The organism is Streptosporangium sp. NPDC049046, assembly GCF_040649155.1.
Classification (GTDB): Bacteria; Actinomycetota; Actinomycetes; order Streptosporangiales; family Streptosporangiaceae; genus Streptosporangium.
Window position 1 is genome coordinate 1 of record NZ_JBEZEZ010000042.1, and the last position, 56,172, is coordinate 56,172.

Sequence of the window (56,172 nt, forward strand, 5' to 3'; positions counted from 1 at the left end):
ACTGGCTTTTAACACACTGTTGAGTTCTCAAGAAACGGACGCGTACACCATCACCCACACCCGACCAACCGGTCCGGCAGAACTCCGGGGCGTTCGTTTTATTCTGTTCTTTCGTTGTGCCTTTATTCTTTCAGGCCCGCTTTTTCGTGTCAAACCGACCCGATCCGGCTTACCTGTTTCAGAATTCACTGCCCCCCCTTCTCAGGGGGACCCGCCTAACGTACTCGACGGTCCGATTCATGTCGAATCAAACCCCTTTAGGGGACAAAGATCCCATCAAGGCTGAGATGATCAGAGAGGGTTCCGAGGCCCCGGCGCCACCGCCGTCTCCCTCGGGTCTGGTGAACTTTATGAACCCCGACCCGCATCGTCAAATCAACCGCGCCTCGCATGGAAGCAAGGCGCGTTGTGGCGTGCGCGCTTCAGGGAAAGCGGCTCCGACAAAACGGAGGATGCCGGGCACGCCGGAGACGGACCGGTCATGTGGTGTCCCGGCTGTGGGCCCTCAACGCGAGGCGGGCGCGGTGCACCCCGGTAGCGGAAGGAAGGGAATACACCCATGGTTCGCGCTGGAAACTCCGGTAATCTGCCGCTCGTCTTCAGGAGGTGGCAGGTGGCCGGAGCTGGCGCCTTTGCGGTACCGGGCTACGAGGTGTCCGGGGTGCTCGGCCAGGGCGGTTTCGGGATCGTCTACCGGGCCAGACAACTGGCGGTGGATCGTGAGGTCGCGCTCAAGGTGGACAACCGGGTGCTGGTCTCCGAGCGGGACCGGCGCCGCTTCATGCGTGAGGTGACCTCGGCCGGCGCCCTCTCCGGTCACCCGCACGTCGCCCATGTCTACGACGCGGGGGTCCTGCCCGACGGGCGGCCGTACATGGTCCTGGAACTGTGTCCCGGCGGGTCTCTGCTGGATCGGATGCGGGCCGAGAAGCGGTTGCCACCGGCCGAGGTCGCCGACATCGGCATCCGGATCGCCGACGCGCTGTCGGCCGCGCACGCCGCCGGGGTGCTGCACCGCGACATCAAACCCGCCAACATCCTGATCAACCGGTACGGCAATGTGGTGCTCTCCGACTTCGGCCTCGCCACCATGCCGTCCTCGGGCAGCGAGGTGTCGGTGACCCGGGAGTCCCTCACTCCCGCCTACGCCCCGCCCGAGGCGTTCGAGCTGACCGAGCCCGCCGCCGCCGGTGACGTCTACTCTCTGGCCGCCACGCTGTACGCGCTGCTCTCGGGGCGCCCGCCGCGCTTCCCCGAGAGCGGCGTGGTCAACATCGCGGTCATCATGGCCCTGCACCGCCTGCCGGTTCCCGACCTCCCGGAGGTTCCGCCGGAGCTGACCGCCGTGCTCAGGGAGGCCATGGCCACCGACCCCGCGCGACGCACCCCCTCGGTGGCCGCGCTGCGCGACGCCCTCACGGACCTGCGCCTGGAGGGAGGCGCCCCTGCCCGGCCCCACGCTCCGCGCCCCGCCGTCCCCCACCGGGCCCCGAGGCCCGCTCCGCCGCCGGTTTCGACACCGGAGAAGAACCCGGTGCCCATGCCACCGCACGCGTCGCCGTACGGCACACCGCCGGGGCAGCGCGGGGAGCCTGTGCGATCGCATCTGACGTCACCGGGCGTGAAGGGGCTCTCCGGTACCCAGCCGCCCGCGGTGGCCCCGGAGCATCCGGCCACGTCGAACGCGCGGGTCTTCGTCGCGGTGGCCGTGGCCTTCGCGATCCTGCTGATGGCCGGCGTAGGGCTCATGTACATCGAGAACCGCGACCAGACACCGTCCACCGGGCAGGGGCCCGGCGCACAGGCCCCCCAGAGCCCTGGCGAGGACCAGAGTGCGACCCCGAAGACGGGCACGTCCGCGGCTCGCGAGGTTTTCGAGGTCGCCACGGTCACGACCCCCTGCCCCGCGGCGGCGGTGGCGGGCGCGGGGGCCGCGTGCGTGGCGAAGAACGAGTGCTGGGGCGGCCTCGTCGCGATCGCGGGCGACACCACGGCGAAGCGGATCAGCTGCCAGGAGCCCCACGCGTGGGAGACATTCGCGATCGCCCCGCTGCCCCAGGGCTCTCTCATCTACGATCCGGCCGTCCTGGAGAAGGATCCGACGGTGAAGAAGGTCTGCTCGGACGAGGTGATGTTCGCCTCCATGTTCGACGAGCGCAATGACCGGCGGACAAGGTGGCACAAGACGATCCTGCCGCCCTCGCGGGAGCAGTTCCAGGGCGGGGCGCGGACCTACCGGTGCCTGGGCGGCCTCATCGGACGTGAGCTTCCGGGCGTCATCAGCTTCGGCCGCTGAGTCTTCTCGGCGCGGGCTCGTCCCCGCCGGGTGTCGGAACCATCGGAAAAGCAGGTCGTCCACCGATCGGCACGGTACCGGGACCTTCTTCGCACGTTCGATCGGGGTGGGTGCAGACTTGCCTTCCCGGACGTGAAAAATTAGACGCGGTTGGACGGAGGTGGAGCGTGAACGTCCGCCTCCCGATCCGCGTAGGTCACAAAGTAGGTCACCAAAGGTGGCGGCATTCACCACGAAGTCGCTCAGGTTTTCGAGAAATCAGCCAACGGTATCCTGCCGCGTTCTCCTTCCGGTCGTGAAGACCGGGTTTTTCGAGCTGGAGGTTTTTGATGTCTCAGGCACAGATCGGTGTGACAGGACTGGCCGTGATGGGGGCGAACCTCGCCCGCAACCTGGCCAGGCACGGGCACTCGGTAGCGGTGCACAACAGGTCCCAGCACAGGACCAAGGCGCTGATCGAGGAGCACGGGCACGAGGGAACCTTTGTCCCCTGCGAGACCCCCGAGGAGTTCGTCGCGGCGCTGGAACGGCCCCGCCGCATTCTGATCATGGTCAAGGCGGGTGCGCCGACCGACGCGGTGATCGAGGAGTTCGCTCCCCTGCTTGAGCCGGGCGACATGCTCGTGGACGGCGGGAACGCGCACTTCCTGGACACGCGCCGACGCGAGGCCGCGCTGCGCGAGCGCGGCATTCACTTCGTCGGCGCGGGGGTTTCCGGCGGGGAGGAGGGCGCGCTGCTCGGGCCGAGCATCATGCCCGGCGGTTCGAAGGAGTCGTACCAGGCGCTGGGTCCGCTGCTGGAGGACATCGCGGCGAAGGTGGACGGTGTGCCCTGCTGCGCCCACATCGGCCCCGACGGTGCCGGGCACTTCGTGAAGATGGTGCACAACGGCATCGAGTACGCCGACATGCAGCTCATCGCCGAGGCATACGACCTGGTCAGGCAAGGACTCGGCCGGACCCCGGCGGAGCTCGCGGACATCTTCGCGGAGTGGAACGAGGGTGAGCTGTCCTCGTACCTGATCGAGATCACCGCCGAGGTGCTGCGCCAGGTCGACGCCGCGACAGGCAAGCCGCTCGTCGACGTGATCGCCGACCGGGCGGAGCAGAAGGGCACCGGCCGCTGGACGGTGCAGATCGCGCTGGACCTGGGCGTTCCGGTGAGCGGAATCGCCGAGGCGGTCTTCGCGCGCTCCCTGTCCGGTCACGCGGACCTGCGGAAGGCCGCACGGGGTCTGCCCGGCCCGTCGGGAGTGCCCGCAGGGGCCGTGGGCGAGGACTTCGCCGAGGACGTGCGCCGGGCGCTGTACGCCTCGAAGATCGTCGCTTACGCCCAGGGGTTCGACCAGCTCAGGGTCGCCAGCACGGAGTACGGCTGGGATCTCGACCTCGGCACGCTGGCCACGATCTGGCGGGGTGGCTGCATCATCCGCGCCGTCTTCCTCGACCGCATCCGCGAGGCGTACGCGGCGGAGGACAAACCGGTCACCCTGCTCGCCGCCCCCTACTTCGCCGAGGCGCTGACCCTGGCGCAGGACTCGTGGCGGCGAGTGGTGGCGAAGGCCGCCGAGCTGGGCATCCCGGCACCCGGTTTCTCAACCGCGCTCGCCTACTACGACGGGCTGCGCGCCGAGCGCCTGCCCGCGGCCCTGATCCAGGGCCAGCGTGACTTCTTCGGCGCTCACACCTACGAGCGGATCGACCTTGAGGGCTCCTTCCACACCCTGTGGTCGGCCGACCGCACGGAGGTCAAGGGCTAGCCTGCGTATCCCTCGCCCCGAGGTGACCGTCTGCCGCGCCGGATCGGATGCGGCCGCCGACCCGTGACAGGGCGGCACACTCGGGGCAGGGGCCGACCGCCCCTGCCCGGCCCCGCGCAGTGTCGCGGCTGGACGTGCTGCCTCCTTCCGCTTCCCGCATGGTTCCCGTCTGAGCCGCCGTCCGAGGTGGGATCGGCCGCGCCGACTGATCCCGCCTCCCGCGCGACAAGTTTCGCATTAAATGACCTTTTTGTACCTTTATTTCCATTACACGACTCGCGCTTAATGCTGGAATTCGCTGGAATTCAAGGGAGGCTGGTGGAACTCCTGTTACGCTCCGGGCCGTGAGTGATTCACTGGACGCGCTGGAACGGCGAATAGCCGAGCTCCGCGCCGAGGTGCGACGGGCGGTCAAGGCGAAGGAGAACTCGCTCGCCCGATCGCTGCGCGGCGACCTGCGCAGAGCGGAGCAGGCGTGGGACGCGGCGATCACCTCCGAGGCCCCCGAGCCGCCTCACGAACCCGAGACCTCGCTGGTGCCCATCAGAGAGCAGGTGCACCAGGCGCTGGCCATGCTGGGCGTGCCGACGGCGGCCAAACTGATCGTGGCGGTGAACGACGCCTTCTTCTCCCGCGAGTTGCGCGGCTCCCAGCTCACCAGCCTGCGGCGCGACGAGGAGCGCTCGTTCCGCGGTGACCCCTACGCCAGGCCGTACTACCTGTGCGCCGCATTGACCGACCGCCTCTCCCCCGCCCGCGGGCTGTTCGCCGACAGCACGTGGCCACCCGAGTCGCGGGTGCTGGGGCCGCTGAGCCCACGCGTCGACTTCCTCGTCTCGGCCATGCGCGTCGCCGAGCACCTGACGCGGCTGGCGGAACCTCCCGCGGGGGCGGTGCGACTGCTGTCGCGGATGGCGCAGAACATCCCGGGCGCCGTCGAAGGGTTCGCCCCGGCCGACCCGGCGACCGCGATCCGCGCGGCACGGGCCGAGCTGGAGGTGCACCTCGCCACCGACTCCGCGCAGCGGGCCGAGGTGGCGGCACGGGCGATGAGGCAACTACCGGACGTGGAGCGCCTGTTCGGCGCCACCGCGATGAACACCTTGAGGGGGGCCTGTTGAAGACCAGGCTGGACGGGGAGACCGGTTCATGAACAAGCTCGGGGAGAAGGCCTTCCAGAACAGGCTTGACGAGCTGCGCGGGCCGATGCCCTCCCGCCCGCACGACGCGCGGGCCATCGCGGCGCTCGCCGCCAACCCCGGCTGCGTCCGCCGGGCGGTGATGGACGCCGCGGGGGTCGACAAGGACCTCACGGCCCGGCACGTCGGCTTCCCCGCCCCGTTCGGCCAGTCCCAGTTCGCGATCACCCGCGGGAACGTGTTCGAGTCGCTGGTGAAGGAGAACGGGTGCGCGGAGCTGCTGCGCCTCCTGCGCGAGCTGCTCGGCCTGGAGGTCGCCCAGGTCGGCTACCAGGACGTGGAGAGCATCGGCTCCCATCTGCGGCACTCGCACACCCGGGCGCTGATCGACCGCGCGGCGCGCGAGGACGACGGGACCGCGGTGTTCTACGACCACCCGCTGCTCAGTCTGGAGATCGCCGGGCACACCTCCTACCTGGAACCCGACGTCGTGGCCTTCCAGATCGGGAGGCGCTTCCACATCGTGGAGATCAAGTCGTTCAGCGTGATCGACGGCCAGGCCGAGCCGGAAAAGGTCGCGGCAGCGGCGCGACAGGCGTCGGTCTACGTCATGGCGCTGCGCACGCTCATGGCCGACCTCGGGCACGACCCGGAACGCGTCTCCCACGACGTGGTCCTCGTCTGCCCGGAGAACTTCGCCAACCGCCCCACGGCGGCGCTGGTCGACGTACGCAAGCATCTCTCCGTGCTCAACCGCCAGCTCGCCCGGATGACCAGGGTGGAGCGCCTGCTGGAGGACCTGCCCGGCGGCCTCACCTTCGATCTGGCCCCCGGCGAGGACGGTGTGCCGACCCGCTCGGCCGAGGAGCTGGCCCAGGCACTGCTCCAGGTGCCCGCCCGCTACGCGCCCGACTGCCTGTCCACCTGCGACATGTGCATGTTCTGCCGTCACGAGGCCCGCTCCTGCGGGTCCACCGACCTGCTCGGGCGCCAGGTACGCGACCAGCTGGGCGGCGTCTCCGGCATGGACGAGGCCCTCGGCCTGGCCGAGGGCACCCGTGAGGTGGCCGAGGGCCAGGAGGAGATCGCCCACCTGCTCCGGCTGGCGCACCGGCTGCGCGAGGAGTCGCTGCGGTGAGCACACTGACGGCGCTGGCGCGGCTGCGGGCCGCCAGGGACGGCGTCGCGCAGCGGATCACCACGGTCCGGCACTGCCACGTCTCCGCCCAGCCGCTGGTGTTCATCCCGCTCAAGCTCGCGGGCGAGGCCGCCGCGCCGCTCGCCGCCATGGTCGGCACCGATCCCGGTCACCCCCGGCTGCTCGTCGTTCCCCAGCCCCGCAACCGGGACCTGCGGTTCGCCTTCACCGCCGGGCTGGCCGAGGTGCTGCTGCCGTACATCGAGGGGTTCCAGAAGAGCACCGAGACGGTCGAGCGAAAGAGCGGCGAGCCGTACGAGCGATGCCTGGACGCGCCGCAGATCCTGGTGCCGAACCGGCCCGCGGCCTCGTTCGCCGCGCTGCTCGGCCGCTCCACCCGCTTCCGCAAGGCGGAGGGCCCCTACCCGGTGCATCCGTCGGTGCCGCTGCTCGGCCGGTGGCTGACCTATCTCGCCGACCGGTCGCTGCAGCCGGGCTCCTCGATGCTGCTCGCCGCCACCGAGGCGCTGAGCCTGCACTGGGCGACCGGGCAGAGCAACCTGGAGGACGCCAACCTGGCGGCGCTGCTGGGATGGATCGATCCGCCGCAGGGAATGTCCGGGCGGCAGGCGGCCGAGGAGGCCGAGGACCCGCTGCTCTGGCCTCCCGCCGGCCCCACCACCGACCCCGGCTTCGACAACGAGGTGCTCGGCCCCGCGATCCGCGCCTACGAGGAGGCGCCGACCGATCGCGCCGTCGACCGGATCGGCCAGGCGTTGCGCACCCAGCTCGAACCCACCTGGCGGCTGATGTGGCGCAGCGTGGAGTTGTTGCGCTCACTGCCCGAGGGGACGCGGGTGAAGGACCGCTGGGAGATCGACCGCGGGTCGTTCACCCGGTTCGTCGAGCGGATCGCCGAGGGCGGGCCGCCTCAGGCGCGCAGGGACGGGGCGGTCGGCGCCGCCGCGCGGCTGGCGGGGCTGGAACGGGCGCGGGCGAGCTACGACGTGCAGCGCGCCCATGACGACCCGTTGCTCATGGCCGAGTACCGGCTGAGCGGCGAGGCCTTCGCCGGGACGGTGACGTCCGCCGACCTTGAGCACACCGAGGGCGAGGGCCGCTCGCGCAAGCTCAGACCCCTGATCACGGTGCGGACCGACGACCCGGTGCGGCTCTCCCCCAAGACCACGGTCGGCTGCCCCGACCGGCGTGGCCACGCCGCCGAGATCGTCGAGATCGCGGACGGGGAGATCACCCTCAAGGTCACCAAGGGGATGGGGCGGGGTAGGACACCGGCCCCCGGTTCCGTGCCCGAACCGGGCGAGCAGGTCTCGTACACCTCACTGACGGACGACTTCCAGTCGTCGGCGGCACTGCCCGATCCGGAGCAGACGCCGTGGACCCACGGCGGCCCTCCACAGGAGTACGAACCCGGCGACGACGACGCGCAGGAGGAATGGCTTTGAGCGTTCACCGGATCCCGGGCCGCCGGGCGACGCCTCGTCCCACCGCGTGCGGGACGGGCCGTGACCGGGGTCTTGACGGGCGCCTTGACGGGAGCACGACATGACGACCCCGCAGCGGGAGGCCGCCGCCGTGGTGGAGGCCGTGCTGGCCGACCTGCCCCGCCATCGCGGCGTGGTCGTGGACTCTCCGCCGGGCGCGGGCAAGTCCACGCTGGTGGTGAGGGCGGCGGGGCACATCGCGGAGACCGGCGAGCCGCTGATGATCGTCGCCCAGACCAACGAGCAGGTCGACGATCTGGTGGAGCGGCTCGCGGTCGAGCACCCCGACCTGCCGATCGGCCGCCTGTCGGCGAGCGGCTACGTGACCCCCGGCCGCGTCCTCGCCCACCCCAACGTCTCGGTCGCGGGCAAGCTGCCCGACCTGGGGGATCCGGCCGTGGTGATCGCCACCGCCGACAAGTGGGCCTGGGTCGGCGACCGCACCTGGCCCTGGGCCATCGTCGACGAGGCGTACCAGATGCGCTCGGACAAGTTGCTGCGCATCGCCTCGCTGTTCGAGCGGGCGCTGTTCGTGGGCGATCCCGGCCAGCTCGACCCGTTCTCCATCGTGGACGGCGACCGGTGGGCGGGCCTGTCGTGGGACCCGGTGCAGAGCGCTGTCTCGGTGCTGCTGCGGCACAACCCCGACCTGCCGGTGCACCGGCTGCCGGTCTCCTGGCGACTGCCCGCCTCGGCGGCGCCGGTGGTCTCCGAGGCGTTCTACCCGTTCACCGGGTTCCGCGCGGGGACGGGTCCGGACGACAGGTCGCTGGAGTTCACCGTGAACGGCATGCGCACCTCCCACGACCTGGCGCTGGAGGAGGCGGCCGTCTCCGGCTGGGCGCTGTACGAGCTGCCGAGCCGTCACACGGTGCGCACCGACGCCGAAGCCGTCGCGGCGACCGCGATGCTGGCGACGCGGCTGCTCCAGCGGGGCCCGGTCGCGCACTCCGAGCGCGGCAGCCATCCCGTCACCGCCGACAGGATCGCCATCGGCGCCGCGCACCGCGACCAGGTCGCCGCGATCAGGGCCGCCGGGGTGCCGCCGGAGATCACGGTGGACACCGCCAACCGTCTGCAGGGCCGGGAGTACGACGTGACGATCGTGCTTCACCCGCTGTCCGGGCGCCGCGACGCCACCGCGTTCCATCTGGAGTCCGGGCGGCTGTGCGTGCTCACCTCACGGCACCGCCACGCCTGCGTCGTGGTCGCCAGGGCGGGCATTCCCGAACTCCTGGACGCCCACCCGTCGTCCGAGCCGGTCCAGCTCGGCGTGCCGGTGAAGTTCCCCGACGGCTGGGAGGCCAACCAGGCGGTGCTGGCCCACCTCTCCAAACACCGGGTGACCCCGGACCGGTGACCCGGACGCGCCGTGCCGGAGTGCGCACCGCCGCACCGCAGTGATCTCCGCAGTGATCTCCGCGATGATCCCCACGGCCCCGTGCGGCGAGGCCCGTACGGCGGGAGGTCAGATCGTGCGCCGCCAGACGTCGATCGCCAGCACCTGACGCATGCCCACCGAGAGGTAGAGGTCGAGGGCGGGCGTGCTGTTGTTGGCGTCGACGTGGAGGTAGGTGCCGACCCGCCCGCGGCGGGCGTCGGCGGCGAACGCCCCGCGCAGCATGACCTTTCCCAGACCTCGGCCCCTGAAGGCGGGGAGCACGGCCAACTGGCGCACGTACCCGCAGTTCTCGTCCCCCAGGAAGGCGTTGGTCCCCAGCAGCATCGCCGCGGGCTCGCCGTCGAGGCGGGCGACCGTCAGTTGTGCCCAGTCGGTGGTGACCGAGGAGTCCAGCTCCTCGTACCACTCGTCGTAGTCCTTCGGGGCGAACCCGAAGTGCTCGGCGAAGCCGGCCTGCTGCACGGCGTGCCCCTGACGGCGTACCTCCTCGGTGAGCCCGTCGTGCACCGTCACCCCGGCCGGGAGTTCGGGCCCGGGGACCGTCCCCTCGTGGTCGGCGCGGAGCCGGATGAAGCTGGTGGCGGCGGCGAAGCCGCGGGACGCGGCGATGGCGCGCTTGCCGCTGTCCTCGCGGTAGAGGCCGATGTCCACCACGGCCCGGTCGTGGCCGAGTTCGGCCGTGATCTGCCTGGCCCGCTCGGTCACGGTGTCCCAGAGCGGGCCGGTCAGGTCCGGTGCGGCGGGGTGCACGACGACGTCGACGTCGACGTTGTCGCTGCCCCCCTTGCGGCAGGCCCAGGCCCACGCCACCAGGCGCCCGCTCTCGTCGTGGACGAGCCAGCCGTCGGACTCCCCGGCGAAGGCGGAGTCGTTCAGGTGGTCGGCGACGTCGTCGAGCGTCATGTCGGCCTTGCCGATCACCTGGGTGTCGCAGAGCGAGATCAGCTCGTGGATCTCGCGGGCGTCCTCGGCCAGTGGCCGCCGGGTGACGTACCCGGTGGCGGGGATCGTTGTCTTCATGACCCCATCGTCGCGAGGGCGGCTTGGGGATCACTGGGTCGGCACTTGGCTCCCGGCTCATCGGCCGACCGGCCGATGAGCCGGATGCTCCCGTGGTTCGTCAGGCGACGGGAGCGAGACCGTCAGTCGAGTGCCGGGACCGGTGCCTGGGTGTCCTCGGATGCCTCGGGCGCGCCGCGCAGCGGGATCTCCTTGATGAAGGCCGCCAGCAGCGGCACCAGGACCGCGAACAGGATCGCCCACCAGAAGACGCCGGAGATCGACTCGGCCAGCGACTCCAGGAAGCCGACCCGCACATTGGCGGGAAGCTCGTGCAGCGCGGCCGGGTCGAACTGGGCGCCTCCGGAGGCGATCCGCTCGCCCGCCGCACCCAGCTTGCTCTCCAGGCTGGAGGTGAGCCGGTTGTTGAAGATCGCGCCGAACAGCGAGACGCCGAACGAGCCGCCGATGGAGCGGAAGAAGGTCGAGGCGCTGCTGGCGACGCCGAGGTCCTTCTGCTCGACGCTGTTCTGGGCGATCAGCATGGTGGTCTGCATCAGGAAGCCCATGCCGAGGCCGAGCACCGCGATGAACACCCCGGTCTGCCAGGCGGGGGTGTTGACGTCCATCAGGGAGAGCAGCCACATCGCGACCGCCATGCCCACGCCACCGAGGATGGGATACACCTTGTACTTGCCGGTCCTGGTGATGGCGCGGCCGACGAAGAGCGAGACCACCATGGCGGCGCCCATCATCGGGAGCAGCAGCAGGCCGGAGTTGGTGGCGCTCGCCCCCTGGACGGTCTGCTGGAACAGCGGGAGGAAGTTGATCGCACCGAACATGGCGAACCCGAGCAGGAAGCCCACTCCCGAGATCAGGCTGAAGTTGCGGTCGCGGAAGACGTTGAGCGGCATGATGGGCTCGGCGACGCGGCGCTCCACCAGGACGAACACCGCCAGCGTGATCACGGCGAGCCCCGCCAGGCCGAGGATCTGCCACGATCCCCACGCGTAGTCGTTGCCGCCCCAGGTGGTGATGAGGACGAGCGCGGTGATGCCGACCGAGAGCAGGGCCGCGCCCAGCCAGTCGATGCGGTGCTCGGTGCGGAGCTTGGGCAGTTGCAGTTTGACCGCGAGCAGGGCGAGGGCGACGAACCCGATGGGCAGGTTCACGTAGAAGGCCCAGCGCCAGTCGAGGTGGTCGGTGATGAACCCGCCGACGAGCGGACCCGCGATCATCGCGAGTGACATCACGGCGGCCATGATGCCCTGGTACTGGCCGCGCTCGCGGGGCGGGACGAGGTCGCCGATGATCGCCATGGCGTTGACCATCAGGCCCCCGGCTCCCAGGCCCTGGAGGGCGCGAAAGGCGATGAGCTGCGTCATGCCGTCGGACGGCCCGCCGAGCATCTCGGATCCGGCCATGCCGCAGAGCACGGAGCCGATCATGAAGATGACGATGGAGGCGAGGAAGATGTTCTTCCTGCCGTACAGGTCACCGATCTTGCCCCAGATGGGGGTCGAGACGGTGGTGCCGAGCACGTAGGCGGTCACCACCCAGGACAGGTGCGTCAGTCCGCCGAGTTCGCCGACGATGCGGGGCATCGCGGTGCCGACGATCATGTTGTCGAGCATGGCCAGGACCATCGCGAGCATCAGGCCCGGCAGCACTACCATGACCTCGCGACGCCGCGCCGGCACGGCCGCGGTCTCCTTCACTTCTGTGCCCCCAGTTTTTGTGATCTTGCTTACTTGCCGACCGGCTAGCGTCGGCTATGCTGGAATGTAGGCCGCTTACTTGCCGGCCGTCAAGTTAATTTCTCGGTAAGGGAACCATGAGGGAAAACGCCGACACACGGACGCGCATTCAGGAGATCGCCCTGAAGCTCTTCACCGAGCAGGGCTACGAGGCCACCTCGCTCCGCGAGATCGCGGAGGCCCTCGGCGTGACCAAAGCGGCACTTTACTACCACTTCAAGACCAAGGACGACATCATCGTCAGCCTGGCGGAGGACCGGGTGCGGGCGGTCGAGGAGCTGATCGCCTGGGCCCGCACCCAGCCGCGCACCGACGAGACGCGCGAGGAGCTGATCCGCCGCTACGCCCACGACCTGCGACGGGGCAGGCACCACGAGATCATGCGGTTCTTCGAGCGCAACCAGACCTCACTCAAGAAACACCCGACGATGGAGAAGACCCGCGAGGGGATGTTCGAGCTGCTCACCTTCCTCGTCGATCCGCAGGACCCCCTGGCCACCCGGCTGAAGCACTCGATGTCCCTGTTCGCGCTGCACGCCTCGTGGTTCGCGCTCAGGGACGAGTCGATCACCGACGAGGAGCGCCAGGCGGCCGCCCTGGAGGTCGCGCTCGACCTCGCCAGGCGGTGAGCGTTCTCATCGACCCGCCCAGCTGGCCGGGTCCGCGCGGCCTGCTCTGGTCACATCTGGTCAGCGACAGCTCCACCGGGGAGCTGCACGCCTTCGCGGAGCTGCTCGGCATGCCGCGCCGGGCGTTCGACCGCGACCACTACGACGTTCCCGAGACCGTCTACGAGCGGGCCCTCGCGCTGGGCGCCGAGGCCGTCTCCTCCCGTGAGCTCGTCACCCGTCTCACCGCCGCCGGTCTGCGCCGGCGCAGGGTCCGCCCCCGGATCGACGCTTCTCGCATAGATCCCGACAGTGCGGGCATGGCATCCCCTTGATGGCATATCCGCACGTCAACGAAGGGAACGACATGCTGAACGGCAAAACGATCGCGTTTCTCGTGGCTCCCGAGGGGATCGAGCAGGTCGAACTCACCGAGCCGTGGAAGGCCGTCAAGCAGGCGGGGGGCACGCCCAAGCTGATCTCCACCGAGCAGGGTCAGGTCCAGGCGTTCAACCACCTCGACAAGGCCGACACGTTCCCGGTGGACGCCACGGTGGAGCAGGTATCCGTCACCGACTTCGACGGGCTGCTGCTGCCGGGTGGCGTCGCCAACCCCGATCTCCTGCGGACCGTACCCGCGGCCGTGGGCTTCGTGAAGGGCTTCTTCGACGCGGGCAAGCCCGTCGCGGCCATCTGCCACGCGCCCTGGGCGCTGATCGAGGCCGACGTGGTACGTGACCGCAAGGTCACGTCCTGGCCGAGCCTGCGGACCGACCTGCGCAACGCCGGGGCGACCTGGGAGGACAACGAGGTCGTGATCTGCTCCTCGGGTCCGAACACGCTGATCACCAGCCGCAAGCCCGACGACCTCAAGGCCTTCTGCCAGGCCGCGACGGACGCCTTCTCCGGATAGCGTCCTTCGATCATCGAAGCGCGGGGCGGGGGTCGGCGACCCCCGCCCCGCGGGCGTTCCACGCCCCGCTCCGGACCGCGTCGTCGCGAACCCCGAACCGGAGGGAATCCCCCCGGTTACATGCCACGGAAGAAATGCTTTGCCGTTTTCTGCCGTATCCCAGGGACACGATCACCCATCCTCGATTAGGACGGTTTCCCCAGGGCAGGGCTTCTACGTCGGCTGCGAATCGGCGATGAAAAGGGGGAGACCGTGGAGGCCACCATCGCATTGCGTCTGCCGCGTGACGCTGCGAGTGTTCCTGTGATCAGACAGCTTCTCGACTCCTCGCTGCAGGCCCTGGGGGTGGTGTCCCAGATTCGCGAGGACATCCAGCTCATGCTCTCCGAGGCGTGCTCCAACGTCATCCAGCACGCCATTCCCAGCGACGACTACATGGTCAGCACCGAGCTGACCAGGGGCCGGTGCGTGATCAAGGTGGTGGACGCCGGCAACGGCTTCGACTTCTCCGAGACCTCCTCCCCCGCCCCCACCTCCGAGCACGGCCGCGGGCTGCTGATCATGCAGGCCCTCGCCGATGACATCCGGTTCGTCAAGAGGCAGGAGCGGGGCTCGATCGTCTGCCTGGAGAAGATTCTGCGCTTCACCGAGGACGCTCCCGGGCTGTCACTGCTCCTCAACGAGGAACTTGAGCTCCAGCAGGGTGTCCCTGAGATAGTCGGTAACGGTCCACACATCGGGAACCATCTCCCGGCAGGCGATCACGCCGACGTCAAGTGAGCCGTCGTAGGAGAAGACCGTGATGTTGATGCCGCCGCTGGCGTCGGTCACGACGGAGACGGGATGGTACGCCAGAAGCCTGGCGCCACTCACGTAGAGGGGGATCTGCGGGCCGGGCACGTTGGAGATCACCACGTTGATGGGGCCCGCGCTGCCGGCGAACAGGTTGAAGGCGGCGCGGGAGGCGAGCCCGGTCAGCGCGGAAGGCATCATGTCGCTGAGCTCCTGGAGCCAGCGCGCCGGGGCGAGCGACGAGCGGTCCTTGATCAGCCGCATCGCGTCACGCACCGCCAGCAGCCGTTCCACCGGATCGGCGACCTGTGTCGCCAAGGTGGTGATCATGATGCTGACCTGGTTTCCCGCGCTCTGGTCACCGGGCAGGCGGAGCGAGAACGGCACCCCCGCGACCAGGGGCTGCTCGGGCAGCGCGTCGTGCTTGAGCAGCCACTGGCGCAGCGCCCCGGCGCACAGGGCCATCACCACGTCGTTCACCGTGACACCGAAGGCGTTCTTGACCAGCTTGACGTCCTCCAGTGGCAGGGCGGTGTAGGCGAACCGCCGATGCGCGCTGATCCTTCCGCTGAAAGGGGTGCGGGGAACGGTCATGCGGGGCATGGCAGGCACCTCGGCGGCCCCGGATCCGGACAGGCGGGTGGCGAGGTCCCTGGTGATCCGTGAGACCAGCCCCGCCCCGGGTGCCTGGGAGATCAGCGGGATCTCGTCGAGGTGCGGGACGGCGTTGATCAGGAACCGTATCGCGTTGGCCGGGTTGACGGCGACTTTGGCGAGCCCTCTGACGACCATCTCCCCCGTGTCGATCTCCTCCTCCGGCTCGCCCGGGGGCGCCAGCTCGACCTCCGCAGGCTCGGGTGAGGTGTCCAGCAGCCCGGCCAGCACGTCGGCGCCGGTGACGCCGTCGACCGCCGAATGGTGGACCTTCATGTAGAGGGCCGTACGGTCCCCGTGCAGGCCGTGGATGAGATACATCTCCCACAGCGGGCGACGCCGATCCAGGCGCCGGGCGTGCAGCCTGGCCACCTGCTCGCCCAGTTGCATGTCACTGCCCGGTTTGGGCAGCGCGATCTCGCGCACGTGGTAGTCGAGGTCGATTCTGGAGTCCTCGGTCCAGTAGGGGTGGTCCAGGCCGAACGGGACGAAGGCGAGCCGCATGCGGAAGGGCGCGGCCAGGTGGAGCCGGCGGGCCAGCAGCGACACCAGGTCACCGCGGGTCAGGCCTCCCGACAGGATCGCGAGTCCCCCGATGTTCGCGACGTTCGTCGAGGTCTCGAAATTCAGGAACTGCGTATCCACCGCGCTGAGCTGCCGCACCGTCTTACCTCCGCCGGGATGTCGTTCTCCCATCCTGCTCCCGTGAAGTCGCCAGAGCCAACGCGGCCAGCGCGAGGAGGACCACAACGGACACGAGAATTAACGACAGCGGAATGAGCACGAGCACGACGACGATGGCCATGATCTCGCTGATCAACTGCAACACCGGAAAGCTGTGCCCGGATTACCCGGCCGCTACACCGCATTCCAGCGACCGAGCTTCAGCGCGAGATGAAGTTCTAACCTGTGGGTTCCGTTCTTGAGGTTGCGGTCGGCCAGGTGCTCGATTCTGGTGAGGCGGTAATAGAGGCTGGTGCGGTGCAGGTGGAGCAGCCTCGCGGTCTCCTGGGCGTCTCCTCCGCTGTCCAGATAGGTCTCCAGGGTGGTGAGGAGCGCCGGGTGCTCGCGCAGCGCGTCGAGCGGGCCGCCGGCCGACCCGTGCGGGCCCGCGACCGGGTCGGCGAGCAGCCGGTAGACGCCCAGGTCCGGCCAGCGGGCGACCGGCCGCAGCGCGGGTTCGGCCGCGGCGGCCCTGGCCGCGGTGAGCGCCTCCTCGTGCGCCCGTACGGCCGATTCCAGCCCGGGGTGCGGTGCGCTGAGCCCGGCGCCCGCGCGGGTCCTGGCGGCGAGCCGCTCCCCCAGTGCCACCGCGTCCTCGCCGCGGTTCAGCAGCAGTACGGCGTGGCGGTCCAGGATCGTGAAGGCCGGCGGGCGGCGCACCCTGGCGAGCTCCGCGCCGACCGCCTCGCGCAGGCCGTCCGGGTCGCCCCGCAGCGCCAGGACGCGCAGCGGCCCCTCACCGAGCACACCGGCCGCACGCCGCACGCCGATCTCACCGGTGAGCAGCTGGCTCAGGATGTGGGAGCTGCCGCCGTCGTCGAGCAGGGCGGCGATCGCGGCGGCGTCGCGCACGGCCCTTTCGCGCTCCTGCGGGTTGAGCGGGCCGGGGCCCTCGATGATCCACAGGTAGCCGACGCGGCGGTCCTGGTGGAGCAGCGGGACACAGAGCCTCGCCGCCATCCCCAAGTCAGGATTTTTCGGGATCCGTACCGGCTCGCGGGTCGTGGTCACCCCGTGCGCCTCCTGCCAGGCCCCCACCTCGGCGGGAACCGAGCGCGAGAGGATGGCCTGCGCCCTGACCGGATCGACCTCCCCGTGATGGGCACTGTGCGCGACGACCCGGCCCTCCAGGTCGTCCACGGACATCCCCCGGCCCACGGCCACGGCGAGCGACTCCAGCAGATCCTGAACATCATCCGCTATCACGGTCCAATCCTACAGATGTAGGAAGTATCTCCGGCGCCGGAACGATGACTCGACCTGGCGTGGGCCGTAGCGTCGCACTTACTCATTTCGGGGGACCCGCCTCGTGGGAGCCGGGGAACCCGCCTCGTGAGAGTCGTTCGATCGCCCGGTGAAAGGAACCTCGTGGAGGAGCGCAGCCGCGTCGCCCCGTGGGCGCCGCCACGGGCACAGTTGCGCCTGGCCGAGCTTGAGGCCGAGGTGGGCGGACTGGGGTTCGACGCGGTGTCCCGGCTGGTCGACGCGGTACTGGCCGAGCACCGCGGCCGCCTCGACGAGGACGGCGTGGTGCTGTACGCGGGCACCAACACGATGAGCGAGCGCGCCAGGGCCGCGCACGAGATCTCCCTGGGGTGCCGCCCTTCGATGGGCTGGCCGGGCGAGAAGTTCCAGACCGGCCTGGAGGAGCTGGACGTGCTGGAGGTCCTCGCCCCGCTCCAGGTCGCGGCGTTGATGGGCGGTGAGTTCGCCGAGGTGCGCCTGCAGAGCGCCACGCTGGCCAACCTCGCCTGCTACAGCGCGTTCGCCGGCCCCGGCGACACGATCGCGGTGCTTCCGGAGACCGCCGGGGGTCACGCCAGCCACCACGCCCAGGGCGCCGCCGGAATCCGGGGCCTGCGGGTCGTCGACCTGCCCTACGACGCCGAACGGCTCGACGTCGACCACGTGGCCCTGCCGGCGTTCCTGCGCGCGCACCGGCCCGCGCTGGTGGTGGTCGGCGCGAACCTGATGCTGTTCCCGTACGACGTCGCGAGGTTACGGGCGGCCTGCGACGAGGTGGGGGCCCTGCTGCTCTACGACGCCTCGCACGTGGCGGGGCTCATCGCGGGCGGCCGGTTCCAGCGCCCGCTGGACGAGGGCGCGCACCTGGTGACCATGTCCACCTACATGTCCTTCGGCGGCCCGCCGGGCGCGGCCGTGGTGACCCGCGACGAGGATCTCGCCCGCCAGGTGTCGGCGGCCGCCTATCCCGGCCTGACCGCCAACTACGACGCCTCACGCCTTGCGCCGCTGGTCCTCGCCTCCGCCGAGCACGCCGCGGGCGGTTCCGCGTACGCCGACCGCTGCCTCGCCAACGCCGGGGCACTGGCCGCGACACTGGACGGCGAGGGCTTCACCGTGGCCGCCGCCCATCGGGGCTGGACCGTCTCGCACCACGTGGCGGTGGACGCCGCCGCGTTCGGCGGCGGGGACGAGGCCGCCAGGCTGCTGGCCGAGGGCGGCGTCTATCTCAGCGGCGTCCGCCTGCCGGGGCAGTCTTCCGGTGAGCCCGCGCGGGGCCTGCGGATCGGCACCCAGGAGGTGACCCGCCGCGGCTTCCGCCCGGAGACGATGGGTGAGGTTGCGGTCCTGATGCGCCGCCTGCTCCTCGACGGTCACGCTCCCGCCGCGGTCCACCGGGACGCGGTCGCCCTGCGCCGCACCACCCCATGATCCCGGACCGGCCCGCTCGACCCCCGGGGGTTCGCCCCCTGGCGGGCCGGTCCGTTCATCGCCACTCCCCCTGACAGACGGACCGGCCCGCGCCCCCCTGGCGGGCCGCTCCGTCTTCCCCCCAGCGCGTCCCCCCACCGGACGGGTCACCTCCCCGTCCGGTGGGAGGGACGCGCCGGGTGACGGCCGCGGCGGAGTCAGACCGCGCGGTGATACTGGTCGGGCCAGCGGGCGGCGGAGCCGAGCTCGCGGGCGGCGAGGTTCGGCCAGTACGGGGTGCGGAGCAGTTCCCGGCCGAGCAGGACCGCGTCGGCCTGACCGGAGGCGATGATCTCCTCGGCCTGCCGGGGCCTGGTGATCTCACCGACCGCGCCCACCCGCAGGTCGGTCTCGGCCTTCACCCTGGCCGCGTACGGCACCTGGTAGCCGGGCCCGGTGGGGATGCGCACCCCGGCGACGTTGCCGCCGGTCGAGGTGTCGAGCAGGTCGACGCCGTGGGCCAGCAGGTCCTTGGCGAAGCGGACGGTGTCGTCGGCGCCCCAGCCCTCGCGGTCGTCCGCGGGGTTCTCGGCCAGCCAGTCGGTGGCCGAGACGCGGAAGAAGAGGGGAAGCTCGTCGGGCCAGACCTCGCGCACCGCGTCGACGACCCGGAGCGCGAAGCGGGTGCGGTTCTCGTACGAGCCGCCGTACGCGTCGGTGCGGTGGTTGCTGACAGGCGACAGGAACTCGGCGATCAGGTAGCCGTGCGCGCCGTGGATCTCGGCCACCTGGAAGCCCGCGGCCAGCGCCCGGCGCGCCGCGGCGGCGAAGTCGCCCACGATCCTGTCGATGTCGCCGGCGTCCAGCTCCGTGGGGGTGGGGTGACGTTCGTCGAAGGGGATCGGGCTCGGCCCGACCGGCTGCCAGCCGTGCTCGCCGGGTCCGGTGGGCGCGCCGCCTCGCCAGGGACTGCGGGTGGAGGCCTTGCGTCCCGCGTGCGCGAGCTGGATGCCGGGCACGGCGCCGTGCTCCCGCAGGAAACGGGCGACACGGGTGAACGCCTGCTGCTGGCGGTCGTTCCAGAGTCCGAGGTCGGCCGGGCTGATGCGGCCCTCCGGCGCCACCGCGGTGGCCTCGGTCAGGATGAGCCCGGCACCGCCCACCGCGCGGGCGGCGAGGTGGGACAGGTGCCAGTCGGTCGGCACCCCCTGCTCCGGCCCCTCGACCGCCGCGGAGTACTGGCACATCGGAGCCATCCAGATCCGGTTGGGAATGGTGAGGGATCTCAGGGTCAGGGGCTCGAACAGGGCGCTCACGGTCGTACTCCTTCTGGAGAGGGTCTTTGGGGCGGCGCCCCGGCTTGACGCTAATACGATAATCTACGTACTACGACAGATGTCAAACTACGACTGTTCTCGTACAATCGAGCCACCCAAGGGAGGGAATCACCGTGTCGACCTCGTCCGTCAGGGCTCTGGAACACCCCGCGCGCGAGGACATCCGTCTGGAGGGCGTGCTGCACGCGCTGTCCGACCCGATGCGCCTTCAGATCGTGCGTTTCCTGTGGCAACTGGGCGAGGACGGGGAGGCCCCCTGCTCGGCGATCGATCTGGCGATCACCAAGTCGACCACCACCCACCACTTCCGGGTGCTGCGCGAGGCCGGGGTGATCAACCAGGCCTATCGGGGCACGGCCAAGATGAACGCGCTGCGCCGACGTGACCTCGACGTGCTCTTTCCCGGGCTTCTCGGCGCCATCCAGAGTGCCGACGCGATCCAGCGCGAGCGCGACGGCCACGACGGCTGACCGTCGTCGCGCGGCGACCGGCCCCGGCGTGATCCGGCCTCGGACCGCACGGTTCCGGCCGCCGATCCGGAGTCGAGCCGAGCGGCTCGGGCACGATCCGGTGGGTCAGGACGCCCCCCGTCGGCCGGTTCCGGCGGGGCCTGCCGGATCTGTAGGGTCGCGAGACGCAGTACGGTCCTGTCATGTGCCGGAGCATCAAGACCCTTCGTGAGCCCTACGCCAGCGACGTGACCGACGACGACGTGCGAGCCGCCGCGCTCCAGTACGTCCGCAAGGTGTCGGGCTTCCGCTCCCCGTCGACGCGCAACGCGGAGGCCTTCGAGCGGGCCGTCGAGGCGGTGGCCGCCGCGACCCAGACCCTGCTCGACGACCTCAGGCTGAGGCACGTCTCCCGGGACTGACCGCGGACGAGCGGACCTGCCCCTTCGCCGTGATCCGGCCGCCGAGGTCGCGGACGGAGACCTCGTGGCCGGAAGCGGTCACGACGCCCCGTGCCACCAGGCCCTGATGGTCGAACAACGGCGCCACCAGGCGGTAGTCGATCGCCGTGGCGAGCACGCCCTTTCCTCGCACGCACTCCGCCATGGCCAGTGCCTGCAGCGGACCGTGGGTCACCAGCCCCGGGTAGCCTTCGACGTCGCGGGCGTAGTCACGGTCGTAGTGGATGCGGTGCGCGTTGTAGGTCAACGCCGAGAACCGGAACAGCAGCACCGGGTCCACGGGCAGCGGCCACTCGTCCTCTTCGACCGCCACCGGTGTGAACATGCCCGCTTCGGCACGCGAGCCGGTGGCGACGGCGTCGCGATAGACGTCGCGATAGACGATGTCCTGTTCCTCGACGACCTTGACCTCGCCACCCTGGCGTACGGTGTGGCGCACGACGACGAAGGTCAGCGGCCCCGTGCGTCCTTCCTTCTCGGTCAGTGACACGACCTCGGTGCGTCGCGTCGCAGCACGCCCCACGACGAGCGGGCCGAACAGCCTGACCCGGCCGCCGGCCGCCATCCGGCGCCGTCCCGGCGCGGGTGGCGCGGGGATCACACCGCGGACCGGATGACCGTCGGCTCCAAGGTCGACCTGACGCGGCCGCTCCAGCAGGTAGACCCAGTGCCACAACAGGGGCAGCCCCTCGCTCTCCAGATCCGGCAGGTCGACGCCGAGGAGCCGGGCGAGCGCGACGGCGGGCTCCGGCTGGAGCGCCTCGGTGCGCTCGACGACCTCCGCCTCGACGACCTCCGTCTCGATGCCCTCCGTCTCGGTGCCCCCTGCCTCGGTCATTCGGCGGCCTCCTCGTGTCGCGGGCCGTGATCGGCCCGGATGCCCTCGTCGTGCCCGCCCGGATGTGGCACGATCCCCGTCACCGGCTCCCGGCCGGCGGCGGACGCGTGCGGCGTCTCTCTCACGCCCCCGGTCCGGCCGTCGTCCGGTGGCCGGCCCGCGCCATTATCCGGCGGGCTCGCTCCAGGACCGGCCTGTCGACCATCTGGCCGTTGCTGGTGAAAACCTCGCCCCCGGGCGCCTCGGCGAGCACCGCCCTCGCCCACTCCAGATCCGCGTGGTCGGGAGCGAAGGCCGCGTTGACGGGTTCGACCTGAGCGGGGTGGACGCACAGCTTTCCCCCGAAGCCGAGCCCCCTGGCGCGGGCCGCGGCCGTCCTGACCGCGGCGGTATCCCGGAGTTCGACGGTGACGCCGTCGATCGGGGCCGGCAGGGACGCCGCGCGGGAGGCCACGACGAGTGCGCAACGGGCGAACAGCAGGGCCTCGTCGGTATGCTCGGCGCCGATGTCGAGCGCGAAGTCGATCGATCCGAACGCCAGCGCGGTCACCGCGGGGAAGGCGGCGATGACTCCCGCCTCCTGAACTCCCAGCGCGCTCTCCACCAGGGCGACGATCCCGGCCTCGGCCGGCAGCCATCGGGCGACCCTGCGCAGGACGGCCGGTCCTTCCGTCTTGGGCACCATCACTCCGCGCAACCCCCGGCAGGAGGCCAGCGCCGCGAGATCGGCCTCGTGCCACCGGGTGTTCGCCGCGTTGACACGCACCCAGGCCGTCGCACCGCCGGCCAGCCAGGCCACGACCTCGTCGCGAGCGGACTCCTTGTCCTCGGGGGCGACCGCGTCCTCAAGGTCGACGACGACCTCGCCGGCACCGGCGCGGGCGGCCTTGTCGAACCGATCCGGCCGGCTGCCGGGGACGAACAGCCAGGACGCCGCGACCGGGGCCGTCACGGCCGCACCCGGTGGCGCCGGACCAGCTCCCGCGCGATCACGTTGCGCTGGATCTCGTTGGTGCCCTCACCGATGATCATCAGTGGGGCGTCACGGAAGTACCGTTCGACGTCGAACTCGGTCGAGTAGCCGTATCCGCCGTGGATGCGCACAGCGTCCAGAGCGATCTTCATCGCCGTCTCCGAGGCGAACAGTTTCGCCATGCCCGCCTCCAGGTCGGCTCGCTCACCCGAGTCGTAGCGGCGCGCGGCGTACTGGACGAGCTGGCGGGCGGCCGTCAGCTGGGTCGCCATGTCCGCGAGGTAGTTGCCGATCGACTGGTGCCTCCAGATCGGCTGCCCGAAGCTCTCACGCTCCTGGCTGTAGCGCAGGGCGTCCTCCAACGCCGCGGCGCCGACACCGACCGCTCGCGCGGCCACCTGGATGCGCCCGATCTCCAGGCCGCGCATCATCTGCGCGAAGCCGTGGCCCTCCGCGTCGCCGAGCAGCGCGGAGCGGGGCACGTGGAAGTCGTCGAAGGACAGCTCGCAGCTCTCGACCCCCTTGTAGCCGAGCTTCGGAAGGTCGCGTGACACCTCGAAGCCGGGCCCCTTCTCGACCAGCAGGATGCTGATGCCGCGGTGCGCGGGGGAGGCCGTGGGGTCGGTGAGACACAGCAGGGCGATCAGCTGGGACCGCCGCGCGTTCGTGATCCACGTCTTGGACCCGTTGAGCACGTACTCGTCGCCCTGCCTGCGTGCCACGGTGCGCATGGCCTGCAGGTCGGACCCTCCGCCGGGCTCGGTGAGCGCCATCGTCGCCCGGATCTCGCCGACGGCCATCTTCGGCAGGTAGTGGTCCTTCTGCTCCTGGGTTCCGTAGGCGAGGAGAAGCTTCGCGACCACGCTGTGCCCGCCCATCGCGCCGGCCAGGCTCATCCAACCGCGCGCGAGCTCCTCGGTCACCGCGGCGTAGCAGCGCGCGGAGACGCCGGCGTCGTTCCACGGCTCGGGGATCGCGAGGCCGTAGATGCCCATCCGCTTCATCTGCTCGATGAGCGCCTCGGGATAGGTGTCGGTGTGCTCCAGCTCCCGCACGACGGGTTTGACCTCGTGGTCGACCCATTCCCGCACCAGGGCGACGATCGCCGCTTCATCCGCGCTGAGTTCGCACATGGGAAGCCCTCCCGGGCGTGATGGTCAGGAACGGGGACACACGGTGCGCTTGGCCGCCAGGCCATCTTATTTTGCGATGTCACATCCTGTGAAATGCTGATATGTGATGACCTCACTCGTTTCGCGCATGACCACGTAAAGGACCCGATGGACCTCAAGCAGCTCACGGCGCTCGTCACCGTCAGCGACGTCGGCAGTGTCACCAAGGCGGCCCGCCTGCTCCGCGTCGTGCAGCCCGCGGTCAGCCGGCACATCCGCTCGCTGGAGGAGGAGATCGGTGTCCGGCTCTTCGAGCGCACCAGCCAGGGCATGACGCTCACTCCCGCGGGTGAGATCCTGACCGAGCGCGCGCGCCGGGCGCTCCTCGAACTGGAGCGGGCACGGGCCGAGATCCGGCCCGATCGCGGGCAGGTCCAGGGGATCGTCACGATCGGGCTGCTGGAGAGCACCGTCGAGATCCTCGCGGCTCCTCTGATGGAGTCGGTCGCACGGCGGCACCCGGGCATCGATCTGCGCCTGCTCAGCGCCTTCTCCGGCCACCTGCAGCAGTGGCTGGACGACGGCGCCGTGGACATGACCCTGCTGTACAACCTCGCGTCGACACCGTCGATCTCCGTCACACCGCTGCTGCACGAGTCGCTGTGGGCGGTCGCGCCGCCCGGCGCGGCTCTCGGCGACGCCGGCTCGCTGACCTGGGACCACGTGACGAGACAGCCACTCGTACTGCCCGTGGCCGGGCACGGACTGCGGACCCTCATCGACGAGGCGCTCGGCACCGCCGGCGTCGAGCCCACGGTGGCGTGCCAGACCAACTCGATGCTGCTGCAGAAGAAGCTGGTGTCGTCGGGAACCGGCTGGAGCGTCCTGCCCGCCGCGGGCGTCGCCGAGGACGTGGCGACCGGGCGGCTGAGCGGCGGCCCGCTGACCGATCCCGAGGTGTCCCGCACCGTTGTCCTCGCTCTGCAGCGGGGCGGCCGGATACCGGCCGCCGTCGAGGTCGTCGCGACCGAGGTCTTCCGGGTGACGCGCCGGTTGGTCGAGAACGGGGCGTGGCCGACGGCGCGTGCCGTCGAACGGCGGGACTGACATCGGCCCGTGTGGTCTCGGAGAACCCGCACCCGCCTCGCGACCGGCCGGAGGGTCCGCCGTCGAGCGCGGTGAGAACCGGCGGGGAAGGACATGCACCCGCGCCGCGAACTCCGTTCGCCGCGGGCGGATTCTGTCGGTCCTCGGTGCCAAGATCTTCCCGATCTGTCAGCCGAAGAGAATCGGACCCCCGTGAGCGACTACGACTGGATCGACGACGACGCGTTCTGCGTGACCTTTGTCCGCGGTCTCACCCCGCGCGAGGCCCTCGCCCGCTTCCCCACCGAGGTGCTCGACGGTGACGACGAGGAGGGGGACTACGAGGAGGGTCTCGTCTCCGCCCGCCCCGCCGAGGGCGGGGCCATCCTCAGTGAGTGGAACGGCTTCGCGGGGACGCTGCCGGAGATCCTGTCCCGGCTCTCCTCGGGAACGGTGACGGCGAGCGTCTTCCGCAACGTCAACATGGTCGCGAGCTTCGTCCACTACGCCGACGGGCAGGAGGTGCTCACCTTCGACTGGCTGTTCCCCGACGACGACGCCTCAGGCGCATACCTCGCCGAGCGGACCGAGCTCGGCCTGGCGGGCGAGGACGCCGAGGGGGATCTTCCGCAGGCGCTGAAACTGGCCGAGCGCATCACCGGCGTGCGGGCGAACGGTTCCAGCGAGACCGTGGCGGCCCACTGCGTGTTCGAGCACTACTGATCCGCCGGGATCCGCACCACGGCCCGCCCTCGGCCGGGAAAGGGCCGGGGACGGGCCGCGGTCAGTCGCGTGCGTTCGAGGAGTGGAAGAGCCGGCTCGCGAACACGACCACCACCCCCACCAGTCCGATGATCAGAGCCCACTTGAGGAGCGTGAAGAGGAAGCCCAGCACCGAGCCCAGCAGGAGGAAGCCGATCACCACGGCCGCCACGATCAGAAGAATTCGTCCCATGCACCCCACGCTAGGCCCCTGCCCGGCCCGGCGGCAGGCCTGGGCCCCGATCTCAGGGACAAGCCGGGGTTTCCCCTCATGCCCGTCCCCTCGCCCGGGTGCCGCAGGCCACGCGAAGGGTCCGCGTTCCCTGACCGGGCCGGGGATCAGCGGAGGGCGGCGCTCCCGCCGACGAGCGGGAGGACGACCGAGCTGGATCCGGGCTCGACCGAGACGCCGGTCCCCGGGGGCAGGCGCAGGGTGAAGTCACGGTCGGTGGACAGGAGCACGACGCCGATCCGGTGGCCGGCCTTGACGACGTAGTCGTTCGGCTGCAGGTCGAAGCGGAAGTCGTAGAAGTGCCCCTCGCGCAGAAGCTCGGTCTTCGAGGCGGAGTGGCGGTTGCGGACGTCGAGCCAGCCCCTTGTGATGATCTTGTAGGGGGCGGTCACCGTGATGTGCTCGGCCAGCCGGGTGCAGCCGGTGTCGCCGGGCACGCCCTGGCCGTAGCAGACCTGGGTGTCGCCGTAGACGACGCCGCCGTACGCGCGGGTGTCGGTGCCGTAGTCGACGAGCAGCGCCGTCAGGTACGGCGAGCGCCCGCCCTTGAAGGCGGCGCGCACCGAGACCTCCGGGGTGCCCGACAGGCGCGCGTCGCGGGCCAGGGTGCCCGAGACGTAGGCCAGCCGGTTGGGATCCGTGGCCTCGGCGTTCTCGGCGAGCTGCTCGGCGGTACGGGCGCTCTGGTCGACGAACGTCTCGACGGTGCGGCGGTCCCGGGGGCGGTCGGCGCTCAGGGTGCCGTTACGGCCGTCCTTGCCGGCGGCGAGGTGGAGCCGCGCGTCGCGGGTGCCGGGCAGCGGCCACGAGGCGTGCTGCGCCCACTGTCCCGGACCCGACTCCACGTCGGCCTGCGGCTCGTCCATGATGCCGTTGCGCAGGCCGTACAGGTGGAAGTCGAACCAGCGGTGGAGCTGGCGCAGCCACTCGGCGTTGCGTCCGGCGAAGGAGAACGGGTTGAAGTGCGCGCCCTGGTGGAGCCAGATCTTGCGGGGCACGTTCCGCTTGGCGAGGGCGTCCCACCACTGGACGGCCTGCTTGGTCTTGACGTTCCAGTCGTTGAGGCCGTGCACCAGGAAGACCGCGGCGCGGACCTTGCGCACGTCGTTGAGGTAGTTGCGCCGGTCCCAGAAACCGGAGTAGTCGCCGGTGACCCGGTCCTGGTCCTGCTCGATGCGGTCCATCAGCGCGCCACAGGTCTGCGTGGCGTTCTCGCGGGTCAGCACGTAGCGGGCGAGCACGTCGGCGTCCTCGCCCTGGTAGCCGCCGGGGGCGAGCACCCCGCCGTTGGCTCGGTAGTAGTCGTACCAGGAGGAGATGGCCGCGATCGGCACGATCGCCTTGAGCCCCTTGACCCCGGTCGCGGCGACGGCGTTGGGCAGCGTGCCGTTGTAGGAGACGCCGATCATGCCGACGTTCCCGGTGGACCAGTCGGCCCTGATCTCGTTCCCTGCCGCGTCGAACCCCCGGGCGCGGCCGTTGAGCCAGTCGATCGCGGCCTTGGGGCCCGCGGTCTCGTTGTCCAGGCCGGTCGTGGGGCAGCCGGTCGCCCGTCCCGAGCCGAGGTTCTCCACCAGCGCGATCGCGTAACCGCGCGGCACGAAGTAGTTGTCGTAGTAACCGCGGAAGGGCGGCGCGACCGCCCGGTTCACGTCGAGACCGTCGATGCCGAACATCTCGTCGCGCAGGTCCTGGAACTTGTTGCGCCGGTACTCCATGCCCGCGGGGTCGGAGCCGTCCAGGTCGACGACGTGGTTGGGCACGTCGTTGCCGCCCGCGTAGTAGGGGCTCGCCTCCATGATGACCGGGACCTTCAGCCCCGAGGCGGTCTCCTTGGGCCGCATGATGTCGACGGCGACCCGGTCCGGGCGGCCGTCGGCGTCGCTGTCGACCCCGGCGACCTCGACGAACACGGTCTCGGTGAGCGCGTCGGCGCGCGAGTAGACCGGCTTGGTCTCGCCGTCCTGGATAGGGGAGGCCGCGGATCGCGCGGCGGCGGCGGGCAACACGTCGGTAGGCAGCACGCCGGCGGGTAGCACGGCGGGCAGTACGCCGCTTGGCAGGGTGACCGCCAGCGCGACGATGGCCGTTTTCCATCTGTTCATCGAGGAAAGCTCCCAGAGGGTCGCTGAAAAACTGACAACTCCGGTCAATCTCCTGCGAAGCAATCTTGACCTGCAAGATCGAAGATATAACGAATAAGCGGCTATCTCGCGTTACGCGCGAGTTCCAGCGCGTATTCGGGGAACCAGTCGCCGGCGCGGGGCTCCCCCCGGTGGCACTCGCCGTCCGACTCGCCGGGCCGCTTGATCCACAGGAAGGCGTCCACCCGCTCGTGGCCGGTCTCGGTGGTCGGTTCCGCGCCGAGCGCGCGGCCCTTGGGGTTGCACCACGCGTCGTCGCCCTGCGCGTCGCGGACGGGGCCGTTGCCGTTGCGGGAGGTGTCGATGACGTAGCGGGCCCCGTCGACCGCGTCCGAGAGCCGTCCCGCGACGGCGACGCTCTCCTCGACGGTGAAGAAGTTGCTGACGTTGAAGGCGAAGCCGTCCGCCTGGGGCACCCCCGCCCTGCGCATGGGTTCGGCCCACTCGCCCGGGTTCTTGATCCAGCCGGCGTTCCCCGCGTCGAGGTAGACCTTGGCCGCGGGCTGTTTCTTCAACGTCTCCACCGCGCCGCGCAGCAGGTCGAGGCGCTCGCCCGCCTGACCGCCCTGGGTACAGTTGTCCAGGATGTGGGCGAGCGCGTCGGGTTCGACGACGACCAGCGCGGGCCGGTCGCCGATGCCCTCGGCGAACCGGCCGATCCAGGAGCGGTACTCCTCCGCGTCGGAGGCGCCGCCCGCGGAGAACTGGCCGCAGTCGCGGTTGGGGATGTGGTACGCCACCAGGACGGGGATCCGGCCCGCCTGCCGGGCCTTGGTGGTGATGGAGGCGACCCTGTCCTTCGGGTCCTGGTCACCGATCCAGATCGCGTTGGGCCGCTCGGCGATCTTACGGATCAGCCCGGCCTCCTCGGTCCTGCCCTCCCCCTCGAGTTTGCGGACCTCCTGGGCCGCGGCGCCGTCGGGGTCGACGTAGAACCCGCCCGCGGGGCCCGAGGGAGTGCCCCCGGAGGTGGCGTTCCCCGAGGCCGCGTTCCCGGAGGTGGTGGGCGGCGCGGGATCGCCGGTACAGGCCCCCGTCGCGAGAGCGAGAGCCAGCGCGGCCGCGAGGCCGTACCTGTTCATCGAATACCTCCGGCGTGGGGACCCCGGGCCGACCCCGGGGAACAGAAGTGGGAGGGCGCCGTACACCACCGGAGGGCTGCGGGGATCATGTCAGCCCTCTCCTCGGATGTGGACCCAGCGTGCCGGGGACGGCGTTCCCCGTTCGGTGACTCCGAACAGCATGTACCACCCTGGGGGCACCAGGGCTGGATTGGAGGGGATCTCGGCGATTATCCCGGTAGGCACCCGGGTGAACTCCAACTTGATCGAGCGTTGCTCCACATCGGTGACGTGGGTGACGGCGCTCGGGCGCATCAGCCGCACCTGGTGGATGCGTGCGGCGTCGGGAGTCTGGAAACCGGCCCTGCGCCCCAGGGACACGCTCTCGCGCCCGCCGGTGAACACCGGCGCCTTCTCGCCGTTGTGCAGGTAGGTCGGCGTGTAGATCTCGATGCGCTGGTCGAAGGTGCCGGGCAGGGAGCCCGCCTTGTCGCCGAAGAGCGGGTCGGAGCCCATGCCGAGCACCCGTCCGTCGGGCAGCAGGAGTCCTTCGGCGTGGTAGTTGCGGCCGACGGCGGGCGCCGCGGCCTCGTGGAAGCTGTTGCTCTCCGGGCGGTAGACCTCCGCGCGCAGGACGTCACTGGCGCCGCGTCCCCGGTAGTCGCTGGAGCCGTTGAAGGAGAGCACGCTGTCGTCGGGCAGCAGCACGGCGTTCGGGTAGCGCACCGGGTCGGACAGGTCGGGGCCTCTGACGTAGCGCGGGCTCGCCTCGGTGAGGTCGACGATGGCGGTCCTGGCGGTGGCGTTGGGCAGGCCCGGCTGGCGTTCCCCGACCGGCCCCCCGCCCATCACCATGATCCGCTGGTCCTGCGCGGGCGGCAGCAGCACGGAGGCGCCGGTCTCGTTCAACTCGGGCTCGGGCAGTCCGGGGACGGGGGTGAACGCCTCCATCTCGTCGGGCGCCATGCCTCCGACGCCGCCCGGGGTCTTCACCAGACGGTCGGTGTCGCGGCGGTAGTCCCAGATTCCGGGGGGACGCAACTCGAGCTGGCCGGGGCCGTACCCGGCGCTCATACCGGTGAAGAAGAGGGTGTCGTCCTCCAGCAGGAACAGCGCGGGGTAGGTCGGGAAGAACCTCTTGGGACCGGGCCGCCAGGTCTTGGTCCTGGGGTTGTAGATCTCGTTGTCCCTGGTGACCTCCCCCACGACGTCGAGTCCGGAGACGGTCATGACCCTGCCGTCGGGCAGGTTCGTCATGGTCGGGTACCAGCGCCCCTCGGCCATGTCCTGGACCTTGGTGTAGCGCTCGGTAACGGGGTCGAACTCGTAGGCGTCCCTGATGCCCTGGAAGTCCTGCTTCTCCATCGTCATGCTGCCGCCCATGGCGTACAGGTCGCGCTTCTCCCGGCCCTTGAGTCCCTGGATCTCGTAGTTGACGGAACCGGCCGGCGCGGTGAGCAGGCCGGCCGCGCCCTCGGTGACGGCCTCGGCGAAGACCTTGGTCTCGCTGGGCCGGATCCTCACCTTCCCCGGCACTCCGGTCTCGATCTTCTTCGCGGGCGGCACGCTGATGTGGGCGGTGGTGCGGTAGACCTGACCGCCGGGGGCGGTGAGCAGCGTGCCGGGGTGGAACTGCCTGGGCTTGGCGTCGGGGTTCTCGTTCTTGAAGGTCAGGGCGCCCGCGGCCCGCTTGACCTTGGCCTTCAGCACCTCGAAGCGGCCCGTGCCGCCCGCGATGAGGAGCTTGCCGTCGGGCAGCATCGTGTGTCCCGCGCAGAAGAGGTCGACGGGGGTGTCGATCAGCTTGAACTCGTCGGACCCGCCCGGCTTCGCCGGGTCCCACAGCACGGTCTTGAAGGTGCCCTTGTCGAAGTTGGCGGCGTTGTTCCCCGATCCGGCGACGATGAGCACCTTGCCGGTGTGCAGCAGCGCGGCGTGGATGGCGTTGACCTTGAACCTCTCGGGGACGTCGAGGAAGGTCCAGTGGCCGTGGGACGCCTTGTAGTCGTCGCGGTTGATGCTGTAGTCGCGCCACTTCTCCGTGGCGAAGCCCGCGACGGCGGGCAGGTTGATCGCGAGGACGGCGGTCACCACCGCCACCCCGACCAGGTGCTTGCGCAGGCGGCTCACGACTCGTCACCGACCGGCCGCAGGCCGCCCTTGACCGCCCGCAGGTTCCAGGCCCAGGTCACGAGCGGGCCCAGGCAGATGACCAGGGCGAGGATGGCCCACAGCGTCATGACCAGGTGGATGTGGCCGGTCCAGAAGACGGTGAGCAGCAGCCCTCCGCCGAAGATCGCCGCCCACCACAGGTGGATACGGAACGTGGCGATCTGGTCGGGGCTGGCCGAGTCGCCCTTGGGGGTGACCACGAACTTGCTGGGCCTGCGCAGCGCGGCGCCGATCAGCGAGGTGACGTAGATGGGCGCCGACAGCGCCGACATGACCATCCCCGCCACCCCGGAGGAGCCCTCCGGCTCGTGCGGGCTGACGTTGTGGCGCCGGTTCCAGGTGTAGAGCATGACCTGCAGCAGCGCCGCGTCGCCGTACAGCATGAGCCACATGTCCATCGGCACGGTCACGCCGGAGCCGCCGACGGCCATGAACAGGGTGGCGCTGAGCCCGGCGAGCAGCCAGTTGAGCGCGGACATCGGATAGAAGGTCACCATCAGGGAGTAGTTGAAGAACCGGCCGGGCGAGAGCTTCGGCGCGGCCTTCCAGAACTGGGTGAGCAGCGTCTCGTAGGTTCCCCGGCTCCAGCGCAGCTGCTGGGTGAAGAAGTCGGTCCACGAGGACGGCCCCTCCCCCACGGCCAGCACGTCGGGGGTGTAGACCGACATCCAGCGCTGCCCGGTCTCCGGGTCACGGGAGCGGTGGAACTCGATGCCGGTGGCCATGTCCTCGGTGATCGAGTCGTACAGGCCGCCGATCTGCTTGAGCGCGCGGATGCGCACCGCGTTGTTGGTGCCGACGAACATCGGCGCGCCGTACAGGTTGCCCGCCCGCTGGATCAGCGAGTGGAACAGGAACTGCTGGCTCTCGGCGGCCTTGGTGACCCCGGCGTCGTAGTTGCCGTAGACCTGGGGACCGACGACGAAGGCCACCCTCGGGTCACGAAAGTAGCCGAGCATGCGCTCGCAGAACTCCGGGAGCGGTACGTGGTCGGTGTCGACCGAGACGAAGAAGTCGTAGTCGTCGCCGTGCGCGTCCAGCCAGCTGTTGTAGTTGCCGTGCTTGGTCTTGGCTCGGAACGTTCCCTTGGGCTGGTTCCACTCGGGCACGCCCTTGCGGGTGAAGTGGCGGGCGCCCAGCCAGTCACAGAGTTCGCGGATGTCGGGGTCGTCGCCCTCGTCCAGCAGCCAGACGTCGAGCACGCCGTCGTGGCGGATCTTCAGCGCGGCGGCCAGGGTCTCCCTGACCATCTCCAACGGCTCCTTGCCGGGTACGCAGGTGGTGATGAAGGCCACCCGGGTGCCGGGTTCCGGCGCGACCGGGACCGGGTCCCTCGCCGCCAGCATGGCGTGCACGTTGGAGACCACGCTGACCAGCCGGAAGACCTCGATGAAGGCGATCGCGACGAGCATGATCCGGTCGGCCACCGGCAGATACCAGGGGATCGTGCCATAGGGGTCGGGACGGACGGTCCAGTGGTCGGGCAGCAGCAGCCAGACCATCAGGGTGAACTCCACGAGAAGGGCCGCGACCATCAGCAGCACCGCCCGCACCCGGTGCGGCTCGGTGGCCAGCAGGGAGCGGTAGCTCACGCGGTAGGGCACCCCGGGTTCCGGCTCGGTCACGGGCCCGGCCAGCCTGCTGAACTTTCCGTAGTCGTAGCCGGCGGTTTTCGCGGGAGCGCTCATCGATTCGGCGACCTCGGAGGACACGAAAGCAGGCCAAACACTGTGTTCCCCCAGGTAGATCGCGTAGGCCGCCCCCCGTCAAGGTAGGGTCACCCGCGGCCCGCGTGGTGATAAATCGTCACACATCATATTCGGATCGGTAAGCAAGATCTGCCCAACCCGGAGATGTGCGGAACATTTCACGCGGCTCTCTAGTTTAAGTTTCAACAAACGGGATGAGAGGACCACCAGACATGAACGTCGACATCCGCAGGTCCGACGAGCGCTACGCCACCAAGATCCCGTGGCTGGACTCGAAGCACTCCTTCTCCTTCGGCCGCCACCAGGACCTTTCCAACACCCACCACGGTGTGCTGCTCGTCAACAACGACGACATCGTCAAGCCGGGCACCGGCTTCGACACCCACCCCCACCGGGACATGGAGATCGTCACCTGGGTGATGCGCGGATCCCTCGTCCACCAGGACTCCGAGGGCCACTCCGGGGTGATCTATCCGGGACTGGCCCAGCGGATGAGCGCGGGGACGGGCATCCTCCACTCGGAGAAGAACGACTCGTGGCGGCTCCAGGGCGAGCAGCACACCGACCCGGTGCACTTCGTCCAGATGTGGGTGGTTCCCGACGAGGGTGGACTCGCCCCCGGGTACGAGCAGCTGGAGATCGACTCCGAACTGCTCGGCGGCGCCCTGGTGCCGGTCGCGTCCGGCATGGCCAGAGACGAGGGCCGCAGCGCCATCCGGATCAACAACAGGTACGCCGCGCTGCACGTGGCCAGGCTCCAGCCGGGCCAGAGCGTGCAACTGCCCGAGGCGCCGTTCCTGCACCTGTTCGTCCCGCGCGGCACCGTCGACCTGGAGGGGGCCGGGCACCTCGCCGAGGGCGACGCCGTCCGCTTCACCGCCACCGGCGGCCAGCGCGTCACCGCGACCGACCCGGCCGAGATCCTGGTCTGGGAGATGCACGCCGCCCTCGCCGCCTGACGGCGAGATCCGGCCCGCCACCGGGCGGCCTGGGACTTCGGCGGGATCCGTCCCGCCGAGCCCCGGATCGAAGGCCGCTCCCTCGCGCCCACCGGCAGGACCGGAGACGCCCCAGGGGGCATTGAGCCATGATTACCAACAAGGCTAGCCTTACCTCATGACTTCCCTCGACAGCGGTGAGACCGGCGAGACCGGCCAGATCGTCACGGTCACCTCAGAAGAAGAGCTGCGCCGGATCACCGGGGAGGCCACGGACGTCGTCCTGCGCAAGGACATCGGCCACCTCGACGAACACGCCCGCGACTTCATCGCCGCCTCACCGTTCGTCCTGCTCGCGACCTCGGCCCCCGACGGCACCTGTGACGTCTCCCCGCGCGGCGAGGAGCCGGGCGGCGTCCTCGTCCTCGACGACCACACGCTGGTGATCCCCGACCGGCCCGGCAACCGCCGGATCGACAGCCTGCGCAACATCGTCGCCAACCCGAACGTCGGCCTGCTGTTCGTGGTGCCCGGCACCGAGGAGACCCTGCGCGTCAACGGGCGGGCACAGGTGGTCAGCCAGGCCCCGTACATGGAGCGCCTGCGGGTGAAGGGCAGGCTCCCCACGCTGGCGGTGAGCGTCGAGGTGCGCGAGTGCTTCTTCCACTGCTCCAAGGCCTTCCGGCGCTCGGCGCTCTGGCAGCCGGAGCGGTGGCCGGAGCGCGAGTCGCTGCCCACACTCGGCCGGATCCTCAAGGACCAGCTGAACCTGGAGTGGTCGGCCAAGCTGATCGACGACGACCTGAGGGCCGACGCCCGCGAGAACCTGTACTGACGGTGAGGATATCGGCGAACGTCTCCCGGTGAGGTCCCGGCCGTCCGCCTTCCTCCCCGTCCCGCGGGCGAAAACCTGTACCCGAGCCGGGAGCGGCCCTGACAGGCTGTGCGGATGGATGCACGGTACGTCCCGGATCACCTGGTCTTGTCGGTGGTGGTCGGCTCGCGAGCGTACGGGCTGGAGACCGAGGAGTCGGACATCGACCGGCGTGGAGTCTTCGTGGCGCCGAGCCGGCTGTTCTGGCGGCTGACCAAGCCGCCCACGCACGTCGAAGGGCCGCTGCCCGAGCAGTTCTCGTGGGAGGTCGAGCGGTTCTGCGCTCTCGCGCTGGAGGCCAACCCGACGATCCTGGAGTGCCTGTGGTCGCCGATGGTCGAGCGCACCACCCCGGCGGGCGAGGAACTGCTCGCCATTCGGGACGCCTTCCTGTCCGAACGCGCCAACCGGACCTTCGTGGGATACGCCGACGCCCAGTTCCGCCGCCTGGACCCCGGGCGTCCCAGGTGGAAGCAGGCGATGCACATGATCCGCCTGCTGCTCAGCGGCCTGCACCTGGCCCGCCACGGCGAGCCGCTGGTGCGGATGGACGCCCACCGCGACCGGCTGCTCGCCGTACGCAGGGGAGAGCTCCCCTGGCAGGAGGTCGAACGCTGGCGCTCCGAGCTGACGGCGAGATTTCGCGGCGGTGGCGTGCTGCCCGCCGAACCCGACCGGCGGCGCGTGGAGGACTACCTGGCACGCACCAGGCAGGCCGCGCTGTGACGGGTCGTCCCGCCCTGGCGACCGGCCGAGATTCCCGCTGTGGTCGGAGGGCTCACCCGGGTGGCTCCTTCCCGAAGGATCAGAGCCTGGGATCGGAGCCTCGGGGAGGGGAGTTCGGCACCCGGCCGGGCGTGCGGGACGTCTCGGCGCCGTACGACACCTCCCACCAGCTCTCCAGCATGGGCACCTCGGCGGTGTCGACGCGCTCGCCCGGGCGGGGAACGGTGATGCGGACGTCGCGGGCCTTGGCCTCGCGCCACAGGCGGTCGACCGGCTCGGCCCACGGGTGCGTGGCGAGGGCGAAGGTCGCCCAGTGGACCGGCAGGAGCAGCCCGCCGCCCAGGTCGAGGTGGGCGTTGACCGCCTCCTCAGGATCCATGTGGATGTCGGGCCAGGCGGCGTTGTAGGCGCCGATCGGCATGAGCGTGAGGTCGAACGGGCCGTGCGCGGCGCCGATCCTCGCGTAGCCGTCGAAGTATCCGGAGTCGCCCGCGTAGAAGACCCTCTTCTCTCCGGCCGCGATCACCCAGGAGCCCCACAGGGTGACGTTCCGGTTGAGGGTGCGGCCGGAGAAGTGGCGGGCGGCGGTGGCGACGAACCGCAGGCCCGCGACGTCCGCCTCCTCCTCCCAGTCGAGCTCGATGATCCGTGAGGCGGGCACGCCCCACCGCTCCAGATGCGCGCCGATGCCCAGCGGCACCAGGAACGGGGCGGCCTGCAGCGCGGTGAGCCCGCGGACCGTCGCGCGGTCGAGGTGGTCGTAGTGGTCGTGCGAGATGACGATCGCGTCGAGTGGCGGAAGGCCCGCGAGCGGCCCGGGCACCGGGTGCAGACGGCGCGGGCCGACCAGCTGGGAGGGCGAGGCGCGCCTGCTCCACACCGGGTCGACGAGCACGCGGCGCCCCTCGATCTCCAGCAGCGCGGTGGCGTGGCCGTACCAGATGACGCTCAGCCCCGCCGGGGACGGCCCGCCCAGCGGGGAGGTCACCACGGGGACCGGTACGGCCGGGCGGCGCTCCTCGCGGTTGCGCACCATGTTCCGGACGACCTCTCGGGTGCTCTGCGCGGAGGGGACGAATCCTCCGGGCATGGAGTTACGGAAGACGCCGTCGTGGAACTGCGGCGAGCGGCGCATCCGCTCCAGCCGCTCCCCCTCGGCCCTGCCGCCGAGCTCCGCGGGGATGTCCTTCAGCGCCCACCCGGCGGCGGCCAGCGCCAGCCCGCCCGCGAGGAGACGCCCGATCGATCTGCTGCCCGCCATGCGGTTTCACGCTCCTGAAGTCGCCCGTGCCTCAAGAACGATCTCGACTCCGCGGGCATTCCCCTTACGCTCCGGGCGAGCCCGGCCCTCGCAAAATCCGAGAACACGCGGGCGGGAGAGACCGTCCGAGGCACGAAACAGCACCTGACGGCACCCGCGACGGCGTCCACGTCTCCGGCCGCGAAAGGCGTCACGATCTCTTCGAGGAGCGAGCACACGCCGACCGGCGCGTGGCATCACGAGGTGGACCACCGTCCTCGGGCGCCGGGGCGTTACGGGGCGAGATGCCGTTCGACGGTGGCGACCTTGGTCTCCAGGCGGCCGCCCTGCCCCTCGCGGATGTCCGCCTTGAGGACGAGGCTGACCCGTCCGGCGCGGGCCTCGACCGCCGCGACGGCGTCCCGCACCACGGTCATGACCTCGTCCCACGTCTCGCCCTCGACCGTGGTGAACATGGCGTCGGTCCTGTTGGGCAGGCCGGAGGCCCGGACGACGCGCACCGCCTCGGAGACGAGTTCGCCGACATCCTCCCCCACCCCGATGGGGGTCACGCTGAACGCCACGAGCACCGACATGGACAGTCCCTTCCCCGAATTCCCGCGGTGACGTCACCGGTCACCGAAGAACCCGATGAACAGTACCGAAATATGACGTCATACTATAAAAGTAGCGATCATGGAGTCATGAAGGTACAAATGCCGCGCACTGTCACGGAGGCCGAGGCCATCCAGGACGAGCTCAGGGCACTGCTCGACCTGGATGGTCCCGGACCCCGCCGGCCCGCGAGGATCGCGGGAGTGGACGTCGCCTACGACAGGGACCGGCTCGCGGCGGCGGTGACCGTCCTGGACGGAACGACACTGGAGATCGTCGAAGAGGTCGCCGTCACCGGCAAGGTGACCTTCGACTACGTCCCCGGACTGCTCGCCTTCCGCGAGGTCCCCGCGCTGCTGGACGCCCTCGCGCGGCTGTCCGCACCCCCCGACCTGGTCGTCTGTGACGGATACGGCCTGGCGCACCCGCGCCGCTTCGGCCTCGCCTGCCACCTCGGGGTGCTCACCGGACTGCCCTCGATCGGAGTCGGCAAGACCGCCTTCGTCGGCACCTACCCCGAACCCGCGCCCGAGCGGGGCGCGTGGAGCGACCTGACGCTGGACGGCGACGTCGTCGGCCGCGTGCTGCGCACCCGGGACGGGGTCAAACCCGTCTTCGTCTCCACCGGTCACCGCGTCGACCTAGACACCGCCTGCCACAACGTGCTGAACCTGACGCCCCGCTACCGCCTCCCCGAGACCACCCGCGCCGCCGACCGCCTCTCGCGACGGACCCTCGCCGAGAAGTGTCGTACGGACCTGGTTGGATCCGCTCAGCACAACAAGATGGGATAAAAGTGGGCGAAGACGAATGGGCCGAGGACATCGACGCGTGGCGTGACACCAACCTGGCGCAGATCCGCCAGCGGCTGGCGGACGGGTTCGACCCCGGCCGACGACTGCCGTGGCTGCGCACGACCCCCCTGCACCAGGCCGCCCAGGAGGGCGCCACCCAGGTGATCGAGCTGCTGCTCGCGTCGGGCGCGGAGGTCGACCCCGTCGACACCGACGGCGCCACCCCGCTGTGGGAGGCCGTCCGCCACGGCTGGGAGGACGCCGTACGAATCCTGCTCGCCGCGGGCGCCGACCCCTGGCGGCCGTGCATCGCGGGCCGCTCCCCCGGCGTCCAGGCCCTCTTCACCGAGATGGCCGACCTGTTCGCCCACCTGCCCGGGGCGCCCAGCGTGAGCCCCCGGTTCCGCGAACTCCAGGACACCGTCGACGCGATGATGTTCTCGTACGAGGACTACAACGAGGAACTGTGCCTGGCCTTCGTCGGCGAGGTGCCCGAGGACGAGGTCATCCGCCGCCTGGGCGTCGCGCCGGAGTCGTGCCCGCCGATGGGGATCGGTGAGCTGTGGGACGCGGAGCAGTCCTCCCCCGTGGAGGTCCTGCGCGTGGCCAGCCCGCCGGGGGGAGGAGTGGTGCTCTTCCAGTCCGGTGGCATCCTGCCGGTTCACGACGAGGTCGGGCGGGCGGTCACCTCGGGCGGCGGGGTGCTGGCCGGGGCGTTCCCGTCCACCAGCCCGTCGGTCGACATCTGGCGGGACGGGTTTCCCGCGGGACGGCCCTCGGTCCACGAGCAGCTCTCCGACGACAGCATGGTCGAGCTGTGGATGTGCCGCTTCGGCGACTGCGGCGCCCACCCCTCCACCGCCACCGAGCGGACCCTCGGCCTCATGACGCTGCTCACCTCCACCTACATCACCGAGGAATGGCTGTGGAACGCCCCGATGAGGCTGGTCCCGGTCATGCTGAGGTGACGGGACCGGGATCGCCGGGAAATGGGTAGAGTCGCACGACGATGAGAATGCACACGATCACCGCCCTGTGGGAAGAGGTCCCCGACGACGCCGACGACCTCGTCGTGGTGAGCGGCGGGTTCCGGATCTATCTGTGCGTGTGCGGCAGCCGGCTGCCCGACCGGGCGGCGGCCGAGTCGCACGCCGCGGAAACAGACCAGTGCACCACCTGCCTGGGCACCACCGTCGAGGACATCGTGCCCGGCTTCTCCCAGCCGTGCACCGCCTGCGCCGGAACCGGCCGGCGCACGGTTCAGCTGACCTGGCAGCTCGCCCACCTCGAGGCCGAGAGTGTGATCACCGTCGAGATCGTCCGCGGCCTGATCTCCGGTCTCACCGAGCCGTTCCGGCTCTCGCAGGTGGCCGACCTGGTCCGCGACACCCTTCACCTCCCGGTGGGCCGCCTGCCGGTCGGCCCCCGGGTCCGCGACATCCTGCGCGGACTGGAGGCGAAGGGCGAGCTCGTGCTCGTCTCCGCCCCCGACGAGTTGCTCCGCGGCACCTCGGTCACCCTCTACCGCGACCCCTACTGGGAACACGCCACCGGCGGCTGAGCGCCCCTCGCGACTACGTCGTCTCCGCCGCCGCGAGGTATCCCGCCAGCATGGCCAGCGCGACATCGCGCACCGCGCCGTCGCCGGGCAGGAAGCCGGCGCTGTGCATGCGCACGTCCGTGCCGTCACCGACCCCGACGAACATCATCAGGCCGGGCAGCATGGCGGAGAGGTAGGAGAAGTCGTCGGCGCCGAAGGAGAGCAGCGGCCGCGAGAGCGTGAGGCCGAGGTGGGCCAGATGGGCACCGGCGCGGGTGGCGAGCCCGGGGTCGTTGTGCAGGACCGGCTCGCCCCGGGTGATGCTCACCTTGGCCTCGCAGCCGTGGGCCCGCGCGACCAGGTCCGCGACCTCCTCCAGCCGGGTGTGCACCTGGTCGCGGATGTGCTCGCTCAGCGCCCTGACCGTACCGCCGGCCGTGGCCTCGTCGGGGACGACGTTGGCCGCGCTGCCGGCCGCCAGTGTGGAGACGCCGAGGACCGCCGAGTTGGTCGGGTCGACGTCACGGCTGACCACCTGTTGCAGGGCGACGACGACGTGGGCGAGCGCGAGTACCGGATCCCTGGTCAGGTGCGGGTAGGCGGCGTGCCCGCCACGGCCCCTGACCACGACCGTGAACTCGTCGGCGGCGGCGTTCACCGTACCGGGGGTGGCCGCGACCTCGCCGCGCGGCAGGGTGGGCTGGACGTGCGCGCCGATGACGGCGGTGATCCGGTGTTCCGCCAGTGCCGGCGACCGGGCGATGTCGTGGGCGCCGGAGGGATAGGTCTCCTCGCGTGGCTGGAGCATCGCGATCAGCGGGGGCGTGCCGACGGTCTCAGCGACCGCGTGGCAGAGCGCCACCAGGGCGGCGAGGTGCACGTCGTGCCCGCAGGCGTGCATGCGGCCCGGCCTCGTGGACGCCCAGTCGACGCCGGTCCGTTCGGTGACCGCGAGCGCGTCGAGTTCGGCCCGCACGGCGACCGCGGGCCCGGGACCGCCGACGCGCACCAGCGCGCCCGTACCGGCCACCGCGTCCACCGGGTGTCCCGGCAGCTCGGCCAGGATCAGGTCGCGGGTCGGCCCCTCCTCCCCCGACAGGTCGGGGAGTGCGTGCAGCCGGCGGCGCAGCTCCGTCGCGGCGGGCAGCCGCCGCTCCAGCGCCGACCGGAGCCTGGCCGCGACGGAACCGGCGGCCGGGCCGCGGGCGACAGACTCGATCATTCGGCCGGTTCCAGACCGTAGACGCGCAGGGCGTTGCCGACACCGATCATGGTGGCCACCCGGACCGCCTCCTCCTCGGCCCACTCGCCGGCGTCGACCCATCCGCGCAGCGCCCGGCCGAGTCCGCGGCGGAACAGGTGGGCTCCCAGCATGTGCAGCTCCGCGGGGCCCCAGGCGTCCGACGAGAACAGAATCTTGGCGAACGGCGCGAGTTCCAGTGACTCGGCGATCAGCGCGTCCGACCGGCTGCCGGTGTAGTTGACGCCGAGACCGACGTCGAAGTAGACGTGCGGGAATACCTGCGCGAGATAACCGGCGTTGCGATGGTAGGGGTAGCAGTGCAGCAGCAGGACGTCCACGCCGTGCGGCTCGACGAGCTTCAGCCAGCGGGTGAGCAGCAACGGGTCGCACATGTGCAGTTCCACGTCGGGGTCCCCGTAACCGGCGTGTAGTTGCAGCGGCAGCCCGCGCTCCACCCCCGCCCAGAGCCCGAAGCGGAGCAGCACCGGGTCGTCCACCCGCCAGTGGCCGCTCTCCTCACCGGCGGACAGCCAGCGGTCCGCCGCGAGGGCGACCTCCCGCTCCCCGGGCGGCGCCGGATCGAAGGCGAAGCCGTGCCGATAGGCGACGATGCTCTTGAGACCGACGGCGTCGGCGGTGCGGCGCTGGAGTTCCTCACGGAACCGGCCCGGCAGCTCCGCGGCCGAGACCCCCGAGGCCGCCACCTGCTCCAGCACCCGCTCGATACGGACCACCTCGTGCGCGGGCCGCCCCGACGCCCGCGCCATCCCGGCCGGGTCCAGGACGTCGTCGCCCCGGTAACCGGTCTCCAGCAGGAAGCGGCCGATACCGCTGGCGGCCAGCAGCCGCCGGTTCACCTCGGCGGCGCCGAGTTCGGTACGGCGCGCCAGGTAGTCCTCCGGTGCGGCGTGGGCGGGCAGGTCGAGGACCGGCGCGCACCAGCGGCGGATCGCGAAGCCGAGCTGGGAGTCGAACTGGGTCATGAACGCCGGGATCGGCCGGTCGGACTCGGTCACCAGCGTCTCGAACTCACCGCGGCCGAGGTCTCCCGAGGAGGCTCCGTGCACATGGTGGTCGACCAGGGGCAGGGTGGCGAGCACGCCCTCCAGACCGCCGGCCGCGCCCGCCGGGGAGCTCTCAGTAGACATCGGCGACCTTCCGGCAGAGCTCGTGGTCGGGCAGTCCCGCGACGTGGGCCAGTTCGCCCCGGCGCACGGCGAGGAAGGTGTGCAGCAGTTCGTGGGGGAACCAGCCGCGGGCGACCTCGTCGGCCTCCAGCGCGGCGAGCGCCTCGGGCAGGGAACCGGGAAGCGCGGGCTCTCCCGCCAGGTCGGCCTCGGCCGAGCTTTCCGGCCACACCCGGGCGTCCTCGGCACCGGCCAGTCCCGCGAGGCCCGCGCGGATCAGGACACCGAGCACCAGCCACGGGTTGGCGGTGGCGTCCGCGGCCCGATACTCCAGGTGGAGCTGGTCCGCGGGGTCGGCGTTCCCGATCTCGACGGTCGGCGCGATGCGCAGCAGCGCCTCGCGGTTGCGCTCGGCGAGGAAGACCCCGCCGGCGCTCCACCGGTGCGGAGTGAGCCTGAGGTGGGAGCCGACGCTGGGAGCCGTGACGGCCACCACCGCGCCGGCGTGTCGCAGGATCCCGGCCGCGAACCTGGCCGCGGTCGAGGAGAGCCTGCCGGGGGCTTCGGCGTCGAACATCACCGGGGCGCCACCGGCCTCGCGGAGCGAGAAGTGCACATGGACGCCGTTGCCGACGCCCGCGGGGTCGGCCAGCGGGACGAAGGTGACCGGGTGCCCGCGTCTGCGGGCGAGGTCGCGGACGAGTTCGCGCAGCAGGACCGCCCGGTCGGCGGCGACCATGCCGGGGGCGGGACGCAGGGTGATCTCGAACTGGCCGTCCCCGTACTCGGGAAGCCAGCTCTCCGGTTCCAGCCCGGCCTTCTCCAGCAGCGCGACCAGGTCGGTGCCGAACGGCTCGACGCCGCGCAGGCGCTGGAAGGAGAAGGGCGGCGCCTCCGCCTGGCCGCCGAGCATGAACTCGTGCTCGAAGGAGACGTTGATCTCCAGGCCCGCGATCTCCTTCAGGTCCTCCAGCGCGCGGGCGAGGAAGCCACGCGGGCAGCCGGGCCAGGGGCTGCCGTCCAGGCCGACCTGGTCGGCGAGGTAGAGCCGGGTGCCCGGCACCGGGCCGTCGTCCGGCAGGTCGACGGCCGTCGCGGGGTCGGGAAGCAGCCTCAGGTCGCCCACCGAGCCGAAGACGTTGTCGTCGACCAGCTGGCCGAAACAGGTCAGCGCCAGGTTGGCGGGGACCCATCCCACCCCGGTGCGCAACGTCTGCTCCAGCCGCGCCGCCGGGGTCGCCCGGCCGCGCACCTGGGCCGCGAGGTCACAGGTCGCCACGAAGGCGGTCCCTGTCGTCATCGGCTCTCTCCTCCCAGTCCGGTCCGCACCTCGCGTCCCGGCCGCCCTAAGTGAAACATACGATTCACATGTATGGTCAAGGCGACGGAATGAAACTTAGCATGCGTGTTACCCGGCAGCCCGGAAGAAACGGCCAGGTCACATGTGTCGAGTCGGCAGGAGGCCGCTCCCGCCCGGCATCACCGGAAGGCATCCCATGACGGACGACTCCTCTCCCGGCAGGCTCGACGGAACGGTCGTCCTGGTCACCGGCGGAGCCCAGGGCATCGGCCGGGGCATCGCCGACGCCTTCCACGACGCCGGGGCGACGGTCGTCGTCGCCGACCTCGACGAGACGCGCACGGAGCGGTTCGCCGCGGAACTCGCCGCCACCTCGGTCGCATCGCCCGCGCCGGTCTCGGCGGTGCGCCTGGACGTGCGCGACCCCGGGTCGGTGACCGCCGCCTTCGAGCACGCGACCACCCGGCACGGCGGGGTGGACGTGCTGGTCAACTGCGCCGGGGTCTATCCGAACACCCCGGTCCTCGACATGACCGCCGCGGAGTGGGACGAGGTGTTCGCCGTCAACGTCCGCGGCGTGATGCTGACCTCGCAGGCCTTCGCCCGCACCTCCGGTGCCCTCGGGGGCGGGCGCCGGATCGTCAACGTCTCCTCGGGCGCGGCCCGCTCGGCCCGGGTGGGCGCCGCCCACTACTGCTCGTCCAAGGCGGCGGTGGAGATGCTCACCAGGGTCCTGGCGCTGGAGTTCGCGCCGTCGGGGATCACCGTCAACGCCGTCGCCCCCGGACTGATCGAGGTCCCGGCCACCCTGGCGCTCTCGGCCGAGTACGTGACGACGCTGGTCGCCGGGCAGCCGGTGCACCGCATGGGCACCCCGGCGGAGATCGCCCGGGCGTGCCTGTTCCTCGCCGATCCGGACTCCTCCTTCATCACGGGGAGTGTTCTCGACGTGGACGGAGGCTTCCTGGCCGGGACGGCCCTGCCGCCGAGCTGATCCACGTTTTACGAGATCAGAGCGGCGGGACGGATCGAGTTTAAGTAACAAATCTTTTACAGCCCTAGTCTTTGCCGCAGTATGCAACGTACGTTTCAATCGTCGAAACTGACAGAACGGTGCAAAGCAGGCATGTCTCGCACGCGTTCGTCCCCTCGTCCAGCAGACGCAGAGAGGCTTCACCGTGGCCCGTTCCCCCTTCCTCCGTCCCCGGACGCCAGTCCGGGCGATCACCGCCGTCGCGGTGACGGGCGCCCTGGCGGCGCTCACCGCGTGCTCCTCGTCCACCTCCACCTCAGCGGCGGAGAACGGCGGTGAGGCCGGCACGAAGGAGATCCAGATCGGCCTGCTCGCCCCGCTGACCGGAGCTCTGGCATCCGACGGCCTGGGCATGAAGCAGGGGGCCGAGCTCGCCGTCAAGCAGCTCAACGAGGCCGGCGGCGTCAACGGATACACCTTCAAGCTCAAGGTCGCGGACGTGCAGAGCCAGTCCAACGACGCGGTGACCAAGGGCGTGCAGACCCTCACCGACGACGAGTCGGTGAAGGCGGTCGTCACCGGCTACGCCTCCACGTCCAACTTCGAGATCGACGAGTTCGCCGCGGCGGAGAAGGTCTACCTGATCGGCGGCAACACCGCGCAGACCCAGGAGATCATCGAGAAGGACCCGGCGAAGTACCCCACCGTCTGGTCGATCACCCCCAACTACGACGCCTACGGCACCGAGCCGGTCGACCTGGCCGAGTCCTGGGCCGAGCAGGGGCTGTGGAAGCCGCGCGGCAAGTCCGCGTTCATCGTCCGCTCCGACAACCCCTACAGCGAGAGCATCGCCGACGGCCTGGTCAAGCAGTTCGAGGCCAAGGGCTGGACCATCGCCGGCCAGGAGAAGGTGCCGTTCGGCACGGTCAACGACTGGGGCACGGTCCTCGGGAAGATCCGCTCCGCCGACCCCGACTTCATCGTCAACACCGACTACCAGGTCTCCAACGAGGCCAGCTTCCTGCAGCAGTTCCTGCAGAAGCCCACCAACTCCCTGCTCTTCATGCAGTACGGCCCCAACCAGCCCCAGTTCTTCGAGCTGACCAAGCAGCAGGCCGAGGGTGTGCTGTTCAACAACCTCGCGGGCATGGTGCCCTCACCCGACTACGAGCCGGCCGCGCAGTTGCAGAAGGACTGGAAGGCCGAGTACGGGACCGACGACGTCGACCCGCAGGGCGTGATGACGTACGTGGAGACCATGATCTACGCCGACGCGCTGCGCGAGGTCGGTGACCCCGACGACGCACTGGCGATCGGCGCCGCCATCGGCAAGAGCGACAGCGAGCGGGCCTCCGGGCGGATCGCGTTCGACCAGGCCACCCACCTGGCCAAGCAGGGCGACGACTACGTGCCGCTGCAGTCCTTCCAGTTCCAGGACGAGAAGCGGACGCTGATCGCCCCGGAGAAGTACAAGTCGGGCTCCTTCCGGCTCCCGCCGTGGATGAAGAAGTGACCTCGGCTCCCCTGGCGCTGCCGCCGGGCAGGCGGATGGCCGTGGCGCTCACCTTCGACTTCGACGCCCACTCCCCCTGGATGGGCACCCTGGGCCGCACCTCGCCGTCCTACCTCTCGCGTGGCGACTTCGGCGCCGAGCAGGGGGTGCCCCGGCTGCTGGAGCTGCTCGGCCGCAACGACCTGCCGGCGACCTGGGCCACTCCCGGCCACGACCTGGTGACCTTCCCGCACCGCATCGAGCAGATCCTGGCGGCCGGGCACGAGATCGCCGCGCACGGCTGCTACCACGAGGTCGTGCCCGATCTGGGGCCCGACGAGGAGCGCCGGCTCATGGAGGTCGCGCTGCGCCAGCACGAGCAGGTCGTCGGGCACCGCCCCCGTGGCTACCGCTCGCCCGCCTGGGACTTCTCCGAGAGCACGCTGGGTCTGCTGGAGGAGTTCGGCTTCGACTGGGACAGCTCGCTGATGGGCCGGGAGTTCGAGCCCTACCGGCCCCGGCGGGTGACGGTGAACTACGAGTCGGCCAGCGAGTTCGGCCCGGAGAGCCGGATCGTGGAGATCCCCGTGTCGTGGTATCTCGACGACTGGCCCTCGGTGGAGTACGTCGCCGGGGTCTCCCCGCTGGGTTCCCACCGCGACATGGAAGACCGCTGGAACACCATCTTCGACTACGCCCACCAGCGGGTGCCCGGTGCGGTCTACGTGCTCACCATGCATCCGCAGACCATCGGCCGCGCCCACCACCTGCTCGTCCTGGAGGCGCTGATCGAGCGGATGCTGGCGACGGGCGACGTCTGGTTCGCGACGCTGAGCGAGATCGCCGATGCCTGGCAGGGCTGAGCCGGGCCCCGCCCGGGGAGCCGGCGGGATGGTCACCGCGCCCGACCCGAGGGCGGCGCGCGCGGGGGCGTCGATGCTGCGCGCCGGCGGCAGCGCCGTGGACGCGGCGGTCGCCACCGCCTTCGCCACCGGAGTGGTCGAGCCCTACATGAGCGGGCTCGGCGGCGGCGCGTGGCTGGTGGTGCGCGAGCCGGGCGCCCCGGCCGCGACCGTCGTGTGCGGCCCGATCCGGGCCCCGGGCCTGGCTCACCCGCGGATGTTCCCGCCGGCGCCGTCCGCGACCGGCACCGGCCTGTACAACTGGCCGGCCGTGCGCGACGACGCGAACATCGTCGGCCCGCTGTCGGTGGGCGTCCCCGGAGCGGTCGCCGCCCTGTGCCGGGCGCACGCCAGGTTCGGCCGTCTGCCGCTGCCCCAGGTGCTCGCCCCGGCGATCGAACTGGCCGAGGCCGGACACGAGACCAACTGGTTCGCCTCCTCGGCGATCTGCGCCGAGGCCCGGACGCTGCGGGCCTTCCCCCCCTCCGCCGACCTCTTCCTGCCCGACGGCCTGCCGCTGCGCGGCCCGTCCCAGGGGCCGGGCGACACGCTCGTCCAACCCCGGCTGGCCCGGGTGCTCCGTGAGATCGGCGCCGGCGGCCCCGACGCGTTCTACCTGGGCCGGGCCGCCCACGCGATCGCCACGACGGTCACCGAGGCCGGCGGGCTGCTGACGGCGGAGGACTTCGCCGGGTACACCGTCGACGAGTCCGAGGTCCTTCCCGTCGAGATCGGCCCGATACGGCTGTACGGCCCGCACGCCACCGGGGTGATCTCGGTGATCGAGGCGCTGCAACTGGTCGAGGCCGCCCGGCGGCGCGGGCTGGATCCGGGGGCCCGGCTGTGGGCACGGGTGCTGTCCCACGCGTTCGAGGACCGGCTGCGTGAGGTCACCACCTCATCGGAGAGTCCCGCGCCCTGGGCCCGGCTCGCCTCCCCCGAGTACGCCGACGAGACGGTGGCCCGCTGGATCGCGGGCCGGAACCAGCCACCCGCGCCTCCCGGCGGCTCCGCCAGGGCGGGATGCACCTCGCACATGTCGGCGGTCGACGACCAGGGCATGACGGTCTCGCTCACCCAGACGGTGCTCGACCTGTTCGGCTCCCGCATGGTGGAGCCGGAGACCGGCATCGTGCTGAACGACGGGATGATGTACTTCGACCCCCGTCCCGGCCGGGTGACCAGTGTCGCTCCGGGCGCGGCCGGGCTCAGCGCGGTCAGTCCCGTCGTACTGACCGGCCCCGGGAACGCCGAGGCGACGCTCGGCGCCTCGGGCGGGCGGCGGATCATCTCCGCCGTCGCCCAGATCGCCGCCCGCTGGCGTGACGGCGCGGACCTCCAGGAGGCGATCTCGGCGCCGAGGATCCACGCCGAGGGCGACCGCGTCTGGCTGGACCCGCGCGACGCGGGGGCCTCGGCCGACCTCTCCGCCGCCGGGTTCGACGTCCTCGTCGTCGCCGAGGAGCCCACCACCTGGCACTTCGCCCGGCCCAACGGCATCGCGCGGCGCGGCGGCGGGGCCTGGTCCCCCGGCGTCGACCGGATGAAGCCGTACGGGGTGGGTCTGCCCGGCGGATGAGACAGGCCGGCCGAGCCGGCCACCCGGCCCACCGACACCACGATTACCAGCGGATTGAGGGAGATATCGCGATGGCGAGCACTCTGACCGGGCGACGGGCCCTGGTCACAGGCGCGGCGGGCGGGATCGGCGCGGCCATCGCGCACCGCCTGCGCGCGGAGGGGGCGCAGGTCATGATCGCAGACGTCGACGTGGAACGCGGGACGCGTACCGCCGCGGAGCTGCCGGGGGACGGTCCCGCGTGTGTGTTCCAGGAGGCGGACGTGTCCGACGAGGGCGGCGTCGAGGCGCTGTTCGCGCGGGTCTCGGACGAGTTCGGCGGCCTGGACATCCTGGTCAACAACGCCGGCGTCGCCGAGAGCGGCGGCGGCGTCACCGGTGTGCCGGTCTCCGAGTGGCGAAGGGTGATGGACGTCAACGTCACCGGGACGTTCCTGTGCGCCAGGGCGGCGTTCCCGCTGCTGGCCGCGAGCGGTACGGGCGCCATGGTCAACCTGTCGTCCATCTTCGGGGTCACCGGCCTGCCGGCCTTCCCCGCCTACTCCGCGGCCAAGGGCGCCATCGCCAACCTGACCCGGCAGCTCGCCGTCGAGGGCGGCCCGCTGGGAATCCGGGTCAACGCCGTGCTGCCCGGCTACGTCGACAACGACATGGGCGACTCGCGGAGCCTGCTCGACGCCGAGGCGACCGCGGAGTCCCTGCGGCAGCGCGAGGCCGCGGCGGCCCGCCAGCCGGCCGGGCGGCAGTGCTCCCCGGACGAGATCGCCGGGGCGGTCGCCTTCCTGGTCGCCCCGGACGCCTCGTTCGTCAGCGGCGTGCTGCTCCCTGTCGACGGCGGTTTCCTCGCCCAGGGTGACTGGCGCGGACCGGGGCGGGCCGCGTCGTGAACGCTCAGGTCATCCTCGCCGCGCACGAGGTCGGCAAGTCGTTCGGCAGCCTGCGGGCCGTCGACGGCGTCTCGATGTCGGTGCGGCGCGACGAGGTCTTCGGCCTGGCCGGCCCCAACGGCGCGGGCAAGAGCACGCTGTTCAACCTGCTCACCGGCATCCCGATCCGCCCCGACTCCGGAAAGGTGATCTTCGACGGCCACGAGATCCAGAACCGCTCGCCGCGCTGGATCGCCAAGGCCGGTCTCAAGCGCACCTTCCAGACCGAGGCCGTCTTCGAGTCGCTGAGCGTGCTGGAGAACGTCCGCATCGGCTCGGCGTACGGCGGCGCGGGCAAGGCCAGGCGCTGGTCCCCCGCCCGGTGCCGGGAGGCGCTGGACGCGGTGGAACTCGGCGGCGACCCGAACCGCCCGGCCGACGGACTCTCGCTGATCGACCGCAAGCGCCTGATGATCGCCGGTGCGCTGGTCAGCGGCCCTTCGGTGCTGCTGCTCGACGAGCCCGCGGCCGGCCTCGACCCGGCCGACCAGGACGCGCTGATCCGGCTACTGGCCGGTGTGCGCGGCACGGGCGTCACCATGGTGATCATCGAGCACGTGCTCTCGGTGCTGGAGGCGCTCGCCGACCGGATGGCGGTCCTCGACAGCGGCCGGATCATCGTGACCGGCCGGCCCGCCGAGGTGCTGTCCGACCCGAGGGTCGTCGAAGCCTACCTGGGACCGGGGGCCGCGCGATGAGCGATCTGCTGACCGTGGAGAACCTCACCGCCGGCTACGGCCAGGCGAAGGTGTTGCGCGGCATCTCGCTGCGCGTCGGAGAGAACGAGGCGGTCGGGCTGCTGGGGCCGAACGGCCACGGCAAGACCACACTGCTGCGCTGCGTCTCCAACCTGCACCGGGCCACCTCCGGCACGATCGCCTTCGCCGGACGCGACACCAGGGGCGAGTCCCCCGGCAGCCTGGTCAGGCGCGGTCTCGTCCACGTGCCGCAGGGCTCACGGCTGTTCCCGCAGCTCACCGTGGAGGAGGCCCTGCGGCTATCCGCGTCCTCCAGCGGGCACTCCTCGACCTGGCGGGACGGGATCGAGCGGGTGTTCTCCGTCTTTCCCAAGCTCAAGGAACGGCGCCGGCAGCTCACCGGCACGCTCAGCGGCGGGGAACGCCAGATGGCCAGCCTCGGCATGGGCCTGATGGCCCGGCCCACGCTGCTGATCCTCGACGAACCCACGCTGGGCCTGTCACCGAAGGTCAAGCACGAACTGAGCGAGTGCATCGTGCGGGTCCGGGCCGAGGTCTCGTCGGTCGTCCTGATCGACGGCGACATGGACCTGGTGCTCGACCTGACCGACCGCTACCACGTCGTCCTGCACGGCGACGTGGTGGACAGCGGCGCCTCGGACGGCAGCCGCAGCCGCGACGAGATGATGTCGCTCTTCCTGGGAGGAACCGCCGATGGACGGCATTAGTGTCATCGTGACGAGCACGCTCGTCCTCGGCGGCCTCTACATGCTCATGGCGGCGGGGTTGACGCTGATCTGGTCCACGCTGCGGGTCTTCAACTTCGGGCACGGCGCGCTGATGATGTTCGGCGCCTACCTGACCTGGACGCTGCTGGACTCGACCGGGCTACCGGTCGCGGTGGCGCTGCTCGGCGCCGTGGCGGCGATGGCGCTGATCGGACTGGCCTACGAGTTCCTGCTGGTCAGCCCGTTCATCCGGCGGCCAGGAGGCGACATGCTGGTGATGGTCGCCACGCTGGCGGCCACGATGCTGCTGCAGAGCGGCGCCCAGCTGATCTGGGGTCCGGAGATCAAGCAGCTCCCGCCGTTCGGCGGCGCGCGCGTCGAGGTCGCCGGGGCGGTCGCCCAGGGCAGCCAGCTCGTCACGATCCTGCTCGCCCCGCTGCTGGTGGGCCTGCTCGCCCTGGTGCTCAAACGCACCGGCATCGGGCTGACCGTACGGGCGCTGGAACAGAACCGCGAGCACGCCCAGCTGCTCGGCATCGCACCGCGCCGGGTCTACGTCTTCGTGGTCGTGGTCGCGATCGGCCTGGCCACCGTGGCCGGGGCGCTGCTCGGCAGCATGCAGTTCATCTCCCCGGGCATGGGCGGCGACCCGCTGCTGCGGGCCTTCGTGGTGCTCGCCTTCGGCGGGGCCGGCAGCCTGGCGGGCACCATCGCCGGCGCGTACGCCATCGGCCTGCTCGAAGCCGTCACCACCTACTACTTCGGGCTCTCCTGGAGCCCGGTCCTGGTCTTCCTCGCGATGATCGTGATCATGCTGGTCAAACCCGAGGGACTGCTGCGGACCAAGGTGAGGAGCGCGTGAACGCCATGACCAACCTGCGCTCCTGGGCCGGCTGGCCGGTCTACGCGGCGGTCCTGGTGGCCCTGCCGATGGTCTTCACCGACCCGCACTCCCGGCTGCTGCTCATCCTCTTCACGATGTACGGCGTGCTCGCCATGAGCTGGAACCTCACCCTCGGTTTCGCCGGCATCTTCAACTTCGCCCAGATCGGGTTCTTCGGCATCGGCGCCTACACCACGGGCATCCTGGCCACCCGCACCGGCATCGACCCGTGGCTCGCCCTGCCGATCTCGGGGCTGTCGGCCCTGATCGCCTCGCTGGTGGCGTTCCTGCCGGTGCTGCGGCTGCGCGGCATCTACGTGGGCCTGGCCACGTACGTCTTCTCCCAGCTCTGCATCTACCTGGTGCTCGGGCAGGCGGGTCTGACCGGTGGATCCAACGGCATCGTCGGCATCCCCCGGCTCAGCCTGGGCGACGTCAACCTGCGGGCCGACGGCCGGATCGGCTACTACTTCCTCGGTGCAGCGCTGCTGTTCGCGGTAACCGTGCTGGTCCGGGTGCTGACCCGCTCGACCCTGGGCATGTCGCTGCTGGCACTGCGCGACAACGAGGCGCTCGCCACCAGCCGGGGCGTCTCCCGGGTGCGCCAGCACCTGATCGTCTTCATGGTCGGCGCGGCCGTGGCCGGGGTGGCGGGCAGCTTCAACGCCTTCCTCAACGGCGTGGTCAGCACCGACGTCTTCGGCTTCGGCTACCTGACCCTGCTGCTCAGCATGATCTTCCTGGGCGGCAGCGGCAGCGTCTACGGGCCGATCGCCGGCGCCGTGGTCGTCACCCTCGTCTCCGACGTGCTGCAGGACGCCGGGGCCTGGCGCGACATGGCGATCGCCATGCTGATCCTCGTGGTGCTCTGGATCGCCCCCAAGGGCCTGGCCGGCATCACGAACTCCGTCCTCGCCTCGCTGCGGCGGCCCCGTACCCCCGCTCAGGAACCACTTCCCACCACCTCGAAGGAGACCGCATGACCGCCGAACACGACGTGACCCGCCGGGTGCTGGAGCAGGTCGACCTTCTCGCCGAGCGGATGGTCTCCAGCCTGGCCGACGCGATCGCCATCCCCAGCGTGAACCCGCGCTACCCCGGCCAGGAGTACGACAAGATCGTCGGGGCGGAGGGCGACGTGAGCGCGCTGCTCGGCGACCTGTACGCCGAGGCCGGGGCCGAGGTCACCAAGGTCACCGTGGAGCGGGGCCGCGACAACGCCTGCGGTGTCGTCTCCGGCGCCGGTGGCGGCCGGTCGCTGCTGCTCAACGGGCACGTCGACGTGGTGCCGCCGGGCCGCCTCGACCGGTGGCGCGGCGACCCGTTCCGCGCCCAGGTCACCGACGACGCGGTGATCGGGCGCGGCGCGACGGACATGAAGGGCGGTCTGGTCGCCGCGGCCTACGCGGCCCTCGCTCTGCGCGGGGCCGGCGTGCGCCTCGCCGGCGACCTGGTCCTGCAGGGCGTCGTCGGCGAGGAGGTCGGCGACCACGAGGCCGGCACCACCGCGGTGCTGGAGGCCGGGTTCGGCGCGGACGCGGCCATCGTCTGCGAGCCGTCCGGACAGGCCGGCACCCTGCCCGCGTCGGTGCCGGTGACGCCGGGCCTGCTCTGGTTCAGCGTCTCCCTGGAGGGCAAGACCGCGCACTCCGGGCTGCGGGGCATGACCGTGCACCCGACGCTGGAGGGCGACGCGCTCGGCGTCAACACCGTCGACAAGTTCTGGGTGGTCTACCAGGCGTTGCGCGCCCTGGAGGACGACTGGGCCCGGCACAACCGGCACCCGCTCTTCCCGCCCGGCTACTTCAACCTGCTGCCCGGTGTGCTGCGGGCCAACCCCTCGGGCATCCTGGTGCCCTTCTTCCTCGCCGACGAGCTGGTCGTGGAGTACTGCGTCTACCACCACCCCGACCGGTCCAACGAGGAGGTCATGGCCGAGATCGAGTCCCGGGTGCTGGACGCCTGCCGCACCGACCCGTGGCTGCGCGAGCATCCGCCGGTGTTCGAGTGGAAGCTGCTCTGGCCGCCGTACTCGCTGCCCGACGACGCCCCGCTGAGCGCGGCACTGGTCGGCGCGCACACCACGGCGACCGGCGGGCAGCCGCCGCTCACCACCGGCTTCATGGGCGTGTGCGACCTGACCTGGATGGACCGCAAGGGCATCGGCGGCCTGGTGTACGGCCCCGGTGTCGGGTACACCGCGCACGCGGAGAACGAGTACGTGGAGATCGCCCAGCTGGTGCAGTCGGCGAAGACCTACGCGCTGACCGCGATCGACTGGTGCGGGCTCGCGGATGAGCGGTGAGCGGTGAGCGGTAGCCGGCCCCGGGCGGTCGGTGCGCGATCCGGGGGCGACGTTCTCATTTCGCACGGTTCGTGGCATGATCCCTACCTGCCGACGTGCCGCGCGAGCCGGCGGCCGTTTCGGAGGAGGCACCATGTCCGGCACCCCTGAGCCGCGCACCGTCGCGGCCCAGCTCCGCGATGTGCTGCCCAAGCTGCCCCGTGCGGAGCAGCGGGTCGCCCGCACCCTGCTCGCCGGCTACCCGACCGCCGGCCTGGAGCCGCTGGCGACCGTCGCGAGCCAGGCCCAGACCAGTCCGGCCACCGTGCTGAGACTGGCCTACCGGCTGGGTTTCGAGGGCTATCCGGAGTTGCAGCAGGCGCTCAAGCGTGAGACCCAGCAGCGCTACTCCTCTCCCCTGGCCCAGTACGGCAGCGCCGAGGAGGACACCGGCAGGGTGCTGAGCCGGTCCCGCCGGGTGCTGCTGGACGCCACCGCCATGACCTTCGACCAGCTTCCCGAGGGGGAGCTGGTCAAGGCCGCGGAACTGCTCGCCGACCCCGGCCGCCGCATCTCGGCGGCCGGGGGCCGGTTCAGCACCATCCTGGCCCAGTACCTCATCGCCCACCTGCACCAGTTGCGGCCCAACGCGACCTACATCACCGGGTCCACCGCCGACCACGCCGCCCACCTGCTCGACATGGGCCGCCGCGACGTGCTGGTGCTCTTCGACTACCGGCGCTACCAGCGCGAGACGATCGCCTTCGCCCGCGCCGCGGCTGCGCGCAACGTGAAGATCGTGTTGCTGACCGACCCGTGGCTGTCGCCCGCCGCCGCGGTGGCGGACGTCGTACTGCCCGCCCAGGTCCGCTCGCCCTCGCCGTTCGACTCGCTGACCCCGGCGGTGGCGCTGCTCGAAACGCTGGTCGCCGCCGTGGTCGAGCAGCTCGGCGAGGCGGGCAGGAGCCGGGTGGCCGAGTACGACCAGATGGCCGACGACGTGCTGCGTGACGAGGGCGACGGGCCGCAGCGCGCGGCGAACGCGTAACCGATGGCGGCCTCCGCCGGAGGCCGGCCGCGAGACCTCAGGACACGCAACCCGCGTACTCGTCGAGGCGCCGGAACATGACGGCCAGCATCAGCGGGAACATCGCCACGTGGGCGATCGTCATGAGCGACCCGCCGTCGATGAACCCCAGCCAGAGCAGCGGGAAGAGCGGTACGACGGGGACGAACATGGCGGCGCACATCTCCAGGGTGGAGGCCCAGCCATGGCCCCGGTAACGCATCCAGGCGGCCATGCCGACGGACATGTCGAACGCCATCAACAGGTAGGCGAGCTCGGGCTGCCGGTCGTGGGAGAAGCCGAGTCCCACCGCGGACAGGAGCATTCCGAGAACGACCATCCCGACGAACATCGCGATGATCATCTCAACGTAGTGCCAGGCGAAGCGGCCCCATCGGCGGGCGGGCGGTGCTGTCTGTGTCATGGCCCAACTGTGTCGCCGCACCGATCACGCACCAAGGAACACGGTCGAACAGGTCCGGAAATCTGGGACTCCTGTCCGTTCTGGCATAGGGTCCCCTCATGGTCGAACGCCGTGTCGCGGTCATCGGGTACGACGCGGCGGAGTTGCTCGACATCGCCTGTGTGACCACGACCCTGGAGAACGCGAACCTGCAGGGTGCCGCTCCCGTCTACCACGTGCGCCTGGCCACTCCCGGGGGAAGTCCCATCACCTGCGGCACCGGCCTGACACTCCAGGCCCAGGAGGCGCTCGAACGGACCGTCGGGCCACTCGACACGCTCGTCGTGTCGGGAGGCATCGGACACGAGGCGGCGGCTGGCAACCGGTCGATCCTCGCTCATGTCCGTCGCCTGGCGCGGGAGAGCCGCCGCGTCGCGTCGGTGTGCACGGGCGCCGCCGTGCTGGCCGCCGCGGGCCTGCTCGACGGGCGGCGCGCCACCACCCACTGGCAGTCGGCGAAGGCCCTCGCCGCCCGTCACCCGAAGGTCGCCGTCGACCCCGCCCCGATCTTCATTCGTGACGGTGACACCTACACGGCGGCCGGGGTCACCAGCGCCCTGGACCTCACCCTCGCCTTCGTCGAGGAGGATCACGGCGCCGAGCTGGCGCGGCGAGTGGCGCGCGGTCTGGTGACCTACCTTCAGCGTCCGGGTGACCAGGCACAGATGAGCATGTTCACCGCCTCGCCCTCGCCCGAGAACAACCTGGTCAGACAGGTTGCCGAGTACGTCACGACACACCTGGGCGCCGACCTGACCACGGTCGCGCTGGCGCACGGCGCGGGGGTGAGCGAGCGGCATCTGACCAGGCTGTTCCTGGAACATCTCGGCCAGACACCGGGACGGTTCGTGCGGCAGGCCCGCACCGAGGCCGCCGCGTACCTCCTGACCTCGACCTCTCTGCCGATGACCGGCGTGGCGATCCGCTGTGGGTTCGGGACGACCGAGACCCTGCGTCAGGCGTTCGTCGACCGGTACGGGGTTCCGCCCTCGCGATACCGGTCCACGGCGACATCCACCACACGGTCCTGACGCGCTCCAGACTCGGGTGGCCGTTCCCCACGTCGTGGCGGAGTGGCGTCCGCGCAGGTGAGAGCGCCCCAGC

At 70.9% G+C, this 56,172-nt stretch carries 53 protein-coding genes; 33 read left to right on the top strand and 20 right to left on the bottom strand.

Translation table 11 applies throughout. The annotated features are described in order from the left end of the window. The first annotated feature begins 559 nt into the window (after positions 1–559). The 6 genes from AB0B96_RS36930 to AB0B96_RS36955 all read left to right on the top strand — a co-directional run bounded on the left by AB0B96_RS36930 (position 560) and on the right by AB0B96_RS36955 (position 9,198). Positions 560–2,296, top strand: coding sequence for a serine/threonine-protein kinase (locus tag AB0B96_RS36930; protein WP_362906429.1), 1,737 nt, complete (start codon positions 560–562; stop codon positions 2,294–2,296). A 329-nt stretch (positions 2,297–2,625) separates the two neighbouring features. Further along, on the top strand, positions 2,626–4,056 hold the full coding sequence (gene gndA / locus AB0B96_RS36935) for an NADP-dependent phosphogluconate dehydrogenase (RefSeq protein ID WP_362906431.1): 1,431 nt from the start codon (positions 2,626–2,628) through the stop codon (positions 4,054–4,056). A 344-nt stretch (positions 4,057–4,400) separates the two neighbouring features. After that, positions 4,401–5,177, top strand: coding sequence for a hypothetical protein (locus AB0B96_RS36940; RefSeq protein WP_362906433.1), 777 nt, complete (start codon positions 4,401–4,403; stop codon positions 5,175–5,177). A gap of 28 nt (positions 5,178–5,205) precedes the next feature. Further along, a complete protein-coding gene (locus tag AB0B96_RS36945) occupies positions 5,206–6,333 on the top strand; it encodes a hypothetical protein (protein WP_362906435.1) in 1,128 nt (375 codons plus the stop codon). After that, positions 6,330–7,799 carry a hypothetical protein gene (locus tag AB0B96_RS36950; RefSeq protein WP_362906437.1) on the top strand — a complete coding sequence of 490 codons (1,470 nt, stop codon included), beginning with the start codon at positions 6,330–6,332 and terminating at the stop codon, positions 7,797–7,799. The genes AB0B96_RS36945 and AB0B96_RS36950 overlap by 4 nt, the downstream gene beginning before the upstream one ends. Before the next feature lie 100 nt (positions 7,800–7,899). Next, positions 7,900–9,198, top strand: a complete 1,299-nt coding sequence (locus tag AB0B96_RS36955; protein WP_362906439.1) for an AAA family ATPase — start codon at positions 7,900–7,902, stop codon at positions 9,196–9,198. Between the two features lie 108 nt (positions 9,199–9,306). Here AB0B96_RS36955 and AB0B96_RS36960 read toward each other — a convergent pair whose 3' ends face one another. Next, on the bottom strand, positions 9,307–10,260 hold the full coding sequence (locus tag AB0B96_RS36960; RefSeq protein WP_362906441.1) for a GNAT family N-acetyltransferase: 954 nt from the start codon (positions 10,258–10,260) through the stop codon (positions 9,307–9,309). Between the two features lie 122 nt (positions 10,261–10,382). Next, the gene (locus tag AB0B96_RS36965; protein ID WP_350948445.1) at positions 10,383–11,939 is read right to left on the bottom strand and encodes an MDR family MFS transporter; all 1,557 of its coding nucleotides are present in this window, start codon (positions 11,937–11,939) and stop codon (positions 10,383–10,385) included. Positions 11,940–12,073: 134 nt separating this feature from the next. Between AB0B96_RS36965 and AB0B96_RS36970 the strand changes: the two genes are divergently transcribed. The 4 genes from AB0B96_RS36970 to AB0B96_RS36985 all read left to right on the top strand — a co-directional run bounded on the left by AB0B96_RS36970 (position 12,074) and on the right by AB0B96_RS36985 (position 14,297). After that, positions 12,074–12,625, top strand: coding sequence for a helix-turn-helix domain-containing protein (locus AB0B96_RS36970; RefSeq protein WP_362906444.1), 552 nt, complete (start codon positions 12,074–12,076; stop codon positions 12,623–12,625). After that, entirely contained in the window at positions 12,622–12,939 is a 318-nt protein-coding gene (locus tag AB0B96_RS36975; RefSeq protein ID WP_362906445.1) for a DUF4031 domain-containing protein, read from the top strand. Before AB0B96_RS36970 ends, AB0B96_RS36975 begins: the two co-directional genes overlap by 4 nt. Beyond that, positions 12,939–13,517, top strand: a complete 579-nt coding sequence (locus tag AB0B96_RS36980; protein ID WP_362906447.1) for a type 1 glutamine amidotransferase domain-containing protein — start codon at positions 12,939–12,941, stop codon at positions 13,515–13,517. Before AB0B96_RS36975 ends, AB0B96_RS36980 begins: the two co-directional genes overlap by 1 nt. A 252-nt stretch (positions 13,518–13,769) precedes the next feature. After that, entirely contained in the window at positions 13,770–14,297 is a 528-nt protein-coding gene (locus AB0B96_RS36985; protein WP_362906449.1) for an ATP-binding protein, read from the top strand. On the opposite strand, the gene AB0B96_RS36990 is transcribed toward AB0B96_RS36985, so the two are convergent. The 3 genes from AB0B96_RS36990 to AB0B96_RS37000 are packed head-to-tail and all read right to left on the bottom strand — an operon-like array spanning position 14,184 to position 16,892. After that, positions 14,184–15,626 (bottom strand): wax ester/triacylglycerol synthase family O-acyltransferase, encoded by a 1,443-nt coding sequence (locus AB0B96_RS36990; RefSeq protein ID WP_362906451.1) that lies wholly within the window; start codon positions 15,624–15,626, stop codon positions 14,184–14,186. The genes AB0B96_RS36985 and AB0B96_RS36990 overlap by 114 nt on opposite strands. A 4-nt stretch (positions 15,627–15,630) precedes the next feature. Next, a complete protein-coding gene (locus AB0B96_RS36995; RefSeq protein ID WP_350948439.1) occupies positions 15,631–15,792 on the bottom strand; it encodes a hypothetical protein in 162 nt (53 codons plus the stop codon). 29 nt (positions 15,793–15,821) lie between these two features. Then, positions 15,822–16,892: a helix-turn-helix domain-containing protein gene (locus AB0B96_RS37000; RefSeq protein WP_362906454.1), complete on the bottom strand. Its 1,071-nt coding sequence runs from the start codon at positions 16,890–16,892 to the stop codon at positions 15,822–15,824. A gap of 162 nt (positions 16,893–17,054) precedes the next feature. Between AB0B96_RS37000 and AB0B96_RS37005 the strand changes: the two genes are divergently transcribed. Then, positions 17,055–18,362 (top strand): glycine hydroxymethyltransferase, encoded by a 1,308-nt coding sequence (locus tag AB0B96_RS37005; protein WP_362906456.1) that lies wholly within the window; start codon positions 17,055–17,057, stop codon positions 18,360–18,362. 197 nt (positions 18,363–18,559) lie between these two features. Here AB0B96_RS37005 and AB0B96_RS37010 read toward each other — a convergent pair whose 3' ends face one another. Further along, the gene (locus AB0B96_RS37010; protein ID WP_362906458.1) at positions 18,560–19,657 is read right to left on the bottom strand and encodes an NADH:flavin oxidoreductase/NADH oxidase; all 1,098 of its coding nucleotides are present in this window, start codon (positions 19,655–19,657) and stop codon (positions 18,560–18,562) included. Positions 19,658–19,791: 134 nt separating this feature from the next. Here AB0B96_RS37010 and AB0B96_RS37015 point away from each other — a divergent pair, with 134 nt between their 5' ends. Together AB0B96_RS37015 and AB0B96_RS37020 are read left to right on the top strand one after the other, a co-directional pair. Next, positions 19,792–20,148, top strand: coding sequence for a helix-turn-helix transcriptional regulator (locus tag AB0B96_RS37015; RefSeq protein WP_362906460.1), 357 nt, complete (start codon positions 19,792–19,794; stop codon positions 20,146–20,148). A 182-nt stretch (positions 20,149–20,330) separates the two neighbouring features. Next, positions 20,331–20,549 carry a DUF2277 domain-containing protein gene (locus AB0B96_RS37020; RefSeq protein WP_350948434.1) on the top strand — a complete coding sequence of 73 codons (219 nt, stop codon included), beginning with the start codon at positions 20,331–20,333 and terminating at the stop codon, positions 20,547–20,549. On the opposite strand, the gene AB0B96_RS37025 is transcribed toward AB0B96_RS37020, so the two are convergent. The 3 genes from AB0B96_RS37025 to AB0B96_RS37035 all read right to left on the bottom strand — a co-directional run bounded on the left by AB0B96_RS37025 (position 20,521) and on the right by AB0B96_RS37035 (position 23,532). Continuing rightward, complete coding sequence (locus tag AB0B96_RS37025) at positions 20,521–21,426, bottom strand: MaoC family dehydratase N-terminal domain-containing protein (RefSeq protein WP_362906462.1); 906 nt, start codon at positions 21,424–21,426, stop codon at positions 20,521–20,523. The two genes, AB0B96_RS37020 and AB0B96_RS37025, sit on opposite strands and share 29 nt — an antisense overlap. A gap of 121 nt (positions 21,427–21,547) precedes the next feature. Then, positions 21,548–22,378 carry a CoA ester lyase gene (locus AB0B96_RS37030; RefSeq protein WP_362906464.1) on the bottom strand — a complete coding sequence of 277 codons (831 nt, stop codon included), beginning with the start codon at positions 22,376–22,378 and terminating at the stop codon, positions 21,548–21,550. Next, a complete protein-coding gene (locus AB0B96_RS37035) occupies positions 22,375–23,532 on the bottom strand; it encodes an acyl-CoA dehydrogenase family protein (RefSeq protein ID WP_362906466.1) in 1,158 nt (385 codons plus the stop codon). Before AB0B96_RS37035 ends, AB0B96_RS37030 begins: the two co-directional genes overlap by 4 nt. A 147-nt stretch (positions 23,533–23,679) precedes the next feature. Here AB0B96_RS37035 and AB0B96_RS37040 point away from each other — a divergent pair, with 147 nt between their 5' ends. After that, positions 23,680–24,618 (top strand): LysR family transcriptional regulator, encoded by a 939-nt coding sequence (locus AB0B96_RS37040; RefSeq protein WP_362906468.1) that lies wholly within the window; start codon positions 23,680–23,682, stop codon positions 24,616–24,618. A gap of 192 nt (positions 24,619–24,810) precedes the next feature. Next, positions 24,811–25,320, top strand: coding sequence for a DUF6461 domain-containing protein (locus AB0B96_RS37045; protein WP_362906470.1), 510 nt, complete (start codon positions 24,811–24,813; stop codon positions 25,318–25,320). A 61-nt stretch (positions 25,321–25,381) separates the two neighbouring features. Here AB0B96_RS37045 and AB0B96_RS37050 read toward each other — a convergent pair whose 3' ends face one another. The 5 genes from AB0B96_RS37050 to AB0B96_RS37070 all read right to left on the bottom strand — a co-directional run bounded on the left by AB0B96_RS37050 (position 25,382) and on the right by AB0B96_RS37070 (position 32,656). Next, positions 25,382–25,552 carry a hypothetical protein gene (locus tag AB0B96_RS37050; RefSeq protein ID WP_362906472.1) on the bottom strand — a complete coding sequence of 57 codons (171 nt, stop codon included), beginning with the start codon at positions 25,550–25,552 and terminating at the stop codon, positions 25,382–25,384. Between the two features lie 146 nt (positions 25,553–25,698). Continuing rightward, the gene (locus AB0B96_RS37055; RefSeq protein ID WP_362906474.1) at positions 25,699–27,696 is read right to left on the bottom strand and encodes a Xaa-Pro dipeptidyl-peptidase; all 1,998 of its coding nucleotides are present in this window, start codon (positions 27,694–27,696) and stop codon (positions 25,699–25,701) included. A gap of 101 nt (positions 27,697–27,797) precedes the next feature. Beyond that, positions 27,798–28,817: a glycoside hydrolase family 6 protein gene (locus AB0B96_RS37060; RefSeq protein ID WP_362906476.1), complete on the bottom strand. Its 1,020-nt coding sequence runs from the start codon at positions 28,815–28,817 to the stop codon at positions 27,798–27,800. A 90-nt stretch (positions 28,818–28,907) separates the two neighbouring features. Continuing rightward, positions 28,908–30,926, bottom strand: coding sequence for a galactose oxidase-like domain-containing protein (locus AB0B96_RS37065; protein WP_362906478.1), 2,019 nt, complete (start codon positions 30,924–30,926; stop codon positions 28,908–28,910). After that, a complete protein-coding gene (locus AB0B96_RS37070; protein WP_362906480.1) occupies positions 30,923–32,656 on the bottom strand; it encodes a cellulose synthase catalytic subunit in 1,734 nt (577 codons plus the stop codon). Before AB0B96_RS37070 ends, AB0B96_RS37065 begins: the two co-directional genes overlap by 4 nt. 233 nt (positions 32,657–32,889) lie before the next feature. Here AB0B96_RS37070 and AB0B96_RS37075 point away from each other — a divergent pair, with 233 nt between their 5' ends. From AB0B96_RS37075 to AB0B96_RS37085, 3 genes are all read left to right on the top strand, one after another. Then, the gene (locus AB0B96_RS37075; RefSeq protein ID WP_362906482.1) at positions 32,890–33,636 is read left to right on the top strand and encodes a pirin family protein; all 747 of its coding nucleotides are present in this window, start codon (positions 32,890–32,892) and stop codon (positions 33,634–33,636) included. A 157-nt stretch (positions 33,637–33,793) separates the two neighbouring features. After that, on the top strand, positions 33,794–34,450 hold the full coding sequence (locus AB0B96_RS37080) for a pyridoxamine 5'-phosphate oxidase family protein (RefSeq protein ID WP_362906484.1): 657 nt from the start codon (positions 33,794–33,796) through the stop codon (positions 34,448–34,450). Between the two features lie 114 nt (positions 34,451–34,564). Next, positions 34,565–35,215: a nucleotidyltransferase domain-containing protein gene (locus AB0B96_RS37085; RefSeq protein ID WP_362906486.1), complete on the top strand. Its 651-nt coding sequence runs from the start codon at positions 34,565–34,567 to the stop codon at positions 35,213–35,215. A 79-nt stretch (positions 35,216–35,294) separates the two neighbouring features. Here AB0B96_RS37085 and AB0B96_RS37090 read toward each other — a convergent pair whose 3' ends face one another. Together AB0B96_RS37090 and AB0B96_RS37095 are read right to left on the bottom strand one after the other, a co-directional pair. Next, a complete protein-coding gene (locus tag AB0B96_RS37090; RefSeq protein ID WP_362906488.1) occupies positions 35,295–36,476 on the bottom strand; it encodes an MBL fold metallo-hydrolase in 1,182 nt (393 codons plus the stop codon). A 272-nt stretch (positions 36,477–36,748) separates the two neighbouring features. After that, complete coding sequence (locus AB0B96_RS37095) at positions 36,749–37,045, bottom strand: thiamine-binding protein (protein ID WP_350948460.1); 297 nt, start codon at positions 37,043–37,045, stop codon at positions 36,749–36,751. Positions 37,046–37,159: 114 nt separating this feature from the next. Between AB0B96_RS37095 and AB0B96_RS37100 the strand changes: the two genes are divergently transcribed. The 3 genes from AB0B96_RS37100 to AB0B96_RS37110 are packed head-to-tail and all read left to right on the top strand — an operon-like array spanning position 37,160 to position 39,425. Then, positions 37,160–37,864, top strand: coding sequence for an endonuclease V (locus AB0B96_RS37100; protein WP_362906490.1), 705 nt, complete (start codon positions 37,160–37,162; stop codon positions 37,862–37,864). A gap of 2 nt (positions 37,865–37,866) precedes the next feature. Then, positions 37,867–38,832 (top strand): ankyrin repeat domain-containing protein, encoded by a 966-nt coding sequence (locus tag AB0B96_RS37105; RefSeq protein WP_362906492.1) that lies wholly within the window; start codon positions 37,867–37,869, stop codon positions 38,830–38,832. A gap of 41 nt (positions 38,833–38,873) precedes the next feature. Continuing rightward, a complete protein-coding gene (locus tag AB0B96_RS37110) occupies positions 38,874–39,425 on the top strand; it encodes a hypothetical protein (RefSeq protein ID WP_362906494.1) in 552 nt (183 codons plus the stop codon). 13 nt (positions 39,426–39,438) lie between these two features. Here AB0B96_RS37110 and AB0B96_RS37115 read toward each other — a convergent pair whose 3' ends face one another. Genes AB0B96_RS37115 through AB0B96_RS37125 form a run of 3 tightly spaced genes read right to left on the bottom strand, consistent with a single transcriptional unit; the run spans position 39,439 to position 43,074 of the window. After that, positions 39,439–40,626, bottom strand: a complete 1,188-nt coding sequence (locus AB0B96_RS37115) for a M20 family metallopeptidase (protein WP_362906496.1) — start codon at positions 40,624–40,626, stop codon at positions 39,439–39,441. After that, a complete protein-coding gene (locus tag AB0B96_RS37120) occupies positions 40,623–41,795 on the bottom strand; it encodes an amidohydrolase family protein (protein WP_362906498.1) in 1,173 nt (390 codons plus the stop codon). Before AB0B96_RS37120 ends, AB0B96_RS37115 begins: the two co-directional genes overlap by 4 nt. Continuing rightward, on the bottom strand, positions 41,785–43,074 hold the full coding sequence (locus tag AB0B96_RS37125; RefSeq protein WP_362906500.1) for a glutamine synthetase family protein: 1,290 nt from the start codon (positions 43,072–43,074) through the stop codon (positions 41,785–41,787). The genes AB0B96_RS37120 and AB0B96_RS37125 overlap by 11 nt, the downstream gene beginning before the upstream one ends. A gap of 196 nt (positions 43,075–43,270) precedes the next feature. Here AB0B96_RS37125 and AB0B96_RS37130 point away from each other — a divergent pair, with 196 nt between their 5' ends. From AB0B96_RS37130 to AB0B96_RS37180, 11 genes are all read left to right on the top strand, one after another. After that, positions 43,271–44,068, top strand: coding sequence for an SDR family NAD(P)-dependent oxidoreductase (locus AB0B96_RS37130; protein ID WP_362906502.1), 798 nt, complete (start codon positions 43,271–43,273; stop codon positions 44,066–44,068). Positions 44,069–44,252: 184 nt separating this feature from the next. Then, the gene (locus AB0B96_RS37135; protein WP_362906504.1) at positions 44,253–45,560 is read left to right on the top strand and encodes an ABC transporter substrate-binding protein; all 1,308 of its coding nucleotides are present in this window, start codon (positions 44,253–44,255) and stop codon (positions 45,558–45,560) included. Beyond that, complete coding sequence (locus AB0B96_RS37140; protein WP_362906506.1) at positions 45,557–46,402, top strand: polysaccharide deacetylase; 846 nt, start codon at positions 45,557–45,559, stop codon at positions 46,400–46,402. The genes AB0B96_RS37135 and AB0B96_RS37140 overlap by 4 nt, the downstream gene beginning before the upstream one ends. Then, positions 46,386–48,020, top strand: coding sequence for a gamma-glutamyltransferase (locus tag AB0B96_RS37145; protein ID WP_362906508.1), 1,635 nt, complete (start codon positions 46,386–46,388; stop codon positions 48,018–48,020). Before AB0B96_RS37140 ends, AB0B96_RS37145 begins: the two co-directional genes overlap by 17 nt. Before the next feature lie 71 nt (positions 48,021–48,091). Next, complete coding sequence (locus AB0B96_RS37150) at positions 48,092–48,907, top strand: SDR family oxidoreductase (RefSeq protein WP_362906510.1); 816 nt, start codon at positions 48,092–48,094, stop codon at positions 48,905–48,907. Further along, on the top strand, positions 48,904–49,644 hold the full coding sequence (locus AB0B96_RS37155; protein ID WP_362906512.1) for an ABC transporter ATP-binding protein: 741 nt from the start codon (positions 48,904–48,906) through the stop codon (positions 49,642–49,644). Before AB0B96_RS37150 ends, AB0B96_RS37155 begins: the two co-directional genes overlap by 4 nt. Next, the gene (locus tag AB0B96_RS37160; RefSeq protein WP_362906514.1) at positions 49,641–50,372 is read left to right on the top strand and encodes an ABC transporter ATP-binding protein; all 732 of its coding nucleotides are present in this window, start codon (positions 49,641–49,643) and stop codon (positions 50,370–50,372) included. The genes AB0B96_RS37155 and AB0B96_RS37160 overlap by 4 nt, the downstream gene beginning before the upstream one ends. After that, positions 50,359–51,234: a branched-chain amino acid ABC transporter permease gene (locus tag AB0B96_RS37165; RefSeq protein WP_350948406.1), complete on the top strand. Its 876-nt coding sequence runs from the start codon at positions 50,359–50,361 to the stop codon at positions 51,232–51,234. Before AB0B96_RS37160 ends, AB0B96_RS37165 begins: the two co-directional genes overlap by 14 nt. Positions 51,235–51,239: 5 nt before the next feature. Further along, positions 51,240–52,238, top strand: coding sequence for a branched-chain amino acid ABC transporter permease (locus AB0B96_RS37170; protein WP_350948459.1), 999 nt, complete (start codon positions 51,240–51,242; stop codon positions 52,236–52,238). Next, positions 52,235–53,560, top strand: coding sequence for an ArgE/DapE family deacylase (locus AB0B96_RS37175; RefSeq protein WP_362516141.1), 1,326 nt, complete (start codon positions 52,235–52,237; stop codon positions 53,558–53,560). Before AB0B96_RS37170 ends, AB0B96_RS37175 begins: the two co-directional genes overlap by 4 nt. 133 nt (positions 53,561–53,693) lie before the next feature. Continuing rightward, positions 53,694–54,587, top strand: a complete 894-nt coding sequence (locus AB0B96_RS37180) for a MurR/RpiR family transcriptional regulator (protein ID WP_362906517.1) — start codon at positions 53,694–53,696, stop codon at positions 54,585–54,587. A gap of 37 nt (positions 54,588–54,624) precedes the next feature. Here the strand turns inward: AB0B96_RS37180 and AB0B96_RS37185 are convergent, their stop codons facing one another. Beyond that, a complete protein-coding gene (locus AB0B96_RS37185; protein ID WP_362906519.1) occupies positions 54,625–55,029 on the bottom strand; it encodes a hypothetical protein in 405 nt (134 codons plus the stop codon). A gap of 98 nt (positions 55,030–55,127) precedes the next feature. Between AB0B96_RS37185 and AB0B96_RS37190 the strand changes: the two genes are divergently transcribed. Further along, the gene (locus AB0B96_RS37190) at positions 55,128–56,099 is read left to right on the top strand and encodes a DJ-1/PfpI family protein (protein WP_362906521.1); all 972 of its coding nucleotides are present in this window, start codon (positions 55,128–55,130) and stop codon (positions 56,097–56,099) included. Positions 56,100–56,172: the final 73 nt, after the last annotated feature.

Excerpts from the sequence above, each read along its gene's own strand:
- AB0B96_RS37050 (WP_362906472.1), bottom strand. The coding sequence starts at position 25,552 with ATGGGACGAATTCTTCTGATCGTGGCGGCCGTGGTGATCGGCTTCCTC.
- AB0B96_RS37060 (WP_362906476.1), bottom strand. The coding sequence starts at position 28,817 with ATGAACAGGTACGGCCTCGCGGCCGCGCTGGCTCTCGCTCTCGCGACG.
- AB0B96_RS37020 (WP_350948434.1), top strand. The coding sequence starts at position 20,331 with ATGTGCCGGAGCATCAAGACCCTTCGTGAGCCCTACGCCAGCGACGTG.
- AB0B96_RS37125 (WP_362906500.1), bottom strand. The coding sequence starts at position 43,074 with ATGACGACAGGGACCGCCTTCGTGGCGACCTGTGACCTCGCGGCCCAG.
- AB0B96_RS37160 (WP_362906514.1), top strand. The coding sequence starts at position 49,641 with ATGAGCGATCTGCTGACCGTGGAGAACCTCACCGCCGGCTACGGCCAG.
- AB0B96_RS36970 (WP_362906444.1), top strand. The coding sequence starts at position 12,074 with ATGAGGGAAAACGCCGACACACGGACGCGCATTCAGGAGATCGCCCTG.
- AB0B96_RS37175 (WP_362516141.1), top strand. The coding sequence starts at position 52,235 with ATGACCGCCGAACACGACGTGACCCGCCGGGTGCTGGAGCAGGTCGAC.
- AB0B96_RS37180 (WP_362906517.1), top strand. The coding sequence starts at position 53,694 with ATGTCCGGCACCCCTGAGCCGCGCACCGTCGCGGCCCAGCTCCGCGAT.
- AB0B96_RS37080 (WP_362906484.1), top strand. The coding sequence starts at position 33,794 with ATGACTTCCCTCGACAGCGGTGAGACCGGCGAGACCGGCCAGATCGTC.
- AB0B96_RS37165 (WP_350948406.1), top strand. The coding sequence starts at position 50,359 with ATGGACGGCATTAGTGTCATCGTGACGAGCACGCTCGTCCTCGGCGGC.
- AB0B96_RS37115 (WP_362906496.1), bottom strand. The coding sequence starts at position 40,626 with ATGATCGAGTCTGTCGCCCGCGGCCCGGCCGCCGGTTCCGTCGCGGCC.
- AB0B96_RS36930 (WP_362906429.1), top strand. The coding sequence starts at position 560 with ATGGTTCGCGCTGGAAACTCCGGTAATCTGCCGCTCGTCTTCAGGAGG.
- AB0B96_RS37075 (WP_362906482.1), top strand. The coding sequence starts at position 32,890 with ATGAACGTCGACATCCGCAGGTCCGACGAGCGCTACGCCACCAAGATC.
- AB0B96_RS37170 (WP_350948459.1), top strand. The coding sequence starts at position 51,240 with ATGACCAACCTGCGCTCCTGGGCCGGCTGGCCGGTCTACGCGGCGGTC.
- AB0B96_RS36960 (WP_362906441.1), bottom strand. The coding sequence starts at position 10,260 with ATGAAGACAACGATCCCCGCCACCGGGTACGTCACCCGGCGGCCACTG.
- AB0B96_RS36955 (WP_362906439.1), top strand. The coding sequence starts at position 7,900 with ATGACGACCCCGCAGCGGGAGGCCGCCGCCGTGGTGGAGGCCGTGCTG.
- AB0B96_RS37090 (WP_362906488.1), bottom strand. The coding sequence starts at position 36,476 with ATGGCGGGCAGCAGATCGATCGGGCGTCTCCTCGCGGGCGGGCTGGCG.
- AB0B96_RS37190 (WP_362906521.1), top strand. The coding sequence starts at position 55,128 with ATGGTCGAACGCCGTGTCGCGGTCATCGGGTACGACGCGGCGGAGTTG.
- AB0B96_RS37040 (WP_362906468.1), top strand. The coding sequence starts at position 23,680 with ATGGACCTCAAGCAGCTCACGGCGCTCGTCACCGTCAGCGACGTCGGC.
- AB0B96_RS37100 (WP_362906490.1), top strand. The coding sequence starts at position 37,160 with ATGAAGGTACAAATGCCGCGCACTGTCACGGAGGCCGAGGCCATCCAG.
- AB0B96_RS37070 (WP_362906480.1), bottom strand. The coding sequence starts at position 32,656 with ATGAGCGCTCCCGCGAAAACCGCCGGCTACGACTACGGAAAGTTCAGC.
- AB0B96_RS37130 (WP_362906502.1), top strand. The coding sequence starts at position 43,271 with ATGACGGACGACTCCTCTCCCGGCAGGCTCGACGGAACGGTCGTCCTG.
- AB0B96_RS37145 (WP_362906508.1), top strand. The coding sequence starts at position 46,386 with ATGCCTGGCAGGGCTGAGCCGGGCCCCGCCCGGGGAGCCGGCGGGATG.
- AB0B96_RS36980 (WP_362906447.1), top strand. The coding sequence starts at position 12,939 with ATGGCATATCCGCACGTCAACGAAGGGAACGACATGCTGAACGGCAAA.
- AB0B96_RS37035 (WP_362906466.1), bottom strand. The coding sequence starts at position 23,532 with ATGTGCGAACTCAGCGCGGATGAAGCGGCGATCGTCGCCCTGGTGCGG.
- AB0B96_RS37055 (WP_362906474.1), bottom strand. The coding sequence starts at position 27,696 with ATGAACAGATGGAAAACGGCCATCGTCGCGCTGGCGGTCACCCTGCCA.
- AB0B96_RS37185 (WP_362906519.1), bottom strand. The coding sequence starts at position 55,029 with ATGACACAGACAGCACCGCCCGCCCGCCGATGGGGCCGCTTCGCCTGG.
- AB0B96_RS37110 (WP_362906494.1), top strand. The coding sequence starts at position 38,874 with ATGAGAATGCACACGATCACCGCCCTGTGGGAAGAGGTCCCCGACGAC.
- AB0B96_RS37150 (WP_362906510.1), top strand. The coding sequence starts at position 48,092 with ATGGCGAGCACTCTGACCGGGCGACGGGCCCTGGTCACAGGCGCGGCG.
- gndA (WP_362906431.1), top strand. The coding sequence starts at position 2,626 with ATGTCTCAGGCACAGATCGGTGTGACAGGACTGGCCGTGATGGGGGCG.
- AB0B96_RS36945 (WP_362906435.1), top strand. The coding sequence starts at position 5,206 with ATGAACAAGCTCGGGGAGAAGGCCTTCCAGAACAGGCTTGACGAGCTG.
- AB0B96_RS37025 (WP_362906462.1), bottom strand. The coding sequence starts at position 21,426 with ATGACCGAGGCAGGGGGCACCGAGACGGAGGGCATCGAGACGGAGGTC.
- AB0B96_RS37120 (WP_362906498.1), bottom strand. The coding sequence starts at position 41,795 with ATGTCTACTGAGAGCTCCCCGGCGGGCGCGGCCGGCGGTCTGGAGGGC.
- AB0B96_RS37085 (WP_362906486.1), top strand. The coding sequence starts at position 34,565 with ATGGATGCACGGTACGTCCCGGATCACCTGGTCTTGTCGGTGGTGGTC.